Source organism: Streptococcus sp. HMSC34B10 (genome assembly GCF_001839505.1).
Taxonomy (GTDB): Bacteria; Bacillota; Bacilli; order Lactobacillales; family Streptococcaceae; genus Streptococcus; species Streptococcus peroris.
Genome location: NZ_KV841556.1, coordinates 194,045 through 251,545 on the forward strand (window position 1 = coordinate 194,045; position 57,501 = coordinate 251,545).

At 39.8% G+C, this 57,501-nt stretch carries 58 protein-coding genes, 1 pseudogene and 1 riboswitch (1 of these 60 running past the window's edge); of the genes and pseudogenes, 48 read left to right on the forward strand and 11 right to left on the reverse strand.

What is annotated here, in order from left to right; all coding sequences use genetic code 11:
• Positions 1-409 precede the first annotated feature (409 nt).
• The 8 genes from HMPREF3237_RS06540 to HMPREF3237_RS06570 all read left to right on the forward strand — a co-directional run bounded on the left by HMPREF3237_RS06540 (position 410) and on the right by HMPREF3237_RS06570 (position 8,649).
• Positions 410-1,948: an Hsp70 family protein gene (locus tag HMPREF3237_RS06540; protein ID WP_070889243.1), complete on the forward strand. Its 1,539-nt coding sequence runs from the start codon at positions 410-412 to the stop codon at positions 1,946-1,948.
• Between the two features lie 12 nt (positions 1,949-1,960).
• Entirely contained in the window at positions 1,961-3,328 is a 1,368-nt protein-coding gene (locus tag HMPREF3237_RS06545) for a tetratricopeptide repeat protein (RefSeq protein ID WP_070889244.1), read from the forward strand.
• A gap of 7 nt (positions 3,329-3,335) precedes the next feature.
• Complete coding sequence (locus HMPREF3237_RS06550; RefSeq protein WP_070889245.1) at positions 3,336-3,794, forward strand: nucleotide exchange factor GrpE; 459 nt, start codon at positions 3,336-3,338, stop codon at positions 3,792-3,794.
• 15 nt (positions 3,795-3,809) lie between these two features.
• Positions 3,810-4,631 (forward strand): nuclease-related domain-containing protein, encoded by an 822-nt coding sequence (locus tag HMPREF3237_RS06555; protein ID WP_083327686.1) that lies wholly within the window; start codon positions 3,810-3,812, stop codon positions 4,629-4,631.
• Positions 4,632-5,130: 499 nt separating this feature from the next.
• Positions 5,131-5,232 carry a DUF6287 domain-containing protein gene (locus tag HMPREF3237_RS09100; protein ID WP_257365151.1) on the forward strand — a complete coding sequence of 34 codons (102 nt, stop codon included), beginning with the start codon at positions 5,131-5,133 and terminating at the stop codon, positions 5,230-5,232.
• A 240-nt stretch (positions 5,233-5,472) separates the two neighbouring features.
• Positions 5,473-5,561: riboswitch (glycine riboswitch) on the forward strand.
• Between the two features lie 90 nt (positions 5,562-5,651).
• On the forward strand, positions 5,652-6,974 hold the full coding sequence (locus HMPREF3237_RS06560) for an alanine/glycine:cation symporter family protein (protein WP_070889247.1): 1,323 nt from the start codon (positions 5,652-5,654) through the stop codon (positions 6,972-6,974).
• 126 nt (positions 6,975-7,100) lie between these two features.
• Entirely contained in the window at positions 7,101-7,649 is a 549-nt protein-coding gene (locus HMPREF3237_RS06565; RefSeq protein WP_006145109.1) for a carboxymuconolactone decarboxylase family protein, read from the forward strand.
• A gap of 103 nt (positions 7,650-7,752) precedes the next feature.
• Positions 7,753-8,649: a TDT family transporter gene (locus HMPREF3237_RS06570; RefSeq protein ID WP_070889248.1), complete on the forward strand. Its 897-nt coding sequence runs from the start codon at positions 7,753-7,755 to the stop codon at positions 8,647-8,649.
• 180 nt (positions 8,650-8,829) lie between these two features.
• Here the strand turns inward: HMPREF3237_RS06570 and HMPREF3237_RS06575 are convergent, their stop codons facing one another.
• Genes HMPREF3237_RS06575 through HMPREF3237_RS06590 form a run of 4 tightly spaced genes read right to left on the reverse strand, consistent with a single transcriptional unit; the run spans position 8,830 to position 10,485 of the window.
• Positions 8,830-9,369 (reverse strand): DUF3278 domain-containing protein, encoded by a 540-nt coding sequence (locus tag HMPREF3237_RS06575; protein WP_070889249.1) that lies wholly within the window; start codon positions 9,367-9,369, stop codon positions 8,830-8,832.
• 12 nt (positions 9,370-9,381) lie between these two features.
• On the reverse strand, positions 9,382-9,723 hold the full coding sequence (locus HMPREF3237_RS09105; protein ID WP_070889250.1) for a hypothetical protein: 342 nt from the start codon (positions 9,721-9,723) through the stop codon (positions 9,382-9,384).
• Positions 9,724-9,736: 13 nt separating this feature from the next.
• Positions 9,737-10,276, reverse strand: a complete 540-nt coding sequence (locus HMPREF3237_RS06585) for a DUF6773 family protein (protein WP_070889251.1) — start codon at positions 10,274-10,276, stop codon at positions 9,737-9,739.
• Between the two features lie 14 nt (positions 10,277-10,290).
• The gene (locus tag HMPREF3237_RS06590; RefSeq protein WP_006145114.1) at positions 10,291-10,485 is read right to left on the reverse strand and encodes a helix-turn-helix transcriptional regulator; all 195 of its coding nucleotides are present in this window, start codon (positions 10,483-10,485) and stop codon (positions 10,291-10,293) included.
• Positions 10,486-10,693: 208 nt separating this feature from the next.
• Between HMPREF3237_RS06590 and HMPREF3237_RS06595 the strand changes: the two genes are divergently transcribed.
• The 6 genes from HMPREF3237_RS06595 to brnQ all read left to right on the forward strand — a co-directional run bounded on the left by HMPREF3237_RS06595 (position 10,694) and on the right by brnQ (position 16,027).
• Positions 10,694-11,527, forward strand: coding sequence for a metallophosphoesterase family protein (locus HMPREF3237_RS06595; protein WP_070889252.1), 834 nt, complete (start codon positions 10,694-10,696; stop codon positions 11,525-11,527).
• 75 nt (positions 11,528-11,602) lie between these two features.
• Positions 11,603-12,208, forward strand: coding sequence for a nitroreductase family protein (locus HMPREF3237_RS06600; RefSeq protein WP_070889253.1), 606 nt, complete (start codon positions 11,603-11,605; stop codon positions 12,206-12,208).
• Positions 12,209-12,217: 9 nt separating this feature from the next.
• Entirely contained in the window at positions 12,218-13,618 is a 1,401-nt protein-coding gene (gene pepV / locus HMPREF3237_RS06605) for a dipeptidase PepV (protein WP_070889254.1), read from the forward strand.
• A 53-nt stretch (positions 13,619-13,671) separates the two neighbouring features.
• The gene (locus tag HMPREF3237_RS06610) at positions 13,672-14,262 is read left to right on the forward strand and encodes a uracil-DNA glycosylase family protein (RefSeq protein ID WP_070889255.1); all 591 of its coding nucleotides are present in this window, start codon (positions 13,672-13,674) and stop codon (positions 14,260-14,262) included.
• Positions 14,259-14,540, forward strand: a complete 282-nt coding sequence (locus HMPREF3237_RS06615; RefSeq protein ID WP_070889256.1) for a rhodanese-like domain-containing protein — start codon at positions 14,259-14,261, stop codon at positions 14,538-14,540. The genes HMPREF3237_RS06610 and HMPREF3237_RS06615 overlap by 4 nt, the downstream gene beginning before the upstream one ends.
• Positions 14,541-14,701: 161 nt before the next feature.
• Positions 14,702-16,027 (forward strand): branched-chain amino acid transport system II carrier protein, encoded by a 1,326-nt coding sequence (brnQ, locus tag HMPREF3237_RS06620; RefSeq protein ID WP_070889257.1) that lies wholly within the window; start codon positions 14,702-14,704, stop codon positions 16,025-16,027.
• Positions 16,028-16,064: 37 nt separating this feature from the next.
• Here brnQ and HMPREF3237_RS06625 read toward each other — a convergent pair whose 3' ends face one another.
• Positions 16,065-16,604, reverse strand: a complete 540-nt coding sequence (locus HMPREF3237_RS06625) for a DUF1307 domain-containing protein (RefSeq protein WP_070889258.1) — start codon at positions 16,602-16,604, stop codon at positions 16,065-16,067.
• 133 nt (positions 16,605-16,737) lie between these two features.
• Between HMPREF3237_RS06625 and HMPREF3237_RS06630 the strand changes: the two genes are divergently transcribed.
• The 15 genes and pseudogenes from HMPREF3237_RS06630 (at position 16,738) to HMPREF3237_RS06700 (ending at position 33,159) form a co-directional block, all read left to right on the forward strand.
• Positions 16,738-17,775: a M42 family metallopeptidase gene (locus HMPREF3237_RS06630; RefSeq protein WP_070889259.1), complete on the forward strand. Its 1,038-nt coding sequence runs from the start codon at positions 16,738-16,740 to the stop codon at positions 17,773-17,775.
• Between the two features lies 1 nt (position 17,776).
• The gene (locus tag HMPREF3237_RS06635) at positions 17,777-18,238 is read left to right on the forward strand and encodes an HIT family protein (RefSeq protein WP_070889260.1); all 462 of its coding nucleotides are present in this window, start codon (positions 17,777-17,779) and stop codon (positions 18,236-18,238) included.
• A gap of 11 nt (positions 18,239-18,249) precedes the next feature.
• A complete protein-coding gene (gene ldcB, locus HMPREF3237_RS06640) occupies positions 18,250-18,966 on the forward strand; it encodes an LD-carboxypeptidase LdcB/DacB (RefSeq protein WP_070889261.1) in 717 nt (238 codons plus the stop codon).
• Between the two features lie 276 nt (positions 18,967-19,242).
• A complete protein-coding gene (pheS, locus tag HMPREF3237_RS06645) occupies positions 19,243-20,289 on the forward strand; it encodes a phenylalanine--tRNA ligase subunit alpha (RefSeq protein WP_070889540.1) in 1,047 nt (348 codons plus the stop codon).
• 131 nt (positions 20,290-20,420) lie between these two features.
• Positions 20,421-22,826 (forward strand): phenylalanine--tRNA ligase subunit beta, encoded by a 2,406-nt coding sequence (gene pheT, locus HMPREF3237_RS06650; RefSeq protein WP_070889262.1) that lies wholly within the window; start codon positions 20,421-20,423, stop codon positions 22,824-22,826.
• Positions 22,827-23,023: 197 nt separating this feature from the next.
• Positions 23,024-23,917, forward strand: coding sequence for an ABC transporter ATP-binding protein (locus HMPREF3237_RS06655; RefSeq protein WP_070889263.1), 894 nt, complete (start codon positions 23,024-23,026; stop codon positions 23,915-23,917).
• Entirely contained in the window at positions 23,914-25,128 is a 1,215-nt protein-coding gene (locus HMPREF3237_RS06660; protein ID WP_070889264.1) for an ABC transporter permease, read from the forward strand. The genes HMPREF3237_RS06655 and HMPREF3237_RS06660 overlap by 4 nt, the downstream gene beginning before the upstream one ends.
• 104 nt (positions 25,129-25,232) lie before the next feature.
• A pseudogene (locus HMPREF3237_RS08840) lies at positions 25,233-25,436 on the forward strand (aldo/keto reductase); the annotation flags it as partial.
• Positions 25,437-25,583: 147 nt separating this feature from the next.
• A complete protein-coding gene (locus HMPREF3237_RS06670; protein WP_006155739.1) occupies positions 25,584-26,159 on the forward strand; it encodes a TetR/AcrR family transcriptional regulator in 576 nt (191 codons plus the stop codon).
• The gene (locus HMPREF3237_RS06675) at positions 26,156-26,836 is read left to right on the forward strand and encodes an ABC transporter ATP-binding protein (protein ID WP_070889265.1); all 681 of its coding nucleotides are present in this window, start codon (positions 26,156-26,158) and stop codon (positions 26,834-26,836) included. Before HMPREF3237_RS06670 ends, HMPREF3237_RS06675 begins: the two co-directional genes overlap by 4 nt.
• Positions 26,837-26,839: 3 nt before the next feature.
• A complete protein-coding gene (locus HMPREF3237_RS06680) occupies positions 26,840-27,985 on the forward strand; it encodes an FtsX-like permease family protein (RefSeq protein ID WP_070889266.1) in 1,146 nt (381 codons plus the stop codon).
• Between the two features lie 413 nt (positions 27,986-28,398).
• Positions 28,399-28,974 (forward strand): DNA-directed RNA polymerase subunit delta, encoded by a 576-nt coding sequence (gene rpoE / locus HMPREF3237_RS06685; RefSeq protein WP_006145135.1) that lies wholly within the window; start codon positions 28,399-28,401, stop codon positions 28,972-28,974.
• Between the two features lie 285 nt (positions 28,975-29,259).
• Positions 29,260-30,867, forward strand: coding sequence for a CTP synthase (locus HMPREF3237_RS06690; protein WP_070889267.1), 1,608 nt, complete (start codon positions 29,260-29,262; stop codon positions 30,865-30,867).
• A gap of 100 nt (positions 30,868-30,967) precedes the next feature.
• A complete protein-coding gene (locus HMPREF3237_RS06695) occupies positions 30,968-31,921 on the forward strand; it encodes a class I SAM-dependent methyltransferase (protein WP_070889268.1) in 954 nt (317 codons plus the stop codon).
• A 47-nt stretch (positions 31,922-31,968) separates the two neighbouring features.
• The gene (locus HMPREF3237_RS06700) at positions 31,969-33,159 is read left to right on the forward strand and encodes an acetate kinase (protein ID WP_070889269.1); all 1,191 of its coding nucleotides are present in this window, start codon (positions 31,969-31,971) and stop codon (positions 33,157-33,159) included.
• Positions 33,160-33,219: 60 nt separating this feature from the next.
• Here HMPREF3237_RS06700 and birA read toward each other — a convergent pair whose 3' ends face one another.
• Positions 33,220-34,155, reverse strand: a complete 936-nt coding sequence (birA, locus tag HMPREF3237_RS06705) for a bifunctional biotin--[acetyl-CoA-carboxylase] ligase/biotin operon repressor BirA (RefSeq protein WP_070889270.1) — start codon at positions 34,153-34,155, stop codon at positions 33,220-33,222.
• A 215-nt stretch (positions 34,156-34,370) separates the two neighbouring features.
• Here birA and HMPREF3237_RS06710 point away from each other — a divergent pair, with 215 nt between their 5' ends.
• Positions 34,371-35,561, forward strand: a complete 1,191-nt coding sequence (locus tag HMPREF3237_RS06710; protein ID WP_070889271.1) for an O-antigen ligase family protein — start codon at positions 34,371-34,373, stop codon at positions 35,559-35,561.
• Between the two features lie 52 nt (positions 35,562-35,613).
• Here HMPREF3237_RS06710 and HMPREF3237_RS06715 read toward each other — a convergent pair whose 3' ends face one another.
• Complete coding sequence (locus HMPREF3237_RS06715; RefSeq protein ID WP_070889272.1) at positions 35,614-36,162, reverse strand: NADPH-dependent FMN reductase; 549 nt, start codon at positions 36,160-36,162, stop codon at positions 35,614-35,616.
• A 246-nt stretch (positions 36,163-36,408) separates the two neighbouring features.
• On the opposite strand from HMPREF3237_RS06715, the gene HMPREF3237_RS06720 reads away from it, so the two are divergent.
• From HMPREF3237_RS06720 to HMPREF3237_RS06740, 5 genes are all read left to right on the forward strand, one after another.
• Positions 36,409-36,897, forward strand: a complete 489-nt coding sequence (locus tag HMPREF3237_RS06720; RefSeq protein WP_070889273.1) for a cell wall elongation regulator TseB-like domain-containing protein — start codon at positions 36,409-36,411, stop codon at positions 36,895-36,897.
• Positions 36,894-38,072, forward strand: coding sequence for a pyridoxal phosphate-dependent aminotransferase (locus tag HMPREF3237_RS06725; RefSeq protein ID WP_070889274.1), 1,179 nt, complete (start codon positions 36,894-36,896; stop codon positions 38,070-38,072). The genes HMPREF3237_RS06720 and HMPREF3237_RS06725 overlap by 4 nt, the downstream gene beginning before the upstream one ends.
• 150 nt (positions 38,073-38,222) lie before the next feature.
• The gene (asnS, locus tag HMPREF3237_RS06730) at positions 38,223-39,566 is read left to right on the forward strand and encodes an asparagine--tRNA ligase (protein WP_070889275.1); all 1,344 of its coding nucleotides are present in this window, start codon (positions 38,223-38,225) and stop codon (positions 39,564-39,566) included.
• 270 nt (positions 39,567-39,836) lie between these two features.
• Positions 39,837-41,036, forward strand: a complete 1,200-nt coding sequence (locus HMPREF3237_RS06735; RefSeq protein WP_070889276.1) for an MFS transporter — start codon at positions 39,837-39,839, stop codon at positions 41,034-41,036.
• Positions 41,037-41,103: 67 nt separating this feature from the next.
• Complete coding sequence (locus HMPREF3237_RS06740; protein ID WP_070889277.1) at positions 41,104-41,871, forward strand: epoxyqueuosine reductase QueH; 768 nt, start codon at positions 41,104-41,106, stop codon at positions 41,869-41,871.
• A 76-nt stretch (positions 41,872-41,947) separates the two neighbouring features.
• On the opposite strand, the gene HMPREF3237_RS06745 is transcribed toward HMPREF3237_RS06740, so the two are convergent.
• The 3 genes from HMPREF3237_RS06745 to HMPREF3237_RS06755 all read right to left on the reverse strand — a co-directional run bounded on the left by HMPREF3237_RS06745 (position 41,948) and on the right by HMPREF3237_RS06755 (position 44,133).
• Complete coding sequence (locus HMPREF3237_RS06745) at positions 41,948-42,481, reverse strand: nucleoside tri-diphosphate phosphatase (RefSeq protein WP_004252157.1); 534 nt, start codon at positions 42,479-42,481, stop codon at positions 41,948-41,950.
• 88 nt (positions 42,482-42,569) lie between these two features.
• Positions 42,570-43,346 carry a recombination regulator RecX gene (gene recX, locus HMPREF3237_RS06750; RefSeq protein WP_070889278.1) on the reverse strand — a complete coding sequence of 259 codons (777 nt, stop codon included), beginning with the start codon at positions 43,344-43,346 and terminating at the stop codon, positions 42,570-42,572.
• A 10-nt stretch (positions 43,347-43,356) separates the two neighbouring features.
• A complete protein-coding gene (locus HMPREF3237_RS06755; RefSeq protein ID WP_070889279.1) occupies positions 43,357-44,133 on the reverse strand; it encodes an aminoglycoside 3'-phosphotransferase in 777 nt (258 codons plus the stop codon).
• 55 nt (positions 44,134-44,188) lie between these two features.
• Here HMPREF3237_RS06755 and rlmD point away from each other — a divergent pair, with 55 nt between their 5' ends.
• The 13 genes from rlmD (at position 44,189) to whiA (ending at position 56,629) form a co-directional block, all read left to right on the forward strand.
• Complete coding sequence (gene rlmD, locus HMPREF3237_RS06760; protein ID WP_070889280.1) at positions 44,189-45,556, forward strand: 23S rRNA (uracil(1939)-C(5))-methyltransferase RlmD; 1,368 nt, start codon at positions 44,189-44,191, stop codon at positions 45,554-45,556.
• Between the two features lie 116 nt (positions 45,557-45,672).
• Positions 45,673-46,431, forward strand: a complete 759-nt coding sequence (gene tpiA / locus HMPREF3237_RS06765) for a triose-phosphate isomerase (protein ID WP_006145149.1) — start codon at positions 45,673-45,675, stop codon at positions 46,429-46,431.
• Between the two features lie 127 nt (positions 46,432-46,558).
• The gene (locus HMPREF3237_RS06770; protein ID WP_070889281.1) at positions 46,559-48,295 is read left to right on the forward strand and encodes an ABC transporter ATP-binding protein; all 1,737 of its coding nucleotides are present in this window, start codon (positions 46,559-46,561) and stop codon (positions 48,293-48,295) included.
• Between the two features lie 10 nt (positions 48,296-48,305).
• Positions 48,306-50,087, forward strand: a complete 1,782-nt coding sequence (locus HMPREF3237_RS06775; RefSeq protein ID WP_006145151.1) for an ABC transporter ATP-binding protein — start codon at positions 48,306-48,308, stop codon at positions 50,085-50,087.
• Positions 50,088-50,233: 146 nt separating this feature from the next.
• On the forward strand, positions 50,234-50,752 hold the full coding sequence (locus HMPREF3237_RS06780; RefSeq protein ID WP_025168624.1) for a Dps family protein: 519 nt from the start codon (positions 50,234-50,236) through the stop codon (positions 50,750-50,752).
• 127 nt (positions 50,753-50,879) lie between these two features.
• Positions 50,880-51,386, forward strand: a complete 507-nt coding sequence (locus tag HMPREF3237_RS06785) for a dihydrofolate reductase (protein WP_070889282.1) — start codon at positions 50,880-50,882, stop codon at positions 51,384-51,386.
• Positions 51,386-51,556: a hypothetical protein gene (locus HMPREF3237_RS06790; protein ID WP_000442255.1), complete on the forward strand. Its 171-nt coding sequence runs from the start codon at positions 51,386-51,388 to the stop codon at positions 51,554-51,556. Before HMPREF3237_RS06785 ends, HMPREF3237_RS06790 begins: the two co-directional genes overlap by 1 nt.
• 31 nt (positions 51,557-51,587) lie before the next feature.
• Positions 51,588-52,820 (forward strand): ATP-dependent Clp protease ATP-binding subunit ClpX, encoded by a 1,233-nt coding sequence (gene clpX / locus HMPREF3237_RS06795; protein ID WP_006145154.1) that lies wholly within the window; start codon positions 51,588-51,590, stop codon positions 52,818-52,820.
• Positions 52,821-52,828: 8 nt separating this feature from the next.
• A complete protein-coding gene (yihA, locus tag HMPREF3237_RS06800; protein ID WP_006145155.1) occupies positions 52,829-53,416 on the forward strand; it encodes a ribosome biogenesis GTP-binding protein YihA/YsxC in 588 nt (195 codons plus the stop codon).
• 9 nt (positions 53,417-53,425) lie between these two features.
• On the forward strand, positions 53,426-53,806 hold the full coding sequence (locus tag HMPREF3237_RS06805) for a RidA family protein (RefSeq protein WP_006145156.1): 381 nt from the start codon (positions 53,426-53,428) through the stop codon (positions 53,804-53,806).
• A gap of 50 nt (positions 53,807-53,856) precedes the next feature.
• Positions 53,857-54,747 (forward strand): RNase adapter RapZ, encoded by an 891-nt coding sequence (rapZ, locus tag HMPREF3237_RS06810; RefSeq protein WP_070889283.1) that lies wholly within the window; start codon positions 53,857-53,859, stop codon positions 54,745-54,747.
• Complete coding sequence (locus HMPREF3237_RS06815; protein ID WP_070889284.1) at positions 54,744-55,721, forward strand: YvcK family protein; 978 nt, start codon at positions 54,744-54,746, stop codon at positions 55,719-55,721. The genes rapZ and HMPREF3237_RS06815 overlap by 4 nt, the downstream gene beginning before the upstream one ends.
• On the forward strand, positions 55,718-56,629 hold the full coding sequence (whiA, locus tag HMPREF3237_RS06820) for a DNA-binding protein WhiA (protein ID WP_070889285.1): 912 nt from the start codon (positions 55,718-55,720) through the stop codon (positions 56,627-56,629). Before HMPREF3237_RS06815 ends, whiA begins: the two co-directional genes overlap by 4 nt.
• A 31-nt stretch (positions 56,630-56,660) precedes the next feature.
• On the opposite strand, the gene HMPREF3237_RS06825 is transcribed toward whiA, so the two are convergent.
• On the reverse strand, positions 56,661-57,501 hold the 3' portion of the coding sequence (locus HMPREF3237_RS06825) for an NAD(P)/FAD-dependent oxidoreductase (RefSeq protein ID WP_070889286.1). The gene runs 128 nt beyond the window's last position; 841 of the gene's 969 nt are visible here — the last part of the coding sequence; its start codon lies off the right edge, out of view; the stop codon is at positions 56,661-56,663.

Genomic DNA, 57,501 nt, shown 5'->3' on the forward strand with positions numbered 1-57,501 from the left:
GGGGGGGGGGGTAATTGTTCTATAAAAGTAAATATAGTTACGCTTTTCGTAAATTGAGCGAAGAGTATGCTATACTGAGCAAAATACAATCAAATTTAAGGGGGCTGATTATGATTAAATAAAATACAAAGAACTTAAGGTCTATATAGATGAATGGAGATATTATTTCGATGAAAACAATCCAAGATTGGTTTTAGGTTTTAGAATGTTATAAGGCGAAAATAATTGAAATAGAATCGGACTTGTCACTGGGACATAAATTAGAAGTTCAACTTAGTCATTTAACAGTTAGTAGTCATATGATCTTTTGGAAAAATTAGAACAAGGTAGATGCAAAGTTAAAATATTGTGAGTTTTTAACATAAGTACTACCATAAGTTTTAAATCAAATAATGTTTAGGAGTAAAATATGAGTAAAGCAATTGGAATCGATTTAGGTACTACTTATTCAGCAGTATCTGTATTATCAGAAACTGGGCAGCCACAAATTTTATTGAATCAGGATGGTGAAAATTTAACTCCATCAGTCGTATTCTTCCAAGATTTTGATGGAAAAGATGAGCCACTTGTTGGTATTCAAGCCAAAAACATGGCAGCAAGTAGCCCTGAAGCAGTTGTACAGTATGTAAAAAGACAGATGGGAAATCCAAATTGGAAATTTGATTCTCCTAGTGATACAGTTTATACAGCAGAAGAAATATCAGCTATTATTTTAAAGAGACTAAAAGAAGGGGCGGAGAATGCGCTAGGTGAAAAAGTAGAAGATGTTGTGATAACTGTTCCAGCTTATTTTGATGATGCACGTAGAACAGCAACAAAACATGCAGGAGAAATTGCTGGACTCAATGTTTTACGAGTTCTAAATGAACCTACAGCTGCGGCTCTTGCATACGGTATATCAGCCGAAAAAAATGAGACAGTATTGGTATACGATCTGGGTGGAGGAACGTTTGATGTCACATTAATGAAAATAAAGGATGGTGAGTTTGATGTTATTGCAACTGATGGAGATCGTAATTTAGGAGGATTTGATTTTGATAATGCCCTTTCAATGATTATTGCTGAAAAGATGGAAGAACAGGGAGCAGAAGATATTTACACTGATGAACATTTTACTGCTTTGCTCCGTGAAAAATCAGAGAATACAAAGAGAGGGCTAACAACTGTAGAAAAAACAAATGTTTTTCTTGACTATAAAGGCAAAAGTTATAAAATTCCGGTAACACGTGGAGAATTTGAAGATGCAACTAAAAGTCTAATGAATCGTACAGAAGAGTTGTTGGATGATGTTGTTGAAGAGTCTGGAATATCATGGGATGAAATTGATCAAGTGCTATTAATAGGTGGTTCAACCCGTATGCCAATGGTACAAAGAAAATTAGAAGAGAAAATTGGGAAGAAGATTGTATATTCTATCAATCCAGATGAAGCTGTAGCACAGGGCGCAGCTATTCAGGCGGCGTTGGAAATTGCTAATAAATCCGAAGGTTCAGATATTAGTGATACAGTTCGTGGGCTAGCAGAAAAGTTAGTTGTTTCGGATGTGACTTCTCAAGCCTTGGGAACTTTGGCTCTCTCAGATGGCGTGAAAAGAAATACGATTATTATTCCTAAAAATTCTAAGGTTCCAAACAAGTACTCTGAGTATTTTTCAACAGTTGTAGATAATCAACAGAATGTGCTAGTAGAGGTTACTCAAGGGGATGATGAAGATCCACAATTTGTTACTGTTATAGGAGAGAGCACAATTAAATTACCAGGGGACTGGCCAGCAGGAACAGCTTTGAAAGTAACTTATCATTATGATGTCGATCAAACTGTATTTGTAGAGGTACATGATTCAGATAATCACCTATTAGGGACTTTTGAGGTAGAGAGACAAGCAAATCTAGATAAAAATGCTGTAGAATTAGCCAGTCGAAAAATAAAGGATTTAACAATTGATTAGAGGAGATGCACAATGTTAGTAACAAATTATTATGAAGAGTTAGGAATTTCAGAAACAAGTTCATTAGATGATGTGAAGAAGAGTATAAAGTCAAATCGTAAACGTTATCGCCAGTTGACGGGTTCACCTAATATTGATCAAAGATCAATGGCTGAAAGAAAGATGGAAATTATTGCACAGGCAGAGAAAGTGTTTGAGAATGAAGAAACTAGGAAAAAATATGATAAGGAACTAGAAATTTCTAAACACAGTTCTGAAGGAACCCCTGATTCGACTCCAACTAATCATTCAAATACAAGTTATCTTGATTCAGCTAGGCAAGCTTTCTACTCAGGAAAGAAATCATTAGCTTATTCTTACATTGAAGAAGCCTTAAAAATAAATCGAAATGATGCAGATGTTTGGTATTTTAAAGCTATGATTAGCCTTGAAGATAGTAACTTATCAGATGCAGAGCTAGCTATTAGTGAAGCAAATAGATTGAGACCTAATAATGCAGATATCTTATCTTTACTAGGCGATGTTTATTGTGAAAAAGATCAGCAAAAGTTTGCAATTCAGTATTATCAAGAAGCATTTGAACTGTCTAATAATTCTTTTTATCTTTTGAAAAAGGGGAGGTCTCTATTTTTATTTGAACAGTATAAACAGGCAGCGAAAGATCTTCGATATTTGTATGATCATTTTTTAGAAGAAAATAAAAATAATGAAGAATATATTTATTACCTTTTATCAAGCTGTTATAAAGAAATTGGAGATAATGAAGAAGCCTATAAGTTTGCGAAAAAATTGGTAGATATCACTGATTCGTTAGATAACAAATTACACTATGCAGGTATTCTACTTTTGAAATCTGAAGATGAGTGTGAAAATTATTTAGATACCTTAAATGAACGATATGGCAACAATAAAGATTTCCAACTGGTGTATTTTAGTTTATTGTCAGGTATTACGATAGAGCGTATGAAAAAAGCACCTGATACAGAGGTTGAGGCTTTCTTTAGAAAATATATCGATCGAACAAAATATGAGAATAACGCAGTTTTAGACAATAAGGCGCGTGTTCGAATTGCAGAAGCTTACTTGGCAAAGGCACAAAGATTAGGGATTGAAGATAAAATTAAAAATACTAATTATTATAATGATTTTATTGATAATAAAAATTCTACCATTTATGCTACAACACGTCACTCGCAAGGTATGGGATGTTTTATGTTTATCTTAGTTTTTGCAGCTAATTGGTTTTTGAGTGGTTTCTTTGATAAGTTTGTGCACAGTTTTTGGATTAGCAATGCTTTAAGTTTGGCATTGTTATCAAATATTGTCTTGTATTACAATTATCCTAAGGGATGGCAAATAAATCGAAGAAAGAAAGGATAAAGTTTTTATGAGTGAAGAAGTATTGCATGAAAAAGTTTCATATATCGTAGATAAAGTTGAAGATATTGAATCTTTAATTACACGCCGATTATTAGAAGATAAAGCTAAAAATAGTCTGATTGAAGAATTGAAGCAGTATTTAATCTATAGACAAGATTTAGATAAGGGAGAGAAATTTGCTCCCTTCATGAAACAAATACTTCAAGTTGTTGACCGTATTGAATCATCTGAAGAACAATCAGATTTTCTTACCTCAATTGCTGAAGAACTTTTACAAGTTCTTTCGTTGAATGGGTTACAGGTTGTTGATAATAGTGGTATGATTGACCCAAGTATGCATGAAGTTGTTAATACAGTGGCAGTTACTAATGAACAGAGTGAGAATAACATTGTTGAAGTATTACAAAAAGGATATATGTTAAATAACAGAGTCCTCAGACCAAGTAAAGTTATTATTGCTAAATGAAATTTTTTTTAGGAGGTGGAGAAATTGTTTAGATTTTTTAATCATCTCAGAAATAAACTTTATTTTATATTAGGGTTTTTTTGTGGCAGAAGACATGGTAGTAAGGTTTATCCAAAAGCTCCTACTCCTTCAATATCTAAATATAGTGATTTCCCCACTATTTCCAGAGCAACTCATAATGGTAAAATGACAGGATTTGAACCACAAAAGCTTAAGAATTATAAACTTTATCAACATGAATTGATGTTTGGAGAACCTGGAAAAGGATTGAATAAATCAGGATTCGATGAATCTGCTATTAATCTTGGCCAAGAGGGAGAAATTAATTTTGCGAAAGCATTACAGAAACAAGGACTTTTAGAAAAATTAGTTACCTTTTGGTCTGTTCATAATCTCAATTTAGAAGATGAAAGAGTAGATGCGGATATTGATTGCGTTATTGTATCTGGGTCTACAATTTGGTTAGTGGATTTAAAGTTTTATTCATCAGGAAATGTGATTTATAGAGAAGAGAATGGCTTATTGTACACTATAGATAGTGCTACAGGAGCTCAAATAGGCAGACCTAAAAGAATGTCTCCTAACATGTCTTATGCAGAAGAAAGCTTCTCCCATAAATTTGCAAATTTATTAAAATTTTATCGTTTGGAAACACGTGTTGTCTTGATGCCAACTTATAAGGGTGCAGGTAGGTTGGATAATGTCTTTTGGCCAGGTCATATCAAGGCTGTTAGTCTAGAAGAGATGTTAAATGAGTTATCTAGTGAGGATAAGTTTAGAGATACAATTGGTGGACAGATGATTCGGCAGACATTTAATTTGCTTTTAAAACGCTAATAAATGTAAAAAAACAGTAAATAATTTGATGTTATAGATTTCTTAAACTACGATTTTTATATTGTATTTTTGAAATGGTATTTTATTTTTAAGTTTTTGATAACATAAGTGAAATTCTAAGTATGATATGAGATGAATTGATTGTATCATCGAAAAATAGTAGTGAAATTTTATATATTTTTACACTCAATAGTCCGAAAGTTATTTGCTCCACTAATGCTGAAAAATGCAGATACTTAGCACAGATTTTAGAGCCTTCTTACTAGAAAGTGGGGGCCTATATACCTAAAATAGAATCCGTTCGCAGAAGACTCTCAATCAATTTACACTATTTGGAAATTAAGTAGTAGTAAAGATAAATTAGGGAAAATTAAAGAAACTAAGGCGGAGAATGAAGTCAGACCCGGGACTAAAATAGATCTATTTAGTATGACTTGGAAAGCTGTAACAGGAAATTTCATTAAAACATTATTTACATCAAACCAAAATATTTCTGAAAATGAATATCAATGCCATAAAAAATGGAGATTTTTCAAGAATTGAGGGGAGTTGGAGTAAGTATAATGGCAAAAAAATTTATTTTTTAGTAAAGATGATCTAGTGGTTTCAGAACTGTTTTTAGATTGTGTAGACTTGGAGTAAAACAGATTAATTTAATTAATCATATTTTATTTACATAGGAATGTAAATGAAAAATACTTTTTCTACAGAGGCAAATTAGATTTTTAAATAATACATTGACAAAAGACAATTTTTCTTGTAAAATAAGTAAAAATTAAATACAACACCGAATGAAGTTTAATAGAAACGCAAAAATGTTAGATTTTTCGTGACTGTAAATGGACGGAACTCTGGAGAGACCGTAATGGCACCGAAGGGGCAAGGCAGGCAACTGCTCAAACTCTCAGGTAAAAGGACAGAGCTAGGATAGACCGCTTTTAAGCATTTATCAAGGCATTCCAGAGTACATGTTTTTAACATGTGCTCTTTCTTTTGGGGTTGAGAAGATAGGAGAATAGAATGTTAGAATTGCTCAAAGCGATTGATGCTTTTGCTTGGGGACCTCCCCTTTTGATTTTGCTAGTTGGTACAGGAATTTATTTGACTCTTCGTTTAGGACTCTTACAAATCCTGCGTCTCCCAAAGGCCTTCCAGCTTATTTTTATCAAGGATAAGGGGCATGGAGATGTATCTAGTTTTGCGGCTCTTTGTACAGCTTTAGCCGCTACTGTTGGTACTGGTAATATCATTGGGGTTGCAACAGCTATCAAAGTTGGTGGACCAGGAGCTCTCTTTTGGATGTGGATGGCCGCTTTCTTTGGAATGGCAACCAAATATGCAGAAGGACTACTTGCCATTAAATATCGGACCAAGGATGACCATGGTGCAGTAGCGGGAGGACCGATGCACTATATCCTTCTAGGAATGGGAGAAAAGTGGCGACCACTTGCAATTTTCTTTGCCATTGCAGGAGTATTGGTTGCACTTTTAGGAATTGGGACTTTTACGCAAGTGAATTCAATTACAGAATCTGTGTTCAATACCGTAAGTATTCCCAAGGGAATCACTGCTTTAGTCCTTGCAGTATTTGTAGGAATGGCTGTATTTGGTGGTCTTCGCTCAATTTCCAAAGTTTCTACTACAGTTGTTCCCTTTATGGCTATTGTCTATATCTTGGGAACTCTTACCGTCATTTTCTTTAATGTGGAGAAAATCCCTGCCACGCTTGCCTTGATTTTTACGTCAGCTTTTAGCCCAGTAGCTGCAGTAGGAGGTTTTGCAGGTGCCAGTGTTCGGATGGCTATCCAAAATGGTGTAGCGCGTGGGGTTTTCTCAAATGAATCTGGCTTGGGTTCGGCTCCCATTGCGGCTGCGGCTGCTAAGACAAATGAACCGGTGGAGCAAGGTTTGATTTCCATGACTGGTACCTTTATTGATACCTTGATTATCTGTACCTTGACTGGTTTGGCAATCTTGGTGACGGGTGTTTGGAATGGTCATTTAGATGGGGTTGCTCTTACTCAGTCTGCTTTTTCAACCGTCTTTTCAGATTTGGGACCATCTCTTTTGACGATTTTCCTAGTTTTGTTTGCCTTTACCACCATCTTAGGTTGGAATTACTATGGGGAACGTTGTTTTGAATTCCTTTTTGGTGTTCGCTTTATCTGGCTTTATCGTGTTATTTTTGTAGCAATGGTATTACTGGGTGGCTTCATCGAATTAGATATGGTCTGGGTCATTGCGGATATCGTCAATGCCCTCATGGCTCTTCCAAACTTGATTGCAATCTTGGCCTTATCTCCAGTCGTAATTGCCGAGACCAAGAAGTATTTTGCTAATTAAGTTAATCACACATTTTGTGTGATTTTTTCATAAAGAAATCCTATCAATACAATTAAAAATATATATTATCCAAGGGGGAGATTCTATGATAGACTAAATGACAAGAAAATGAAAAGAGGTTTTTTTATGTCAACATTTACTATCCATACCGTAGAATCAGCACCAGCAGAAGTCAAAGAAGTTCTTGAAACTGTACAAAAGGACAATAATGGCTACATTCCCAACCTCATCGGACTTTTAGCAAATGCTCCAACAGCCCTCGAAACGTATCGCACGGTTGGGGCTATCAATCGTCGCAATAGCTTGACACCAGTAGAGCGCGAAGTGGTACAAATCACTGCAGCTGTAACCAATGGTTGTGCTTTCTGTGTCGCAGGTCACACCGCCTTTTCTATCAAGCAAATCCAGATGAATGATGACCTTCTCCAAGCCCTTCGCAATCGCACTCCGATTGAAACTGATCCTAAGCTAGATACCCTTGCTAAGTTTACCTTGGCAGTCATCAATACCAAAGGGCGTGTAGGAGATGAAGCTCTTGGTGAATTTCTTGAAGCTGGATATACCCAACAAAATGCCTTGGATGTCGTTCTTGGTGTCAGTTTGGCAACTCTCTGTAACTATGCCAATAACCTAGCAAATACACCGATCAATCCAGAATTGCAACCTTATGCTTAAGGAATAGAAAAAATAGAGTCTGAATCTTTCAGACTCTATTTTTGAATGCTTATTTAAGTGTTTTTATGCTATACTGAGATTAATATGATTCTTGGAGGTCTACATGAAAAAACTCCCCTTGGCTTTTTCAGGTTGCTTATTGGGCTTAGCTGGAGCAGGCAATCTGATTTTGGATACTTTTCCGTTATTGTCTCACGTCTTTAGTTTATCAGGATTGATATTATGGGTTTATTTCTTAGCGAGTCATCTGCATTACTGGCAAGAAAGTAAGCAGGAACTAAAGAAAGCTCCTATTTTATCGGCAATGGCGCCTTTTCCTATGGCAGGGATGATTTTATCAACCTATCTACTACGAGTTCTGCCAACTATGATGAGCCTTTTGCCTCAAGCTCTCTGGTGGTTTTCTTTTCTACTTGATGTTTGCTTGATTCTGTATTTTACGATGGCCTATGTTTTTACAAAACCAAGGTCTAGTTCTACACCAAGTTGGACAGTTCTCTATGTGGGAATAGCAGTAGCGACCTTGACCTACCCAGTGGTGGGCATTGTCGGAATTGCCTATGGAGCTTGGATATTTGGTTTTATCTTAACCTTTATCCTTTATCCTCTGATTTATCAAGATTTGAAAAGAAATCCATTACCACTGGCTTTACTGGGACAAGAAGGGATCTATTGTGCTCCATTTTCTCTTCTTTTGGCTGCCCTTATCCGAGTTGGAGGTCCTAGTCTGCCTAACTGGAGCTTAGTAATTATGATCCTTGCATCACAGGCTTTCTTTTTCTTTGTCCTCAGTCGCTTGCCAAGGATTTTACAACAAGGCTTCCAACCATCCTTTTCAGCCCTAACTTTCCCAACGATTATCACGGTAACTTCATTGAAAATGGCCCAAGGCATTCTACAGTTTCCGGTCCTTAACCTCCTCGTTTGGGTAGAAACTATCATTTGTTTAACAATCCTCATCTACGTATTGGTAGAATATATACGATATTTTAGAAACTAAAATCACCCCTAGCACGGAGAAGTGTTAGGGGTTTGTTGTCGATAATAGACAGAATCATACTCTTCGAAAATCAAATTCAAACCACGTCAGCGTCGCCTTACCGTACTCAAGTACAGCTTGCGGCTAGCTTCCTAGTTTGCTCTGTGATTTTCATTGAGTATCAATTAGTTCAGCTTATACCTACTGTTCTTCATGTTCGGATAAAAAATAATAAGTCATAGTACCAAAGATTGTTCCTACTCCGAGTCCTACTAGTAGGAAAAAAGCGATCATTTTGAGTTCCAGAAACTGCAAAAAGAAATCTGTAATGGAGTGATTTTCAAGGATTACTTTTTTGGAAAATAGTATAAATAAGTAGAGAGTTGGGATGCTAGTTCCAACTAACCAACTTCTTAACTTAATTTGACGCTTGCTGTAAGTGATTTGTGGAATCTCGGATTGATCATCATCTTCTAAGTGGAGTCCTCTAGTAGAATATCTTGCCTTGAGACTGAGGGCAAAAATCATCAAGAAGTAGAGATAAGGCATAGCCATTCGAACTATCTCTATAAAGCGCCCAAACAAAAGATAGAATAGGAAGATAAAGAAGGAAGAGTAAAAGATTTGGACCATGGAACGGGCGCAAGCCTTATAGATGACCTCTTGACGGCATTCATCAAAGGGTCCTTGGATATGAAAGAAATTTCGAACTAAGCGAGTGGTTAAGTCTTCTTTTTTCATGGTAGGGACCTCTTAATAACCTTGTTTTTGATTAACTTCTTTAAAGAGTTGATAGAGAGTATAGAAGTAGACTAGACTAAAAATAATACAGATGGTTAGAAATAGTAGATATCTCCAATCCATAGAATTCGTTATCAGTTGTGGGAGAGATATGAGGATAAAGCAGAGAGATGCGCTTAGGAGGCGTATTTTTGGGGATTTGATTTTCTGAAATCTTTGTCCTTTGTTCAAGACAGGAAGAGCTAAGAGGAAGATGATCAGAAAAGGACGCGTAATATGGCCATAAACTAGGCAAAAGGTAACAAAAATGCTGACCAAAATATGGCTGAGAATTAAATTTTGTAGTGATTTCATAAGTTTCCTCCTATTAGTCGTCTTGATTTTCCTTGGCTTTTCGAATGCGAAGCCAGACGACAATTTGCATCATCAATCCAAAAAAGAAAGCTGCGAAAAGAATTGATGTGAAATGACCTAGATTGAAGAGGGAACTAAGATAGTCCTTGTTATCATCCGTCAAGACATTGAGAAGAGGCATTCCAAAGAACATCAAAACTCCATAGACTAAACCAGCTTTAAGTCCAGGGAAGCGCAATTGTTTCTTTTCTTTCTGGTTCAACATATCAGGATCGATAGCAGTGATACCTGTTTTTTTAGTTTGAATGCTGACATAGATAGCACATACCAAGGAAATTAGAAGAATAATGATTGGATATCCGAAAGCGACTATTTGGGGATATTTATAAGCAAGGACAAAGGGAATGAGATTTCCAAAAATCATGAGGTAAAAGAGAACCATAAAGATTTTATTTCCAATGCGGTCAGCCTCGCGTTGTTTGTGTTCATCAAGTGGTCCTGAAATGCCATAGGTCCGTTTCATAAGTTTTTCAGTGAGAGTTTCTTTTTTCATTTTTTCTCCTTTTGTTAAAAATCATCCTCCCAAAAGAGATTGTTGAGGTCTGTTTGGAGGCTACGGGCGAGATTGAGACAGAGTTCTAGAGTAGGATTGTACTTGTCATTTTCAATCATGTTAATGGTTTGCCTAGAGACACCGATATCCTTGGCAAGTTCGAGTTGGGACTTTCCCAGTTCCTTGCGGAATTCTTTCACACGGTTCATGCTTCCTCCTTTTTAGAATGTGTCGTATATATTTGACTATAGTATATTCTTTTAAAAACAAAATGTCAACTATTTTTGACATATTTTTAAAAGAATATTGGTGAGAATATGGGAAATCGAAAATCTTATAGCGGTTTTATGCTATAATGAAGAAAACTAAGAGTAATTTGGATACCCAAAATGCTATCCAATAAAGAAAGAGCAGAAAATGAACCATAAGATTGCAATTTTATCAGACATTCATGGCAACACGACCGCCTTGGCTGGAGTGCTTGAAGACGCTAAAAATTTGGAAGCAACTGAATATTGGCTTCTGGGAGATATTTTTCTTCCTGGGCCGGGAGCAAATGACTTGGTGGCTCTTTTGAAAGACCTTCCCATTACAGCATCTGTTCGAGGCAACTGGGATGATTGTGTTTTAGAGGCTTTAGATGGACAATATGGTTTAGAGGATCCCGAAGAAATTCATTTCCTCAGGATGACCCAGTATTTGATGGAGCGCATAACCCCCGAGCATATTGATTGGTTGAGAAAGCTACCTATGATAGCCAAGAAAGAAATCGAAGGCTTGCGCTTCTCACTTTCTCATAATTTGCCTGAGAAAAACTATGGTAGAGATTTACTGGTTGAAAATAATACTGAAAAATTTGACCAGCTACTTGATGAAACTACTGATGTAGCCGTCTATGGACATGTCCATAAACAGCTTCTACGTTACGGTAGTAGAGGTCAACAAATCCTTAATCCAGGTTCGATTGGTATGCCTTATTTTGATTGGGAAGGGCTAAAAAATCATCGAGCCCAGTATGCCTTAATTGAGGTTGAAAATGGTGAATTGGTCAATATCCAATTTCGTAAGGTTGCCTATGATTATGAAGCAGAGCTAGAATCAGCTAAGATCAAAGGTCTTCCTTTTATTGAAATGTATGAAGAATTACGACGAGAGGACAATTACCAAGGACATAATAGAGATTTGTTAGCTAGTCTAATTGAAAAGCATGGGTATAAGGAAGATGTGAAGAATTATTTTGATTTTTTGTAGTCAATGAAAAATCTCTGCAAGCTCTTTCAGAATGTGGTAGAATGGAAGTAGTAGAATTAGAAAAGGAAATCAATTATGAAATTTCTTGAGTTAAATAAAAAACGTCATGCAACCAAGCATTTTACTGATAAACCTGTCGATCCCAAGGATGTTCGTACAGCTATTGAAATCGCAACCTTGGCACCAAGTGCTCACAACAGTCAGCCTTGGAAGTTTGTTGTAGTCCGTGAAAAAAATGCTGAGTTAGCAAAATTAGCCTATGGTGCAAATTTTGAACAAGTATCAGAAGCGCCAGTTACTATTGCTTTGTTTACAGATACTGATCTTTCTCAGCGTGCTCGCAAGATTGCACGTATTGGTGGTGCCAAGAATTTTTCTGAAGAACAGCTTCAGTACTATATGAAGAATCTCCCAGCTGAGTTTGCTCGCTACGATGAAAAACAAGTCAGCGATTACTTGTCTCTAAATGCAGGTTTGGTAGCTATGAATTTGGTTCTTGCCCTTACAGACCAAGGAATTGGTTCAAATATTATTCTTGGTTTTGATAAATCAAAAGCCAATGAAATTTTGGAAATCGAAGACCGCTTCCGACCAGAGCTTTTGATCACAGTGGGATATACAGATGAAAAATTGGAACCAAGTTACCGTTTGCCAGTAGATGAAATTATCGAAAAAAGATAGGAGGAAAAAATGACAACAATTGATTTTAAAGCAGAAGTAGAAAAACGCAAAGAAGACCTCTTGGCTGACTTGTTTAGCCTCTTGGAGATCAACTCAGAACGTGATGACAGTAAGGTAGATGCAGCACATCCTTTTGGACCTGGCCCTGTAAAAGCCTTGGAGAAATTTCTTGAAATCGCAGATCGTGATGGCTACCCAACGAAAAATGTAGATAACTACGCAGGACATTTTGAATTTGGTGAAGGTAAGGAAGTTCTTGGAATTTTTGCTCACTTAGATGTGGTACCTGCTGGTAGTGGTTGGGATACGGATCCATATACTCCAACTATCAAAGATGGTCGCCTCTATGCGCGTGGGGCTTCTGATGACAAGGGACCAACTACAGCATGTTACTATGGTTTGAAAATTATCAAGGAACTTGGCCTTCCAACTTCAAAGAAGGTACGTTTCATCGTGGGAACAGACGAAGAATCAGGTTGGGGAGATATGGACTACTACTTTGAGCATGTAGGACTTGAAAAACCAGACTTTGGTTTCTCTCCAGATGCGGAATTCCCTATCATCAATGGTGAAAAGGGAAATATCACAGAGTATCTCCACTTTGCAGGTGAAAATAAAGGAGCAGCGCGTCTTCATAGCTTTACAGGTGGTTTGCGTGAAAACATGGTGCCAGAATCAGCAACGGCAGTTATTTCAGGAGACTTAGCTGACTTGCAAGGCAAGCTAGACGCTTTCGTTGCAGAACACAAACTCAGAGGAGAAATCCAAGAAGAGAACGGTCAGTACAAGGTTACTGTAATTGGTAAATCAGCCCATGGTGCTATGCCTGCTTCAGGTGTCAATGGTGCAACTTACCTTGCCCTCTTCCTTAGCCAGTTTGACTTTGCTGGACCTGCAAAAGACTACCTCGACATTGCTGGTAAGATCCTCTTGAATGACCACGAAGGCAAGAATTTGAAGGTTGCTCATGTGGATGAAAAGATGGGAGCCCTTTCTATGAATGCGGGTGTCTTCCGCTTTGACGAAACAAGTGCTGACAATACTATTGCCCTCAATTTCCGTTATCCAAAAGGAACAAGCCCAGAGCAAATCAAGTCAGTTCTTGAAACCTTGCCTGTTGATTCTGTTAGCCTTTCTGAACATGGTCACACTCCTCACTATGTGCCAATGGAAGATCCACTCGTTCAAACCTTGTTGAATGTTTACGAAAAACAAACAGGTCTTCAAGGTCACGAACAAGTCATCGGTGGAGGAACATTTGGACGATTGTTAGAGCGTGGTGTAGCCTACGGTGCTATGTTCCCAGATTCTATCGATACCATGCACCAAGCCAACGAATTTATCGCCTTGGACGATCTTTTCCGTGCAGCAGCCATCTACGCTGAAGCTATCTACGAATTGATCAAATAATGCTCTAGAAGTCCGAGATTTTATGCTTAGACTTCTTTTTGGAGGGAAAGCAGATGTCTCAAATCGAAAGAATCAAGCAAGCCATTATGGCAGATCCACAGAATGCCAGCTATACCGAGCAAGGAATCGAGCCTCTTTTTGCAGCACCAAAGACTGCTCGTATCAATATCATTGGACAAGCTCCTGGACTCAAAACTCAAGAAGCAGGGCTTTACTGGAAGGATAAAAGTGGGGACCGCTTGCGAGAGTGGCTAGGTGTGGATGAAGATACGTTTTATAATTCAGGTTACTTTGCAGTCATGCCTATGGACTTCTATTTTCCAGGACATGGGAAATCTGGTGACCTACCACCTCGTCCAGGTTTTGCAGAAAAATGGCATCCAAAATTTTTGAAGGAGTTGCCAGATATTCAATTAACGCTCTTGATTGGTCAGTATGCCCAAGCCTACTATCTGCATGAAAAGGTCAGTGGTAAGGTAACGGATCGTGTGCATCGCTTTAAGGATTATTTGCCTGATTATTTCCCGCTGGTACACCCATCACCTCGCAACCAAATCTGGATGAAAAAAAATCCTTGGTTTGAGAAAGAAGTTCTACCTGATTTGAAGACTATAGTCAAAAAGATTCTTGGAGAAACAAAATGAAAGAAATTACTTTTAACGATTTTTACCAGCTTTATCAGAAAGAGTCACTTTCTGTGCTGGATGTCAGAGAAGTAGAGGAATTTGAGGTTCTTCATTTAGAAGGTGCTCGTAATTTACCTCTCAGTCAATTGGCTGATACTTATGAACAACTGGACAAAGACCAGCTTTATTACGTGATTTGTAAATCAGGAATGCGTTCAGCACGCGCCTGTCAATTCCTTGCAGAGCAGGGCTACGAAGTTATCAATGTCCAAGGTGGCATGGATGCTTTAGAATAAGAAAATCTCCCTTTGAGACCAAAATAAAAAAGTTTCAAGGGGATTTTATTTGCTCTAAAATTCCGAAAATTGAAAACATTTTAGAATTATTTCGAGATAGCCTTTTCATGCCTTTAAACATGTTATACTAAGAAAGTATTTTAATTTTATAAGGAGAGTTTATGGCTAAAAAAGGTGCTTTAACAGGATTACTTCTGTTTGGAATATTTTTTGGAGCAGGTAACTTGATTTTCCCTCCAACTCTAGGCGCACAGTCTGGAGAAAACTTCCTTCCTGCCATTGCAGGCTTTGTATTTTCAGGTGTTGGGATTGCCGTCCTAACTTTGATTATTGGGACCCTGAATCCTAAGGGTTATATCTATGAGATTTCTAAGAAAATTTCTCCATGGTTTGCGACGATTTATCTTGCAGCCTTGTACTTGTCGATTGGTCCATTTTTTGCCATTCCGCGTACAGCAACAACATCGTTTGAAGTAGGGATTAGTCCCCTCCTAGCAGAAGCAGATAAGGGTTTAGGTTTAATTGCCTTTACCATTCTCTACTTTGTTGCAGCCTATTTAATCGCCCTTAATCCTTCAAAGATTTTGGATCGTATTGGACGAATCTTGACTCCAGTATTCGCGATTTTGATTGTTGTTCTGGTTATCCTTGGGGCCTTTAAATATGGTGGGAACGCACCGCAAGCAGCATCAGGTGCCTATCAAACTTCGGCCTTTGGTGCAGGCTTCCTTGAGGGATACAATACACTTGATGCGCTTGCTTCTGTTGCCTTTAGTGTTATCGCTGTTCAAACCTTGAAACAGCTTGGATTTTCAAGTAAGAAAGAATACATTTCAACTATTTGGGTCGTTGGAATCGTTGTAGCTTTAGGATTTAGTGCTTTATACATTGGCCTAGGTTTCCTTGGAAATCATTTCCCAGTACCAGCTGAAGTGATGAGCGAAGGAACTCCAGGAGTTTATATCTTGTCACAAGCAACACAAGAAATATTTGGTTCGATAGCGCAATTTTTCCTTGCAGTCATGGTAACTGTGACTTGTTTCACAACGACTGTAGGCTTGATTGTATCAACAGCTGAATTCTTCAACGACCGCTTCCCACAAATCAGCTACAAGGTTTATGCGACTGTCTTTACCTTGATTGGTTTTGCTATCGCAAACCTTGGATTGAGTGCTATTATCAAATACTCAGTTCCAGTGCTAGTTGTCTTGTATCCAATCACGATTGCTATTGTCATGATTGTGATTGTTAACAAATTTATCGCCCTTTCTAAACCAGGTATGCAGTTGACTGTTGGACTTGTCACTGCCATTGCTATTGCCAGTGTTTTAGGATCTACATTTAAGATTGACTTTCTTGCAAATATCGTTAACGCGCTACCATTCGCGGATGCCTCTCTACCATGGTTAGTGCCAGCAATTGTTGGAATCTTACTTTCTCTCGTTCTTCCAAATAAACAAGAAAGTGAAGCGTTCGAAATGGAATAAAAAACCTTGGCTTATGCCAAGGTTTTTTCAATTACTCTTAGTTAGTTTTTTCAGTATATCCAAGATCTTTTAACATTTTTTCAGAGGCGCTAAAGCTAACACTGTCACCAATACCAGAGTATTCATCTGGTAAGGCTTTTTTAAGTTCGTCAAGACTTGCAACTGTGAAGTCAATTTCAGTATGTTGAACGACTTTTCCGTCTTTAATCTCAATGCTATGAGTAACACCTTTGAGGCCTTCATAGCCTTTATAAGCTTCTTCAACGGATGCTTTAAGAGTTTCTGCAGTAGTGCCGATAGCTTCTGGGTCATAGACGTTATGACCTGAATGTTTCAATACGTTATCTCCATCTACAGTGTATGTTAAAGTAGAATTAAGATCACTATGAGTATCATTTACAAAGGTCACAGTTTTTACTTTAGATTTGTTTTCTGTAGTTTGTTGGCTAGTAGAGTCTACCTGTGTAGTTTCACCTTTTGCTGAGCTAGTTGATGAAGATGATGATTGTTTTGAACATCCCAACAAAAAAGCTAATGGTAGAACTAAGCAAAGCGTCATTTTAAAATATTTATTCATGTCTTTACCTTTCATAATTAAGAACTAACTTCATTATATCACAGCTTACTTTTGCAATCAAATTATCTAAGTTTTTCATTTTTGCTCAGCCTAAAAAGGGAAAAGTGATATAATATTAGGAAGAGGTGAAGAAATGAATCAAACTGTAGAATATATTAAAGAACTAACTGCTATCGCGTCGCCAACAGGCTTTACCCGTGAAATTACGAATTATTTAGTTGAGACTCTTGAAAAACTAGGTTATCAACCAATCCGTACTGCCAAAGGTGGTGTCAACGTAACAATCAAAGGTAAAAATGACGAGCAACAACGCTATGTGACTGCCCATGTGGATACTTTGGGAGCTATCGTTCGTGCTATTAAACCAGACGGTCGCCTCAAAATGGACCGTATTGGAGGCTATCCTTGGAATATGATTGAAGGTGAAAATTGTACGGTCCATGTGGCTAGTACAGGAAAAACAGTTTCAGGTACGATTTTGATCCACCAAACTTCTTGCCATGTCTACAAGGATGCGGGGACAGCTGAACGTACGCAGGACAATATGGAAGTACGTTTGGACGAAAAAGTAACCAATGATAAGGAAACACGCGCACTCGGTATCGAAGTTGGAGATTTTATCAGCTTTGACCCTCGAACAATCGTGACCGATACAGGCTTTATCAAGTCTCGTCATTTGGATGACAAGGTGAGTGCAGCTATTCTCCTCAATCTCCTTAAAGTCTATAAAGAAGAAGGGATTGAGCTTCCAATTACTACTCATTTTGCCTTTTCAGTCTTTGAAGAAGTGGGGCATGGTGCTAACTCAAGTATTCCTAGTCAAGTTGTCGAATACCTGGCTGTGGATATGGGAGCGATGGGAGATGATCAGCAGACAGACGAGTACACAGTTTCTATCTGTGTTAAAGATGCTTCAGGTCCTTATCACTACGAATTCCGCCAACACTTGGTAGCTCTAGCAAAAGAGCAAGACATTCCATTTAAACTAGATATCTATCCATTTTACGGTTCGGATGCTTCTGCAGCTATGTCAGCTGGAGCAGAAGTCAAACACGCTCTTCTTGGTGCAGGTATTGAGTCTAGTCACTCTTACGAGCGGACTCATGTAGATTCTGTAGTGGCTACTGAGCGTATGGTAGATGCTTATCTTAAGAGTGACTTGGTAAACTAAAATGTGCTTGATTTGTGATCGAATTGAATTGATTAAGGCAGGGGAAAATCCCTACTTTGTAAAAGAACTGGAAACAGGCTATGTTGTCATCGGAGACCACCAGTATTTTGAAGGCTACACTCTTTTTCTAGTCAAGGAACATGTCACAGAATTACATCATCTACATCCAACTGTCAAACTCCGCTTTTTAGAGGAAATGAGTCTGGTTCAGGAAGCTGTCTCTAAGGCTTTTTCTGCCGAAAAGATGAATGTAGAGTTGTTGGGAAATGGAGACGCTCATGTTCACTGGCATATTTTTCCAAGACGAGCTGGTGATATGAAGGGACACGGACTTAATGGGCGTGGTCCAGTCTGGTGGGTTCCTTGGGAAGAAATGGCAGCAGAAGATTGCCAAGTGCAACCAAAACAATTACAAAACTTAATCCAATCGTTATCTGTTGAATTGGATAAAGTTATCATATGAAAGGATAAACCATGAAAAAAAGATATCTTGTTTTATCAAGCTTATTAGCCTTGACATTGGCAGCTTGTTCACAAGAAAAAACAGAGACTTCTGACGCAAAAACTTCTTCAGAGCAATCGACTGTACAAGAAGGAACTGTTGGTAGCAAGTCTCATGAAGCTAGCCAAAAGAAGGCAGAAGTAGTAGACAAAGGAGATCACTTCAGTATTCAAGGTAAGTATGATGAGATTGTTGTCGCTAACAAGCATTATCCTATGTCCAAAGATTATAATCCTGGAGAAAATCCTACCGCAAAGGCAGAATTGTTAAAACTTATTGCAGCAATGCAGCAAGCAGGTTTCCCAATCAGCGACCACTATAGTGGTTTCAGAAGTTATGAAACTCAAACTCAACTTTATCAGGACTATGTCAACAAAGACGGAAAGGCAGAGGCTGACCGCTATTCTGCTCGGCCTGGATATAGTGAACACCAAACTGGTCTTGCCTTTGACCTAATAGGAACAAATGGAAACTTAGTGACAGAAGAAAAGGCTGCCCAATGGCTTTTAGATCATGCTGCAGACTATGGTTTTGTCGTTCGCTATCTCAAAGGTAAGGAAAAAGAAACAGGCTATATGGCTGAAGAATGGCACCTTCGCTACGTCGGAAAAGAAGCCAAAGAAATTGCTGCAAGTGGCCTCAGTTTGGAAGAGTATTACGGCTTTGAAGGTGGAGACTATGTTGATTAGTCGCAAAATACCTTGCAAGAATGCTTGAAATTTGATAAAATGAATAATAATTAAATAGGAATCTGCAAGACTAGTATCTCAGGGGAAGTATATCAGGGAGGAGAGCCGTGACTGAAAGCTCTCTATATGAAAGCTGGGTGAATTCACTTGCGCAGGGATTCAGAAATAAAGGTCTGACTTGTCAGATGAAAACGGATGGTACCGCGTGTCAACGCTCCGAGTGGAGTTTTTGGCATGTGGTTTTCTTTTTATCTACGAGAGACTGATGGAGGAATTATGTCAACTATTGAAGAACAATTAAAAGCGCTTCGTGAAGAAACGCTAGCTAGCTTGAAGCAGATTACTGCTGAAAATGAAAAAGAGATGCAAGAATTGCGTGTTTCTGTCCTTGGGAAAAAAGGGTCACTGACTGAAATCCTGAAAGGGATGAAAGACGTTTCTGCAGAAATGCGTCCTGTTATCGGGAAACACGTCAATGAAGCGCGCGATATCTTGACAGCTGCCTTTGAAGAAACAGCTAAGCTTTTGGAAGAAAAGAAAGTCGCAGCTCAACTAGCAAGTGAGAGTATTGATGTGACTCTCCCAGGTCGTCCAGTTGCGACAGGTCACCGTCACGTCCTTACACAAACCAGTGAAGAAATCGAAGATATCTTCATCGGTATGGGGTACCAAGTCGTGGATGGTTTTGAAGTGGAGCAAGACTACTACAACTTTGAACGTATGAACCTTCCAAAAGATCACCCAGCTCGTGATATGCAGGACACTTTCTACATCACAGAAGAAATCTTGCTCCGTACCCACACGTCTCCAGTTCAGGCGCGTGCGATGGATGCCCATGATTTTTCTAAAGGTCCTTTGAAGATGATCTCACCAGGACGTGTTTTCCGTCGTGATACAGACGATGCAACCCACAGTCACCAATTTCACCAAATCGAAGGTTTGGTTGTAGGAAAAAACATCTCTATGGCTGACCTTCAAGGAACGCTTCAATTGATTGTCCAAAAAATGTTTGGCGAAGAGCGTCAAATCCGTTTGCGTCCATCTTACTTCCCATTCACAGAGCCATCTGTTGAGGTTGACGTCTCATGCTTCAAGTGCGGTGGAGACGGATGTAATGTATGTAAGAAAACAGGTTGGATCGAGATTATGGGTGCCGGAATGGTTCACCCACGTGTCCTTGAAATGAGTGGGATTGATGCAAGTGTTTACTCTGGTTTTGCCTTCGGTCTTGGTCAAGAGCGTGTAGCCATGCTTCGTTACGGAATCAACGATATCCGTGGATTCTACCAAGGCGATGTCCGCTTCTCAGAACAGTTTAAATAAGATTGAAACTTGAAAAACAGTCCTATACAGTTCTAGTCATTTTCTCTCGCCGAGAAATGGTGAGGACTGACTCGAAGAAAAAGAAAGGAATTGAAAAAGGTCTCACTTATTGAGATCTTACGATCAGAATTATGTTAGTATCATATAAATGGTTAAAAGAATTGGTGGACATTGATGTACCATCACAAGAGTTGGCTGAAAAAATGTCAACCACAGGGATCGAAGTAGAAGGTGTGGAATCACCTGCTGCTGGTCTCTCAAAAATTGTCGTCGGAGAAGTCTTGACTTGTGAAGATGTGCCAGAAACACACCTTCATGTCTGCCAAGTCAATGTGGGTGAAGAAGAAGCTCGTCAAATCGTCTGTGGAGCACCAAATGTGCGTGCAGGCATCAAGGTCATGGTGGCTCTTCCAGGTGCTCGTATCGCTGATAACTACAAGATTAAAAAAGGGAAAATCCGTGGCTTGGAATCCCTTGGGATGATCTGTTCACTTGGTGAATTAGGGATTTCTGACTCAGTTGTACCAAAAGAATTCGCAGATGGCATTCAAATTTTGCCTCAAGATGCCGTGCCAGGTGAGGAAGTCTTTTCTTTCCTAGACTTGGATGATGAAATTATTGAACTCTCTATCACTCCAAACCGTGCAGATGCCCTTTCTATGCGTGGAGTAGCGCACGAAGTAGCAGCTATCTATGACAAGGCAGTCAACTTCAAAGAATTTAGTTTAACAGAAACGGATCAATCTGTAGCCGATGCTCTTTCTGTCAGCATTGATACAGACAAGGCTCCTTATTATGCGGCCCGTATCTTGGACAATGTGACCATCGCGCCAAGTCCACAATGGTTGCAAAATCTCCTCATGAACGAAGGCATTCGTCCGATTAATAATGTCGTCGACGTGACCAACTATATCCTGCTTTACTTTGGTCAGCCTATGCATGCCTTTGACTTGGATACCTTTGAAGGAAACGACATTCGTGTGCGTGAAGCGCGTGCTGGTGAAACATTGGTAACCTTAGATGGAGAAGAGCGTGAACTTGCAGAAGCTGACTTGGTCATCACTGTCGCTGACAAACCAGTTGCCCTTGCAGGTGTTATGGGTGGAGAGGCTACAGAAATTTCTGAAAAATCTACTCGTGTTGTCCTTGAAGCTGCCGTCTTTGATGGAACTTCAATCCGTAAGACCAGTGGTCGCCTTAACCTTCGTTCTGAATCGTCTTCTCGTTTTGAGAAAGGGATCAACGTGGCTACTGTCAATGAAGCCTTAGATGCGGCAGCGAGCTTGATTGCAGAGCTTGCAGGTGCGACTGTGCGTAAAGGTATCGTTTCAGCAGGACAGTTGGACACTTCTGATGTAGAAGTTTCTTCGACTCTTGCTGACGTCAACCGTGTCCTTGGTACAGAGCTTTCCTACGCCGATGTCGAAGATGTCTTCCGCCGTCTTGGATTTGGCCTTTCTGGAAATGCAGAAAGCTTTACAGTGAGCGTACCTCGTCGTCGGTGGGATATTTCGATTGAAGCAGATCTCTTTGAAGAAATCGCTCGGATCTACGGTTATGATCGCTTGCCAGCCAGTCTTCCAGTTTCTGATGGTACAGCTGGTGCTTTGACAGCAACTCAGAAATTGCGTCGCCAAGTTCGTACTATTGCTGAAGGGGCTGGATTGACAGAAATCATCACTTATGCACTGACAACTCCTGAAAAAGCAGTAGAGTTTACGATTCAGCCAAGTCATTTGACAGAATTGATGTGGCCAATGACAGTGGATCGCTCAGTCCTCCGTCAAAACATGATTTCAGGTATCTTGGATACAGTTGCCTACAACGTCGCACGTAAGAACAAGAATTTGGCTCTTTATGAGATTGGAAAAGTCTTTGAGCAAACTGGTAATCCAAAAGAAGACTTGCCAAATGAAATTAATAGCTTTGCTTTTGCCTTGACTGGTTTAGTCGCTGAGAAAGACTTCCAAACTGCAGCCGTTCCGGTTGACTTCTTCTATGCCAAGGGAATCCTTGAAGCCCTCTTTGCTCGTTTGGGTCTCGAAGTGACTTATACAGCAACCTCTGAAATCGCTAGCCTTCACCCAGGACGTACAGCCTTGATCTCACTAGGGGACCAAGTGATTGGGGTCTTGGGACAAGTCCACCCTGTAACAGCTAAGGCTTATGATATCCCAGAAACTTATGTAGCTGAGCTTAACCTTTCGGCTATTGAAGCAGCTCTTCAACCAGCTAGTCCATTTGTGGAAATCACCAAATTCCCAGCGGTGAGCCGCGATATCGCCCTTCTCCTCAAAGCAGAAGTGACTCACCAAGAGGTGGTTGATGCCATCCAAGCTGCAGGCGTGAAACGTTTGACAGACATCAAACTCTTTGACGTCTTCTCAGGTGAAAAACTAGGACTTGGCATGAAGTCTATGGCCTACAGCTTGACCTTCCAAAATCCAGAAGATAGTTTGACAGACGAAGAAGTCGCACGCTACATGGAAAAAATTCAAGCTTCACTCGAAGAAAAAGTAAATGCAGAAGTAAGATAAAAACCTAAAATCCATCCTAAAGGATGGATTTTTTTGTCTTTGTAAATACCTATCATTGGAAATATAATAAAGTTTAATCTTATTCATTTTGATATAAAAGATTGCCAGTACATCCTATCAATAAAAATGTAAGTAAATCCTTGCAATATCTACTTTAAAAAATTATAATTAGTATAATAAATTTAAAGGAGTAGGTAATGCTCGAAGTAAGAAATCTAGAGAAAAGTTTTGGGCCTAAGCAAGTTTTGTTTGGTGTTGACATTCAAGCACGACCAGGGCGCATTTTGGGGTTGGTTGGTAAAAATGGAGCTGGAAAGACCACTATTTTTCATAGTATCTTGAAATTTTTGGATTATCAGGGAGAAATTCAGTTTGATGGACAGGAAATTCGTCAGGAGACTTACGCTCGGATAGGTTATTTGCCTGAAGAACGCAGTCTCATGCCTAAGTTGACAGTTCTAGAGCAGGTTCGTTACCTAGCGATGTTAAAAGGCATGGATGCAAAAGAAATCAAAGAAAAACTCCCTCAATGGATGGAGAAGCTGGAAGTAAAGGGAAAATTGACAGACAAAATTAAGAGCCTCTCAAAAGGGAATCAACAAAAGATTCAGCTGATCATTACTTTAATGCATGAACCAGATTTGATTATCCTCGATGAACCCTTTAGTGGTTTAGATCCAGTTAATACCGAGTTGCTCAAGCAGGTCATCTTTGAAGAAAAAGAGCGTGGGGCGACCATTATCTTTTCTGACCACGTCATGACCAATGTCGAAGAGTTGTGTGATGATATTCTTATGATCCGTGATGGTTCGGTTGTCCTATCAGGTCCTGTCCAAGAGGTCCGTAATAGCTATGGCAAGACCCGCCTCTTTGTCTCTGACGACTTTAGCAAAGAAGAGCTAGAAGCTCTCCCACACGTGACTAAGGTTAGCATGACTAAGCAAGGGACTTGGAAGCTGATCTTGGATGACGCATCAGCTGGTCCAGAATTATTTGATCGCTTGACCAAGGGCCACTACCTTGCGACCTTTGACCACCAAGCTCCAACTATTGATGAAATCTTTAAACTTGAATCAGGAGTAGAAGTATGAAACAGATGTTTGTCGTAATGAAAGAAACCTATATCAGACAAGTGAAATCATGGAGTTTTCTCTTCATGGTCTTGGGCCCTTTCCTTTTTTTAGGATTGGGCGTTGGAATCGGTTATCTAACGGATTCTTCTACAGATGCGAAGAACCAGGTGGCCTTGGTGACAGAAGTGCCAGCTGTCAAAGAAAGCCTCAAAGGGACCGATGGATTGACCTTGGACTACAAAGATGAAGCTGCAGCTAAAAAAGCCATCAAGGATGAAAAAGCCGCTGCTTACCTAACGGTAGATGAAAAAAATGGCCAGCTAGAAGCTACTTATGTGGGCGACCAAGCCATGAAAACAGAATTGAAAAGCCTTGTCTCTGCGAAGTTAAGCCAAGTCCAACAAGGAATCAATCTAGCGCGTGCCAATCTAAGCAAAGAACAAGTCACGGCCTTGTCTCAACAGGTTTCTCTCAAAGAAAAAATTGATGAAAAAAAAGAAGGCTTGAAAATGGTACAAACCATGGTTGCAGGTGGTCTGGGAATGTTGCTTTATATGATATTAATCTTCTACTCTAGTATCACAGCCCAAGAAGTGGCCAGCGAAAAGGGAACCAAGATCATGGAAGTGGTCTTCTCCAGTATCAAAGCAACCGACTATTTCTTTGCACGCATGCTCGGACTCTTCGGAGTGATTTTTACCCACATTTTTGTCTATGTGATTGGTTTGGTAACTGTTTGGATCTTTAGAGCAGATATCCCTGTTGTCAAGGATATCCTCGCGCCAAACTCTCCGATTACCCAGCACCTAGCAGAGTCGATTTCGCTTAATACGGTCTTCTTCATTATTACTGGGATCTTTATGTATGTGGTGCTCTCTGCTTTCTTAGGCTCCACAGTAGCACGACCTGAAGATTCGGGAAAAGCGATTTCGCCACTGATGATGTTAGTCATCTTTAGTTTCTTTGGGGTAACCGCCTTGGGAAGTGCCGGAGATGTCTTCTTATTGAAGATCGGTTCGTACATTCCTTTTATCTCAACCTTCTTCATGCCTTTCCGTACCATCAATGGCTATGCGACTGGTCTTGAATCTTGGGCTTCTTTAGGAATTGCGGTCCTCTTTACCATCGTGGGAACAGTGCTTATTGCCCGTATCTATGCTAGCCTAGTCCTCCAAACAGATGATTTAGGTATCTGGAAAACCTTTAAACGAGCTTTAAGCTATCGCTAAAAGAGGCACCTTCAGTGAATACTGGAGGTGTTTTTGCTTTGCGAATTCATTGCTGTCTGGTCTTCTTTACTTTATAATGAAAAAAGAATGAAAAGGAGAAGGACATGAACTATATGGATGTGGCTGAAAATGAGCATTTGTTAATCATTGTCCTTGGGATGATGCTGATCAACCAGATGAGTGAAGATGAGGTGGAGGCGGCCTTGTCGATTGGCATCAACACCTTTGACCTAACGGATATCTATGGCTTTGGCCAGTGTGAGGTCCTGCTGGGTAAAGTTTTCAAGTGCCGTTCGAATCTTCGGGAATAGATTTAGTATACCAGACGTCACTTGTATCAGTGAGCTGGTTTTTTTGTACTATGCTTTACAGATTTTTCTTGACAAGTTTTCTTTGTTATGGTAATCTTTTAGGTAACAAACGTTGCGCAACAAACGTTGCGTGAAAGGAGTCTTATGCCACCTAAGGTTAAATTTAGTAAAGAGGCTATGATTGGGACAGCTTTACAATTGGTGAGAGAAGAGGGAATAGCTAGTTTGACGGCTCGAGCATTAGCAGAGAAATTGGGAGCCACACCAAGAGTCATTTTTGGGCAATTTGCAAATATGGCTGAGTTACAAGCAGAGGTTATTGTTGCTGCGGAGATGGTGGTGGTGGAGTATATACGAAAGGCTTTAGAAGATGAGAAGCCTTTTCGATCTGTCGGAGTTGCTTATATCCTGTTTGCCTCAAAAGAGCCCCAACTTTTTCAATTGCTTTTCCAAAATCCTAGCAAAGATCCGATTCGTCGCTTTCAAGATTTTCTTCCCATGAAGGATCATAGTTACCAATTGGTTCTGGATTCGATTGTCGCAGACTATCCGTTGACGCTAGAGGAAGCTAGTCGCTTGTACCAGCATCTATTCATCTACTCACACGGTATGGCCTCTATGGTTGCTTCTGGTATTTATCAGTTCAGCATGGAAGAAGTGATTGGTTTATTGACAGAAGTTTGTCAATCTCTCATCAAAGAAATGGTAGGAAAGAAATGATTCAACTAGAAAATGTTCACAAAAGTTACGGCCAAACCAAGGTCTTAAAAGGTATTGATTTGCAGATTCAAGACCAGGATGATGTAGTTATCCTAGGTCCTTCTGGATCAGGAAAGTCAACCCTCTTAAACGTATTGTCGGGATTAGAAAAGGTAGATGAGGGGCATATTCTCATTCAAGGACAGGATTTATCGCAGCTCACAGATGCTCAATTGACAGCCTTTAGACGTGAGAAGATTGCCTTTATTTTTCAGCAGTATTATTTATTGCCTAATTTGACGGTCAGACAAAATGTAAAGATGGGAGCTGACCTGGCAAACAATCATGATTTTTTGCAGATTATCGAAGATTTGGGTCTTGGCGATAAGCTAGATAAGTATCCAAGTGAATTGTCTGGTGGGGAACAGCAGAGAGTATCCATTGCTCGGGCCTTGGCTAAAAAGCCAGAGATCCTTTTCTTAGATGAGCCGACGGGGGCCCTGGATGAAGAAACAGGGCGCAAGATTCTGGACTATATCTGGAAGTTGAAGGAAAAATTGGGCTTTACCTTAATCATGGTGACACACAACCAAAATATTGCGGATATGGCCAGAACCATCATTCGTGTCAATAGTGGCAAGATTACCCAAATTGTGACTAATGATCAGCCTCAGACTGCTTATGAGATTGGATGGTAAGCCATGTTTTCAGTAAAAGATATTCGAAAATTAGTTGTCGTCAGTATCATTGGAGCTTGTGCGGTCTTTGTGGCCAATCTCTTCTTGAATTTTTACTTGGATATTGAGCAGTTGGAGATTTCTAAAACCAATCCGATGATTCAGACCTACTATGATGCCCAGGTTTCGCTTTCCTGGATGGTGGCCATGGTCAGTGGGGTCGTCTTGTCCTTGACGTCGATCCTTCTCATGTGTTTTTATATCAAACAATTTGTCGATGACCACAAGGAACAATTAGGAATTTTAAAGGCTTTGGGCTATAGCAATGGCCAGTTGGCGAAACGATTTTGGGCTTTTGGACTCAGTTTTGGAGTGGGAGCGCTTCTTGGCTATTTCGCTTCTTTTCTGATGATGGGTCATTTTTATGACTTTCGCAATGAGAAGGGGATTCTACCAGACATTACCATTCATTTTCACTGGCAGCTCTTAGTTGCTTTGGTGATGCTGCCAACGGCTTTCTTTATAGTTCTTGCGATTGGTTATGCTCGAAGACAACTACAAACGCCGGCCCTTCGCTTATTGAAAAAATCCCCTACACCAATCAAGGTCAAAAGGAGAAAAAGGGCTCCTAAAAAAGAGAAATCCTTCCTAGAAGAGCTGTCTTCATCGCTGATTTGGGGGAGAAAATCAATCTTGTTTTTTGTGGTCTTTGGCTCCATGTGTTTTGCGGCCATGGTTCAATTGTCTTTTGGCCTAAGGGACTACACAGATAACATCATCCAAACCATGATGATTATGATTGGTTTGATCCTTTCTTTCTCGATCCTCTTTTTGTCATTGGGGATTGTCGTTTCAGAAAGTCGCGAAACCTTAGCTTTGATGAAGGCTTTTGGCTACACCGGTCGTGAATGCCAAAGTCATATTCTCGCTCCTTATCGTTTCTGGGCCTATCTAGGATTCCTTCTTGGGACGGTTTATCAGTACGGTATCATGGAAATCTTGATTGGTGTGATCAAAGACACGGTACCTGAAAAGATTGAGCACAACTTTGACTGGAACGTTTGCTTTTGGACCTTGCTCGGTTTTGCGGTGGTTTATGAAAGCCTCTTTTATCTATCCCACAGAAAACTCCAAAAACAAACCATCAAAGAAGTACTCTTAGCAGAATAACTAGAAAAGGTTGGTTTTCCAGCCTTTTTCTTTTGAAATGCATTGACAAAAGAAGGCCTTTCCGCTATTCTAGGGGAATAATAGAAATGAAAGTGAGACATGATGAAACGGAGCTACTGGCAGAACCTGAAGGGGGGCTTTTACTTAATCTGGCGCAACAAATGATCCTTTATCTAGGTAGGAATCCTCTTGCAGTTTGTGGTTGGCATTGGAGCTGCATCCTTGAGTCATAAATAAATCAATAGACCTTTGGTCATGTTCACAGGTCTTTCAATTATCTGAAATATTTCACATTTATTTCTTCTAAACCTTTGACTAATAAAGAAAATTATCGTACAATAAAAAGTACGTGATAAAATGAGACCAGAGTTTATATACTCTGGTGTTAGTAGTAAAAAAAGAGGAGAAACGCTTTGGAATTAGAAGTATTTGCTGGGCAAGAAAAAAGTGAACTATCTATGATTGAGGTGGCTCGTGCCATCTTGGAACAACGTGGTCGCGATCACGAGATGCATTTTAGCGATTTAGTCAACGAAATCCAAAACTATCTTGGTACCTCTAATAGCGATATTCGCGAAGCACTACCTTTGTTCTATACAGAGTTGAACTTTGATGGTAGCTTTATCTCTCTTGGAGATAACAAATGGGGCCTTCGTTCATGGTATGGAGTTGATGAAATTGACGAAGAAATTATCGCTCTTGAAGAAAGCGATGATGAGGAAGTAGCACCTAAGGCTAAGAAAAAACGCGTTAATGCCTTTATGGATGGAGATACGGATGCCATTGATTATGGTGCAGATGATCCTGAAGATGAAGATGCCTACGAAGAAGATCCAGCTCTTTCTTACGATGATGAAAATCCAGACGATGAGAAGAATGAAGTAGAAGCCTACGACGCTGAAATCAACGAAATTGCACCAGATGACCTTGGAGAAGATGTCGATCTTAACGAAGAAGATGACGAAGATTCTGAGGATGAAGAAGAATAATGCTAAATGACAAGGAAGATTTCCTTGTCATTTTTTTAGAATTAATCCATTCTAGGATATAAGACGCTAAAAATTTTATGATTGATTACATTTGACAAATGGTTCAAATTGAGGTAATATATTGTTCGGGCACCTCTTTTAGAGGTCGGAGCTCCCTAGTTATTAGGGAGCTATTTTTATTTTTCCAGGAATTTTTCATCTTGGATGTTAGTTAGCAATGAAGGTCCTGTTTCCTATCTCCCCTTCAAGTGAACAGGGTCTTGAGTACTTTAGAAAGAGGAATCTATGTCTACGAAATATATTTTTGTAACTGGTGGTGTGGTATCGTCTATTGGGAAAGGAATTGTTGCAGCAAGTCTAGGACGACTGTTGAAAAACCGTGGTTTGAAGGTAACTATTCAAAAATTTGACCCTTATATCAATATTGACCCAGGGACCATGAGCCCTTACCAGCACGGAGAAGTATTTGTAACAGATGATGGGGCTGAGACAGATTTGGACTTGGGTCACTATGAACGTTTTATTGATATCAATCTTAATAAATACTCAAATGTGACAACTGGTAAAATCTATAGTGAAGTTCTTCGCAAGGAACGTCGTGGTGAATATTTAGGTGCAACTGTCCAAGTCATTCCTCATATCACAGATGCCTTGAAAGAAAAAATCAAGCGTGCTGCACTAACAACTGACTCTGATGTTATTATTACAGAGGTTGGCGGAACAGTAGGGGATATCGAATCCCTTCCATTCTTAGAAGCTCTTCGTCAAATGAAGTCTGATGTCGGAGCAGATAATGTCATGTATATCCATACGACCTTGCTTCCTTACCTCAAGGCAGCCGGTGAGATGAAGACCAAACCAACTCAGCACTCTGTTAAAGAATTGCGTGGTCTTGGGATTCAGCCAAATATGTTGGTCATCCGTACAGAAAAGCCAGCTGGACAAGGGATTAAAAATAAACTAGCCCAGTTCTGTGATGTGGCACCAGAAGCAGTTATCGAGTCATTAAATGTGGACCATCTTTACCAAATTCCGCTTAATCTGCAAGCTCAAGGCATGGATCAAATCGTCTGTGATCATTTGAAAATTGATGCACCTGCAGCAGACATGACAGAGTGGTCAGCCATGGTTGACAAGGTCATGAACCTTAAAAAACAAGTCAAGATTGCTCTTGTTGGTAAATATGTGGAGTTACAAGATGCCTATATCTCTGTTGTTGAAGCTTTGAAGCATTCTGGTTATGTCAATGATGCAGAAGTGAAGATTGATTGGATCAATGCGAACGACGTGACAGCTGACAATGTAGCAGAACTTCTATCAAGCGCTGATGGAATCATTGTACCAGGTGGTTTTGGCCAACGTGGAACAGAAGGTAAGATTGAAGCCATTCGCTATGCGCGTGAAAATGATGTACCAATGCTGGGAGTCTGCTTGGGAATGCAGTTGACCTGTATCGAGTTTGCTCGTAATGTTTTAGGACTTACAGGGGCTAATTCAACAGAGCTTGACCCTGATACAAACTATCCTATCATCGATATTATGAGAGACCAGATTGATGTAGAGGATATGGGTGGAACACTACGTTTAGGGCTTTATCCATCTAAGCTAAAGCGTGGCTCTAAGACAGCGGCAGCTTATCATAACAAGGAAGTGGTGCAACGTCGTCACCGTCACCGTTATGAATTTAACAATGCCTTTCGTGAACAGTTTGAAGGAGCAGGTTTTGTCTTTTCAGGAGTGTCACCAGACAATCGCTTGGTAGAAATCGTTGAGATTCCAGAAAACAAATTCTTTGTGGCTTGTCAATACCATCCAGAGCTTTCAAGTAGACCAAATCGCCCAGAAGAACTCTACACTGCTTTTGTAACAGCAGCGGTTGAAAATCGCAAATAGAAAGAAAAGAACCTTTGAGAGTCATCTCTTAGGTTTTTAAATTTATTTTCAGCATTATGAAAATCTGGAAAATAAACTCTGAATTTGGTAAGATAAGAATATGAATTTCGAAAAAATTGAACAAGCATACACCTATTTACTAGAAAATGTCCAAATCATTCAAAATGATTTGGCGACAAGTTTTTATGATGCCTTAGTTGAACAAAATGGGATTTATCTAGATGGTCAAACCAATCTGGAGCAAGTCAAGAAAAACAATCAAGCTTTAAAACGTCTGGCTCTTCGAAAAGAAGAGTGGTTACGGGTCTATCAATTCTTGTTAATGAAAGCGGCTCAAACGGAGCCACTACAAGCTAATCACCAGTTCACACCGGATATGATTGGTCATTTAATGATTTTTATCATTGAGCAACTTTGGTCTGCTGAAAGCATCAGTCTATTAGAGTTAGGTTCTGGGATGGGAATTTTGGGAGCTAGCTTCTTGACATCCATGAACAAAAAGGTAGACTATCTCGGGATAGAACTTGATGACCTCTTGATTGATCTGGCTGCAAGCATGGCTGAAGTTATGGATCTACAAATGGGCTTTGTCCAAGGAGATGCGGTGCGACCACAAGTATTAAAAGAAAGTGATATTATAGTCAGTGACTTACCTGTTGGTTACTATCCAGATGATCAGACAGCCTCACGATATCAAGTAGCGGCTAAGAATGAACATACTTATGCTCATCATTTGTTAATGGAACAATCACTCAAGTATCTTAAAACAGATGGTTATGCGATTTTTCTAGCTCCAACAGACCTATTGACGAGACCTCAGAGCGAATTTTTAAAATCATGGCTGACTGAACAAGCTCAACTAGTTGCAATCATAGCTTTGCCAGAGGATCTCTTTGCACAAGGAGCACATTCTAAGACTATTTTTGTTCTGAAAAAGAAAGCAGTAGAAGGTCTTGAACCATTTGTCTATCCACTTACCAGTCTTCGTGACCCTGAAATTTTGATGGAATTTAAGGAAAATTTTCAAAACTGGTGTCAGGAACATGAAATCTAATGTAAATTTTGATATAATAGTTGAAAACGCTTAAAAGGGGAAACATTATGACAAAAACCATTGCAATTAACGCTGGAAGCTCAAGTTTGAAATGGCAACTCTACCAAATGCCAGAAGAAAAAGTTTTGGCAAAAGGGTTGATTGAGCGAATTGGATTGAAGGATTCTATTTCCACAGTTAAATTTGATGGTCGTTCAGAACAACAAGTCCTCGACATTGACAACCATACTTTGGCAGTTAAGATTTTGCTTGATGACTTGATTCGTTTTGATATTATTAAATCTTATGATGAAATTACTGGTGTTGGACACCGTGTCGTTGCTGGTGGAGAGTACTTCAAAGAGTCTACAGTCGTTGAAGGCGATGTAATTGAAAAGGTTGAAGAGTTAAGCCTTCTTGCTCCATTGCACAACCCTGCAAATGCTGCGGGTATTCGTGCCTTCAAGGAATTATTGCCAGATATTACGAGTGTCGTTGTTTTTGATACTTCCTTCCATACAAGTATGCCAGAGAAAGCTTATCGCTATCCTCTACCAACAAAATATTACACAGAAAACAAGGTTCGTAAGTACGGAGCCCATGGAACTAGCCATCAGTATGTTGCTCAAGAAGCAGCCAAGGTTTTGGGTCGTCCACTTGAAGAGTTGAAGTTAATCACCTGTCACATCGGTAACGGTGCTTCTATTACAGCTGTTAAGGGAGGAAAATCAGTTGATACCTCAATGGGATTCACTCCGCTTGGTGGTGTAATGATGGGAACTCGTACAGGGGATATTGACCCAGCTATCATTCCTTATTTAATGCAATATACAGAGGACTTTAATAAGCCTGAGGATATCAGTCGTATTCTCAACCGTGAGTCAGGATTGATGGGTGTTTCAGGTAAGTCTAGTGATATGCGCGATGTGATTGCTGCTATGGAAGCAGGGGATCATGATGCTACTTTGGCTTATGAAATGTATGTTGATCGTATCCAAAAACACATCGGACAATACTTGGCTGTTCTGAACGGAGCAGATGCTATTATTTTCACAGCGGGTATCGGTGAAAATTCTGTTCATGTACGTGATGCTGTCATTTCAGGGATTTCTTGGTTTGGTTGCGATGTAGATCCAGAGAAAAATGTATTTGGTGCAACTGGAGATATTTCGACAGATGCAGCAAGTGTTCGAGTACTTGTAATTCCAACAGACGAGGAATTAGTCATTGCGCGTGACGTTGAACGTTTGAAAAAATAAACAATAAAAAAATCGACCTTCGCAAAAGAGAGGTCGTTTTTTCATGTTGTTCACAAGATTTTACCATTTAGTGAGAGAAATTTCACCACTATTAAGCCAGATGATTTTTCCATCACTCAGTTGAACTTGAAGTCGGCCCTTATCAGAGATGTCACAAGCTTTTCCTGTAAAAGTTTGGTGTTCTTGCACAAAGGAAACCTCTTTCCCTAAAACGATCGAGCGTTTTTTATAGAGATAGAGAAGTTCATCGACTTCCGTTTCGTAAAAACATTTCCAGATTTCTGCGATGAGTTCATTTCGGGTGATGGGAGCAGGAGGAGTAAATAGACTTCCTGCTTTGTTTTTCAACTCTTTTGGAAAATCTGAAATGGAAAAGTTGATACCAACACCGATGATCACATCTGTCACCAGACCCGTCTCGACAGATGTTATAGCTTCTGTCAAGATACCAGCAATTTTCTTCTGGTGGAGATAGATGTCGTTGACCCATTTGATATCCACATCAATCAAGCATAGATTTTTAATGGCTTTGTAGATTGCTCCTGCTGTTAAGAGTGTGTATGCTGGCAATGCATCGTAAGGGAGATTGGGTTTGATATGAAGGGACATATAAATTCCCCCCTGATCAGGAGAATAGTAAGGGCGTTGAAAGCGACCGTGCCCCATTGTTTGGCTAGTTGAGAGATAGAGTGTATCTCCTTTGGCACCAACTTCCATGGCCTCCTTAGCATCACTTTGGGTTGATTTTGTGATTGGTTTAAATTGAACAGAGATGGGGCTGTTGGCTTCTATTTCTTGAGGTAAGATGAGATCTCCTTGGAGAAGTTTATACCCACGGTTTTTGATGCTGTCAATTTCTAAACCTTCTTGCTGGAGTCGCTGAATAGCCTTCCAAATAGAGGTACGAGAGAGGTTTAATAGGTCACCGATTTTTTCTCCACTTACATAATCTGTTTCACTAGCTAATATTTTATAAACTTCTTGATAAGATTTCATGGTAGCCCCTTTCTTGGGAAATTAATTTTATTGTACCACAATTTTATAAAAGTTTGACTGCTTATAGTGGGCGAATCCTGGTTTCCAATAAAGTTTTACCAAGTTTTAGTCAAGTTGATGTGGATAAAGTGGTTTTCAAATTCTTCGAAAAATGGTAAAATGATATAATAGTTTTATATATCTGGGTTTTAGATCTCAGAAAGAAAGGATCTGTTGTGAAATCAATAGGCATCATTGAAAAATTGAAAGGCTTGTCTAAGCAAGAGTTAGTCTTGTTAGGTGTTATTTTAAGCATCTTCTTGCCTTTTTACATTTTCGTTATTATTTTTATTGCATACTTAATAGGTCTGATATTTACTGGAGAAATGAAGGGAATTTTAAAAAGACTCTCTAATCATGCCGTTTTACTATTATTTATTGGTTATAGTGGTGTCATCTCTCTTCTAGCTCAAAATGTTATGGGGATGGTTGCTACTTTAGGGATGTTCCTCTTTGCAATTTTCTTTTACTATTACCAGGCTCACCTAACCCCTCAATTTTTTAGATTGGTATTACAAGCGATTCTGTCGCTTAGTGTGCTAGCATCGTTTTTCGCAGCTCTAGAACATTTTCAAATTGTAAAGAAATTTGATTACACCTTTTTATCACCTAAGATGCAGGTTTGGCATCAGAACCGAGCAGAAGTAGCTTTCTTTAACCCTAACTATTATGGGATTATCTGTTGTTTCTGTATCATGATTGGGTTTTACTTAATTAGTACGACTAGATTGACATGGTTGAGAATTTTCTCTCTTATTGCAATCTTTGCGAATTTATTTGGCTTGAATTTCACCCAAAATAGAACAGCTTTTCCAGCCATTATTTTTGGTGCGATTATTTATCTTTTCACAACCATTAAAAACTGGCGTGCTTTTTGGCTAAGTATTGGAGTTTTTGGTGTCGGTCTAGCCTTTCTCTTCTCGAGTGATTTGGGAGTTCGAATGGGAACGCTCGATTCGTCTATGGAAGAACGAGTGTCGATCTGGAATGCAGGTATGACCTTATTCAAACAAAATCCCTTCTGGGGCGAGGGTCCACTAACGTACATGCATTCTTATCCTCGTATTTTTGCCCCTTATCATGAGCATGCGCACAGTATCTATATTGATACGATATTGAGTTATGGCGTGGTAGGTACTGTATTGTTGGGGATTGCCTCTTCAAATCCAATACGTATGTTGATTGATATGAGTCAAGTACCAAGTAAACGACCGATCCTTGGACTTTATCTTTCATTTATAACAGTGGTCGCTGTGCATGGAATTTTTGACTTGGCCCTATTCTGGATTCAGTCAGCCTTCATCTTTCTTCTAGTGATGTGTAGTCTACCACTCAAACATAGTATGATTTCAGAACTTGTTGATTAACAAAAAGATAGTAGAAAATTTTATTTCTACTATCTTTTTCTTTCACATGAGATTATTGAATAGCTTGAACCAAATCTTCAGCTTGTTGTTTTAGAGAAGTAGCAACACTGTCTTTAAGGACTAATTTGCCATCTGCCCAAGCAGAATCATTGATACGAGATGCAGTAAACTCACCTACGATTTGTGTACGGATGAATGGCAAGAGGTCTTTGTATATTGCAAATAGTTGTTCGTGACCTGCATTTGCTACTGAAGATACAGTAACGATTTTATCTTGAAGTGCAGAAGGACCACGAGTTTCAGATAAGTCAAGAGCGCGTGAAAGCCAGTCAAGTAAATTTTTCACTGTTCCAGGAATTGAGAAGTTGTAAACTGGAGAGAAAATCCAGATGGCATCAGCAGCCAGAACTGCCTCACGTGCAGATGCAACAGTTGGAAGAGTTGGAACTTCAAGTTCTTGGTTAAAAAGTGGGATTGATGAGTAATCAAGGTAGCTCACCTCAGCTTTTCCTGCAAGAGCTTTTTCGGCTTCTAGCGCCATTTGGTGGTTAAAAGACCCTTCACGAAGTGAGCCAATGATAAATAATACTTTTTTAGACATAGGAAGTCTCCTTAAGATTTTCTGTTGTTATAATCTATGTTACAACAATAGAAAATCATTTGCAAGAAATTTGCTCAGATAATAAAAGTGATGCATTGGAAAATTTAAACTATGAATAGTAGATACAGAAAAACCTATTAATTAACAGTTGGAGCTTATATTTTAAGGCCTGAAAGTAGGTTGAAACTCGAGAATCTACCCCTTAATTCACTTGTAATTCCCTAGGATAGATGGTAAAATAGACGAGTGAAAAAGAGACAAAAAAAAGAAAAAAATTCCCTATTATTTCAGTACAGCATTGGTTTGACCCTGCTGGCTCTAGTTGTGACTTCTTCCTTTCTCTATTTGGTATGGCTTAGTATGAAGCCTTATCAAACTGCAAAAGTCGAAGGGGGAAAACTTGCCAAGCAGTATGCCAATTTAGAAACAGTAAGTCAGGTTGATATCTTCAATGGCTTAGAGAGCTATTATAGTGTTCTTGGTCAAGATAAGAATCAGAAACCAGTTGCTGTTTTAATAGAGAAAAATAACAATAATATTTACGTATATCAATTAGGAAAAGGGACTTCTCAAGAAAAAGCTGAAGCGGTTGTCAGAGAAAAAGGAGCAACTGAGATCGACAAGATTACTTTCGGACGGTACGCTGAAAAGCCTGTCTGGGAAATCAAGTCCGGAGGAGACTATTATCTGGTAGATTTTGAATCTGGCGCCTTAGTCGAAAAGGAGAAACAATGAAATTATCCAAACGTGTCTTAGAGATTGAAGAAAGTGTTACTCTGGCTAGTGATGCAAGAGCAAAGAAGTTAAAGACTGAAGGAAAAGACGTTCTTTTCTTGACTTTAGGTCAGCCCGATTTTCATACTCCTGAAAACATTCAGGAGGCTGCGGTTGAGGCTATTCGAGATGGACGCGCTTCCTTCTATACGGTAGCTTCAGGTTTACCTGAATTGAAAGCAGCAGTCAATACCTATTTTGAGCGCTATTATGGGTATTCTGTGGCGGCAAATGAAGTCACTTTTGCGACTGGTGCCAAGTTTTCCCTCTATACTTTCTTTATGGCTGTTATCAACCCTGGAGATGAGGTAATCATTCCTACTCCTTACTGGGTCAGCTATGGGGATCAGGTTAAGATGGCAGAAGGCCTTCCAGTATTTGTCCAAGCCAAGGAAGACAATCACTTTAAAGTAACTGTGGAGCAATTAGAAGCTGCTCGCACAGGTAAGACCAAAGTCTTGGTTCTTAACTCACCATCTAATCCTACCGGTATGATATACTCTCGTGAGGAACTCTTAGCCATTGGAAATTGGGCTGTTGAACATGATGTTCTCATCCTAGCCGATGATATTTATGGTCGTTTGGTCTATAATGGGAATGAGTTCGTTCCAATCTCTAGTCTGTCAGAAGCTATTCGCAAACAAACTATTGTCATCAATGGAGTGTCTAAGGCCTACGCTATGACAGGATGGCGTGTTGGTTATGCAGTAGGTGATCCAGAAATTATTGCTGCCATGAGTAAATTGACTGGCCAAACGACTTCAAACCTGACTGCTGTATCTCAATATGCGACGATTGAAGCTTTGACTGGACCGCAAGATTCTGTGGAGGTTATGCGTCAAGCATTTGAAGAACGTTTAAATACCATCTATCCACTCTTGTGCCAAGTCCCTGGCTTTGAAGTAGTCAAACCTCAAGGAGCCTTCTATCTTTTCCCAAATGTCAAGAAGGCTATGGAGATGAAAGGCTATACCGACGTAACAGCATTTACAACGGCTATTCTTGAGGAAGTAGGTCTGGCTTTAATTACTGGAGCAGGATTTGGAGCACCAGAAAATGTCCGTCTCAGCTATGCGACAGACCTAGATACATTAAAAGAAGCTATTCGCCGTTTGCATCAATTTATGGAAAAATAAGAAGCTTAATCTCCGTCCTCTTGGCGGAGGTTTTTTTGGATAAAACCTGAGATTTTTCTCTGATAGAATCTAGCTATCAGGCATTATTTGTGGTACAATAGTGAGTAATAATGTCTTTAGACAAGTTAAACAAAAAAAGGAAGATAAAACATGACAAAACGTGTAACAATTATCGAAGTAAAAGACTACGTTGGTCAAGAAGTCACTATTGGTGCTTGGGTTGCTAACAAGTCAGGAAAAGGAAAAATTGCCTTCTTGCAACTGCGTGACGGAACAGCCTTCTTCCAAGGCGTGGCTTTTAAACCAAACTTTATCGAAAAATTTGGAGAAGAAGTGGGGCTTGAAAAATTTGACACCATCAAACGTCTTAGCCAAGAAACATCTGTTTTCGTGACAGGGATTATTAAAGAAGATGAGCGTTCTAAATTTGGGTACGAATTGGATATTACAGACATCGAAGTCATTGGTGAATCTCAAGATTACCCAATCACTCCAAAAGAGCACGGAACAGACTTCTTGATGGACAACCGTCACTTGTGGCTTCGTTCACGCAAACAAGTTGCCGTTATGCAAATCCGTAATGCTATCATTTATGCTACTTATGAGTTCTTTGATAAGAATGGCTTCATGAAGTTTGATAGCCCAATTCTTTCAGGAAATGCGGCAGAAGATTCGACAGAACTTTTTGAAACAGACTACTTTGGAACACCAGCCTACTTGAGCCAATCAGGTCAGCTTTATCTTGAAGCGGGTGCTATGGCCCTTGGTCGCGTCTTTGACTTTGGACCTGTATTCCGTGCTGAAAAATCAAAAACTCGTCGTCACTTGACAGAATTCTGGATGATGGATGCTGAGTATTCATACTTGACACATGATGAGTCACTTGACTTGCAAGAAGCTTATGTGAAAGCTCTTCTACAAGGTGTTCTTGATCGTGCCCCTCAAGCCTTGGAAACCTTGGAGCGTGATACAGAGCTCTTGAAACGCTACATTGCAGAGCCATTCAAACGTATCACTTACGATGAAGCCATTGATCTCTTGCAAGAGCATGAAAATGATGAAGACGCTGACTATGAACATCTCGAGCATGGAGATGACTTCGGCTCACCACACGAGACTTGGATTTCAAACCACTTTGGTGTACCAACCTTTGTCATGAACTACCCAGCAGCTATCAAGGCCTTCTACATGAAGCCAGTCCCCGGTAATCCAGACCGCGTTCTTTGTGCAGACTTGCTCGCACCAGAAGGTTACGGAGAAATCATCGGTGGCTCTATGCGTGAGGAAGACTACGATGCCCTTGTTGCGAAGATGGAATCTCTTGGCATGGATCGTACAGAGTATGAATTTTACCTTGACCTTCGTAAATACGGTACAGTTCCACACGGTGGATTTGGTATCGGTATCGAACGTATGGTAACCTTCGCAGCTGGTACAAAACACATCCGTGAAGCAATTCCATTCCCACGTATGTTGCACCGTATCAAACCTTAATAGCCATAAAAACGCCGTCTGGCGTTTTTATACTCTTCGAAAATCAAATTCAAACTACGTCAGCTTCACCTTGCCGTATATATGTTACTGACTTCGTCAGTTCTATCCACAACCTCAAAACAGTGTTTTGAGCAGCCTGCGGGTAGCTTCCTGGTTTGCTCTTTGATTTTCATTGAGTATTACTTTAAATGAAAGAGGTGGAGAAAATGTAGGCAAATCTAGGTAAGTCTTTTAGAAACAGTCATACTACATATGGAAAGAGAGAAAACAATGTTTAAAAGAACTTACAAACGCAATATTCCACTCCTGGCAGGTCTGGAATTTACATCTTATTTTGGAATTACCAGTTTTTGGATTTTATTTTTCATTCAGAATGGTCTTTCTTTGCTTCAAATCGGTCTATTAGAGAGTATCTTTCATGGGACAAGTCTCTTATGTGAAATCCCATCTGGTATGTTGGCCGATCGATTTAGCTACAAGACTAATCTCTATTTGGCTCGCTTGGCCAGTATTGTATCCTCTATCTTGATTTTGTTTGGTCAGGGGAATTTTTGGATCTATGCTCTTGCCATGATGGTCAGTGCTTGGTCCTATAATTTTGACTCGGGAACCAGCACCGCTTTCTTATATGATTCTGCGGTTGAAGCGGGTCAAAAGGACCGATATCTTCAGATTTCGAGCTTTTTGTCTGGTGTGGCAGAAGTTACCCGAACCCTAGGTACAGTTGTCGCAGGCTTCTTTATTCACGGAGCATTGGCTTGGACTTATCTAATTGCTATTGGATTATCTTTTCTTTCTATCATTTTGATTTATTTGATGAAAGAACCAATGGCTAAGAGAGAAAAAAATGAAGCCTTAACCTTTAAAACGATTGTCCTGCAAGTTCGAAAAGAATGGCATGAAAAGCCAGTACTCTTTTATTGGATGATGACTTATCAGCTAGTCGGAACACTCATGTGCATGTTTTACTTTTACTATCAGCAGAAAATAAGTGACTTAGCAGGATGGCAGGTTTCACTGGTCATGCTGATTGGTAGTGGCTTAAATCTTATAGCAGTTTATGTAGCTAGTCAAATCGGAAAAAAATGGAATAGCAATCGAGTTTTTCCGACTCTTGTTGCACTAACGGGCTTGGCCCTACTATTGGTGTTTTTTGGAACTCCCTTTGCTTTTCTTCTCGTATATCTTTTAACCGATATACTCTATGCAGTTTATCAACCAATCTATTTTAATGACTTACAAGGCTATTTACCGTCCAGTGTAAGAGCAACTATGCTTAGTATCAATTCTATGCTCTTTAGTTTATCTATGATTGTCATTTTCCCATTGACAGGTTGGTTGATTGATTATTGGGGTCTTGAAGCTGTCTTTTTAGTTCTAGGCCTTATCTTACTATTAACCTATCCTATCTTAAGAATTGGTCTAAAAAGGATGGGCAAGCTATTAAATCAGGACTTAAAAACTGAATAAAGCACGAAACCCTATTTGCCCAAAGAAAGATCCTGTGGTACAATAGCAAGAAGAAAAGGAGAAGAGCATGATTGATGTAGAAGAAATTCTAAGCAAGATGAATCCCAATCAAAAGATCAACTATGACCGTGTCATGCAAAAGATGGTTCAAGTTTGGGAAAAAAATGAAGAAAGACCAACTATTCTTATGCATGTCTGTTGTGCTCCTTGTAGCACTTACACTCTAGAGTACTTGACCAAGTATGCGGATGTGACCATTTATTTTGCAAATTCAAATATTCATCCAAAAGCTGAGTATCATAAGCGTGCCTATGTGACTAAAAAGTTTGTCAGTGATTTCAATGAGCGAACTGGCAATAAGGTCCAATACCTAGAAGCTCCTTATGAACCCAATGAATACCGTAAACTGGTTCGAGGTTTGGAAGAAGAACCTGAAGGTGGCGATCGTTGCAAGGTTTGTTTTGATTATCGTTTGGACAAGACAGCGCAAGTGGCTAAGGACTTAGGATTTGACTACTTTGGCTCAGCTCTGACAATTAGTCCTCATAAAAATTCACAAACCATTAATAGTATTGGGATTGATGTACAGAAAATCTACACCACTCATTATCTTCCAAGTGATTTTAAGAAAAATCAAGGTTACAAGCGTTCTGTAGAAATGTGTGAAGAATATGATATCTATCGTCAATGTTATTGTGGTTGTGTCTATGCTGCTCAAGCCCAGAATATCGACTTGGTGCAGATCAAGAAGGATGCAACAGCCTTTATGGTTGATAAGGATATCGAGAAAGATTATTCCCACATCAAATTTACTGTTACGAAGTTAGATATTTAGACGAAAACCTGCCTCAAGGCAGGTTTTTTGCTTATAAAAAACGAGGTCAGGATTTTGTTCCTGACCTCTGACAACTTTACCGATTCTTTAGTTCTACGTAGCGTTTGTACCAAATGTTGACATAGGCTTCTGAGAAGGGGCCTCGTTCGTTGTTGATCCAATCAACAAGAATCTTAACATGTTCTTTCAAAATATAGTCTAAATCATCAGGATAATTCATCTTACGCTTATGGCGCTCATACTCTTCGACGTCCAAGAGGCGTTTCTCGCCATCTGTAAAAACTTTAACATCCAAATCATAGTCAATGTATTTTAAAGCTTCTTCGTCTAGATAGTATGGGCTAGCCATGTTGCAGTAGTAGGAAATCCCATTATCACGGATCATGGCAATGATATTAAACCAATATTTTTTGTGAAAGTAAACAATAGCCGGCTCTCGAGTCACCCAACGACGACCGTCACTTTCGGTAACAAGTGTGTGGTCGTTGACGCCGATAATAGCGTTCTCTGTTGTTTTTAGTACCATGGTGTCTCGCCAAGTACGGTGAAGACTCCCATCATGCTTATAACTTTGAATTGTAATAAAGTCGCCTTCTTTTGGAAGTTTCATAACTAACCAACTTTCTACAATTTATAAGTTTATCGTTTACTATTGTATCACATTTTTGTTTAAAGTTCTTAGTTTTTTTATGAAAAAATTAAAGATATTCTCTGAGAGCGCTGGCTATATCCGAAAAATCGTAGCCTTTTCTTGCTAAAACTTGGGTCAAACGCTGCTTGAGTTCGTATCCTTCATACTTACGCGAATATTTCCGATATTGCTTATCCAACTCTTTAAAAATAAGTTCCTGAACAGTTTCTTCTTCGACATGGCTATCTAGTTGGTCAAAGGCTGTTTTGGATTCTGAGTAGGAAAACCCTCTGCTGGTCAGATTTTGGATAATCTTGTCCTGTAAGGCGCGGGCTGGCAATTTTCCCTGATATTTTTTTAGTAGTTTTTCAGCTGTGCGCTCTGCGACTTCCGTCATATCAAATTCTTGTAAGACTTCTTGGATGATAGACTTAGCAACCCCTTTTTGAGAAATCTTCTGCATCAGCATATAGCTTCCCTTATCTCCTGAAAGCTGATTGGAATTGATGATAGCTTGTGCATATTGGCGGTCATTGATCCAGTTGTCGTCCTTTAGAGACTGAATGACTTGGGGAATGATTTTCTCATCAATCTCATGTTTAACTAAATAGTCTCTGACCTCTTTTTCGGTACGAGCTTTAAAGGATAAGTGATAGAGTGCCAGATTTTTTCCGTAGGAAAATTGTGCAAAGGTCTGAATTTCTGCAAACTCTTGAGGACTAATTTCCTTATCCTTGGTCAACATAAAGCGAACAATGGTATCCTCTGTAATATAGCAGGTTTGGTCGCTATCAAGTTCTAACAGATAGAGTCTTTTTTTCTTTTCTAGTTTTGTGATTTTCATGGTTTTCCTTTTATCCAAACGCTTCAAAGGCAGCAACGAGTCGAAGTTTGTTGCTATCAACCAGCTCTCTCCCGTAATAGTCGAGAAATAGTTCAGCGTATTTGGGATCTTTTAAGTTGTAATTGAGGGACCAAATTGCCCAAAAGAGATCGATATGCCGATCACTGAAATCAGCCAAACCAAGATCAATAAAGCAAGAGAAATGGCTAGCATCTTTGAGAATAAAGTTTGGTAGACAGGCATCCCCGTGAATAAAGGCATCTGTTTCTAAAAGGTGCCCTTGTTCTTGGATGAGTTGGAAGGCCTCTTCGCGACTGTTAATCTGGAATTGGGGTAGGAGCGCCTTGGCATAGAACTCCCCTTTTTCATAGTTTTTAAAGGCTCTGTCTTTATAGGATTTTAAATGATTTTCTGATGGAAAATTTTGTGGGTTTAAGCTGTGAAGCTTTTTAAGAGCCTCTGCCATTGTTCGGCAGATTTTTTCTGGCTGCTCTAAAAAAGCGAGAGCATTACGACCAATAGCCTCTTTCGTCAGGAGGTAGTCTTTATCTGTAGATAGATAGTGGATGACTGGAGTTCCTATTCCCTCTTGTTCAAACCAACTTGCAATGCTAGCTTCTCGCTCTAATCTTCCCTTTTGATCTATTTTCAAATAGTAACCTGAATCAAGATAGAGAACCCTTGCGCCTGAATGAGAAGAGCTGTCAGAAAGAGTTGCTCCCTCTATATAAGTTCGTAATTGCTCAGGAAAATCCAATGGGGAAAAATGAGATATCTTTGTATTCATGGTTTTATTGTAACATATTCTTAAACATTGAGAAACTACGTGGTATAATAGACTTATGAGTCTTAAAGTCAAACAAAAAATTCCATTAAAAATCAAGCGTATGGGGATTAACGGAGAGGGAATCGGTTTTTACCAGAAAACCCTTGTTTTTGTTCCAGGTGCCCTCAAGGGTGAAGATATCTATTGTCAGGTGACTTCTGTCAAACGTAACTACGTTGAGGCCAAACTGCTTGAGGTCCATAAAAAATCTAAGTTTCGAGTGGTACCAGACTGTACTATTTATAATGAATGTGGTGGTTGTCAAATCATGCACCTGCATTATGATAAGCAACTAGAGTTCAAAACGGACCTTCTCCATCAAGCTCTGAAAAAATTTGCGCCTGCAGGCTACGAAAACTATGAGATCAGACCAACTATTGGTATGCAAAAACCAAAGTATTATCGGGCTAAACTGCAATTTCAAACTCGGAAATTTAAAGGTCAGGTCAAGGCAGGATTATATGCTCAAAATTCACATTATCTGGTTGAATTAAAAGACTGCCTGGTTCAAGACAAGGAGACGCAAGCTATTGCTAATCGCATTGCTGAACTCTTGACCTATCATCAAATTCCGATTACGGATGAACGGAAAATCCTTGGGGTTCGGACCATCATGGTTCGTCGAGCACGGAAAACTGGGCAAGTTCAGATTATCATTGTAACCAATCGTCAATTGAATCTGATTCAATTTGTGAAAGACCTAGTCAAGGATTATCCTGAAGTAGTGACTGTCGCAGTCAATACCAATACTGCTAAAACTAGTGAGATTTATGGGGATAAGACAGAGATTATTTGGGGGCAGGATAGTATAGGCGAGGGTGTATTAGACTATGAGTTTTCTCTTTCACCTCGAGCTTTTTACCAGCTCAATCCTGAACAGACTGAGATCCTCTATAGTGAAGCTGTGAAGGCCTTGGACGTAAATGAGAATGACCATCTGATTGATGCTTATTGTGGTGTTGGCACCATTGGTTTTGCCTTTGCTAAAAAAGTCAAAAGTTTGAGAGGGATGGATATTATTCCAGAAGCTATTGAGGATGCCAAAGAAAATGCCAAGCGTATGGGATATACTAATACTCACTATGAGGTTGGGACTGCTGAAGAAATTATCCCACGTTGGTACAAGGAAGGCTATCGCGCCGATGCTTTGATTGTGGATCCGCCACGTACAGGTTTAGATGACAAGCTCTTGGATACTATTGTCAAATATGCTCCTGAAAAGATGGTCTATGTATCTTGCAATGTATCAACCTTGGCGCGTGATTTAGTCCGTTTGGTAGAGGTCTATGACCTGCACTATATCCAGTCCGTTGATATGTTTCCACACACGGCTAGAACAGAAGCAGTGGTCAAATTGACGAGACGAAAGCCAGCTTCTAAATAGAAATGGCAGCTAGAAAAGTTTTTGAACAGAGGACTTCTAGTTACAGAGTAAGATTTGCAAGCTCCTTATAATTATGATAAAATAAAGAAAATAAAATGAAAAAAGAGGTATGTGAAATGTCACGTAAACCATTTATCGCTGGTAACTGGAAAATGAACAAAAATCCAGAAGAAGCAAAAGCATTTGTTGAGGCTGTAGCATCAAAACTTCCTTCATCTGACCTTGTTGAAGCAGGTATCGCAGCTCCTGCAGTTGATTTGACCGCTGTTCTTGCTGCTGCTAAAGGTTCAAACCTTAAAGTTGCTGCACAAAACTGCTACTTTAAAAATTCAGGTGCTTTCACTGGTGAAACTAGCCCAGAAGTTTTGAAACAAATCGGTACTGACTATGTTGTTATCGGTCACTCAGAACGTCGTGACTACTTCCATGAAACAAACGAAGATATCAACAAGAAAGCAAAAGCAATCTTTGAAAATGGTATGCTTCCAATCATCTGTTGTGGTGAAAGCCTTGAAACTTACGAAGCTGGTAAAGCAGCTGAGTTCGTAGGTGCTCAAGTATCTGCAGCTTTGGCTGGATTGACTGCTGAACAAGTATCTTCAACAGTAATTGCCTACGAACCAATCTGGGCAATCGGTACTGGTAAATCTGCTTCACAAGACGATGCACAAAAAATGTGTAAAGTTGTTCGTGATGTCGTAGCTGCTGACTTCGGTCAAGAAGTAGCTGACAAAGTACGTGTCCAATACGGTGGTTCAGTTAAACCTGAAAACGTTGCTTCATACATGGCTTGTCCAGATGTTGATGGTGCCCTTGTTGGTGGTGCTTCACTTGATCCAGAAAGCTTCTTGGCATTGCTTGACTTTACAAAATAAATTATTATAAACTGAGACAGACAGTCCTTTCGTTCATCGAATAGGATTGCCTGTCTTATTTTTAGCAGAGAAGCGCGTGTTTACGCGCTCTTTTCTAGTTTAAAAACTTATTAAAGAAAGGAGAATTATGCTTTATATTTGGTCTTATCTCAAACGCTATCCCAAGTGGTTAGTGTTAGACTTCCTTGGGGCGATTTTCTTTGTCATTGTCAATCTAGGTTTACCAACTATTTTGGCTCGTATGATTGACCAGGGAATCAACCAAGGTGACCAGGATAAACTCTATTTTTGGGCCGTAATCATGTTGGTTATTATCGTCTTGGGAACATTTGGACGGGTTGTTCTGGCTTATGCTGCTAGTAAATTGACCACGAATATGGTCAAGGACATGCGGGATGATGTCTATACTAAGCTACAAGAGTATTCTCATCACGAATATGAACAGATTGGTGTATCTTCACTAGTCACTCGTATTACCAGTGATGCCTTTGTCCTCATGCAGTTTGCGGAACAAACGCTTAAGTTGGGTGTTATCACTCCCATGATGATGCTCTCTAGTGTTCTCATGATTTTCTTGACTAGTCCTTCACTAGCTTGGATTGTGGCTTTTTCCGTTCCTTTTCTAGCTGTAGTAGTCCTTTATGTGGCAGTGAAAACGCGCCCCTTATCTGAAAAACAACAGAAAACACTGGACAAGATAAACCAATATGTCCGTGAAAATTTGATGGGCTTGCGTGTTATTCGTGCTTTTGCTCGTGAAGACTTTCAAGAAAAACGTTTCGAAGAGAAAAATGCAATCTATGCGGATAACTCAAATTGTTTGTTCAAATTGACGGGTTTAACAGAGCCGCTTTTTGTGCAAATTATTATCGCTATGATTGTGGCTATCGTTTGGTTTGCTCTTGATCCTCTCAAACAGGGAAGTTTGCAGATTGGGGATTTGGTGGCCTTTATCGAGTATAGTTTTCATGCTCTCTTGTCCTTCCTCTTTTTGTCAAACCTCTTTACCATGTATCCACGTACGGCTGTATCTAGTGAGCGTTTGAAGGAAATCATGGATATGCCGATTTCCATTGATCCAAATGAGGATGGAGTCCAAGAGACAGAAACTCATGGATTTCTAGAATTTGATAATGTGACCTTTGCCTATCCAGGGGAAACAGAAAGCCCTGTTTTGCATAATATTTCCTTTACTGCTAAACCGGGAGAAACCATTGCTTTTATCGGTTCAACTGGATCAGGTAAGTCTACTCTGGTTCAATTGATTCCTCGTTTCTATGATGTTACACTAGGGAAAATCAAGGTCGATGGTGTTGATGTCCGAGATTACCGTCTCAAATCACTCCGTCAGAAAATTGGATTTATTCCACAAAAAGCCTTGCTCTTTACAGGGACTATCGCAGATAATCTCCGTTACGGAAAAGAGGACGCTAGTCATGAGGACTTGCACCAAGCAGCTGATGTAGCCCAAGCCAAAGACTTTATCGAAAGTCGAGAAGAAGGTTTTGCAACTCATCTGGCTGAAGGGGGAAGCAACCTATCAGGTGGTCAGAAACAACGTTTATCGATTGCCCGCGCAGTCATCAAGGGGCCAGATATCTACATCTTTGACGATTCTTTCTCAGCCTTGGACTACCGTACAGATGCAATCCTGCGTCGTCGTCTCAAGGAAGTGACTCAAGATGCTACGGTATTGATTGTTGCGCAACGTGTTGGAACCATTATGGACGCGGAACAGATTATCGTCCTTGATAAGGGTGAAATCGTTGGTCGTGGACGTCATGAAGAATTGATGGAAACTAATGACATCTATCGAGAAATTGCTGAGTCGCAGTTGAAAAATGCGTCTCTGACAGAAGAATAGGAGGTAAAGGATGAAACAACAATCTAGTCTAGCTCGTCTATGGAGCTATTTAACAGCCTACCGTTTCTCTGTTTTCTTTGCAATCTTCTTGAAAATAGTCAGCGTCATAATGAGTGTTATCGAACCATTCATATTGGGGCTTGCTATCACAGAATTAACCAGTAATCTCCTTGCCATGGCAAATGGTGTGGCAGGAGCGGGCATTAATACCTCATATATCGTAGTGATTTTAGTTATCTATCTTTTGCGTGGGCTTCTCTATGAGTTGGGATCATATTATTCAAATTACTTTATGACCAATGCTGTGCAGTCTATGATACAGGATTTGAGAAATGAAATGAGCGAAAAAATCAATCGCATCCCAGTTTCCTACTTTGATAAGCACCAGTTTGGGGATTTGCTGGGGCGTTTTACCAGTGACGTGGAAACTGTTTCGAACGCTCTACAACAATCCTTCTTACAGATTGTTAATGCAGTCTTTACCATTCTTTTTGTTATGGGAATGGTTCTCTATCTAAATCTTCAGTTGGCTATCATTGTTATCTTGTCGATTCCAGTGACTTATTTTGGAGCTAAAACGATTCTAAATCGTTCGCAGCCGTACTTTAAACAGCAGGCAGCTATCTTGGGACGTATGAATGGCTTTGTACAGGAAAACTTAACAGGTTTCAATGTTTTAAAACTTTTCGGACGCGAAGAAAACTCTCAAGAGAGATTTGAAAAGATTACGGATGAATTGCAACAAGTCGGATTTAAGGCGAGCTTTATTTCAGGTTTGATGATGCCTGCCCTTCATATCGTATCGGATTTAACTTACTTAATTGTTGCTGTCTTAGGTGGTTTACAGGTTATTGCAGGACGCTTAACGATCGGTAATATGCAAGCTTTTGTACAATATGTTTGGCAAGTCAGTCAACCAATCCAAAATATCACTCAATTAGCTGGGCAGATGCAAAGTGCCAAGTCTTCGCTTGACCGTGTCTTCGAAGTTTTGGATGAACAGGAAGAAGTTCAAACTGCTGAAGTGAAAGAACTGGCACCATTGACAGGTCAAGTTAGTTTCAAGAATGTCGATTTCCAATATGTGGAAAACAAACCATTGATTCGCAATTTTAACTTAGATGTTGAACCTGGAGAGATGGTAGCTATCGTTGGACCTACTGGAGCCGGTAAAACAACCTTGATCAACCTGCTCATGCGTTTTTATGATGTGACAGCAGGTGCTATTTTAGTGGATGGGCAAGATATTCGTGACCTGTCTCGTCAGGACTATCGTTGCCAGTTTGGGATGGTCCTACAGGATGCCTGGCTCTATGAAGGCAGTATCAAGGAAAATCTTCGCTTTGGAAATCTTGAGGCAACAGATGAAGAAATCGTTGAAGCGGCTAAGGCGGCCAATGTTGACCACTTTATCCGCACCCTTCCTGGTGGCTATAACATGGAAATGAACCAAGAGTCAAGTAATATTTCTCTTGGTCAGAAACAGTTGTTAACTATCGCGCGTGCTCTCTTGGCAGATCCAAAAATCTTAATTTTGGATGAAGCGACTTCATCAGTCGATACGCGTTTAGAGCTCTTGATTCAAAAGGCCATGAAACGCTTGATGAAGGGGAGAACCAGCTTTGTCATTGCCCATCGACTTTCGACTATTCAGGAAGCAGACAAGATTTTGGTGCTGAAAGATGGACAGATTATCGAACAAGGAAATCATGAAAGTCTCTTAGCTGCCAAAGGTTTCTATTATGACTTGTATCAAAGTCAGTTTTCTGGTAAAGGCACTGAAAACAACTAAAAAACATCAATTCAATTTCTTAAATTATCAGTCTATTGCAACTTTTCTAAGATAGTACACTTTCCTTGCTATCGTATGCTGGAAGTAGTATACTGAAATAGTAATCAATAAAGATGGTTACAGAAAATAATTATGAGGTGAGAAAAATGGTAGAATTGAAAAAAGAAGCAGTAAAAGACGTGGCAACATTGACTAAGCCAGCGGCAGAAGCGCTAGTAAATACAAAAGTAGTTTTGAATCAAGCAGTAGCAGACTTGTATGTAGCACATATCGCTCTTCATCAAGTACACTGGTACATGCGTGGACGTGGTTTTATGGTATGGCATCCTAAGATGGATGAATACATGGATAGCCTTGATGGTTATCTAGATGAAATTAGTGAACGCTTGATTACACTAGGTGGCAAACCATACTCTACTTTGACAGAATTCCTTCAACATAGCGACATCGAAGAAGGAGTTGGAGAATTCCGCAACGTAGAAGAAAGTTTGGAACGTGTCCTTGAAATTTATCGTTACCTTATCACTCTTTTCCAAAAAGCATTGGATGTAACAGATGAAGAAGGTGATGATGTAACCAATGATATCTTCGTTGGTGCTAAGGCAGAACTTGAAAAAACTGTCTGGATGCTTGCGGCAGAATTAGGGCAAGCACCTGGTTTGTAAGATACAATATTTTTCTAAAAATCCGTAGAAGTTTTCTACGGATTTTTTCTATTTAGGAGGGCATTCCAAAACAGTCTTTTTTGAAGATTTTTGATAAAATAGAACTATCAATGAAAAGGATGAAAGCATGACAAAGAAAATCGTAGCCATCTGGGCACAAGATGAAAAGGGTGTAATCGGAAAAGAGGATCGCTTACCATGGCATTTGCCAGCAGAGTTAAAACATTTTAAAGAAACAACCTTGAATCATGCTATCTTGATGGGGCGTGTCACCTTTGATGGGATGGGACGACGTTTACTTCCAGGACGTGAAACCTTGATTTTGACGCGCAATCCCGAAGAGTCAATTGAAGGTGCTCTGGTCTTTCAAAATGTTGAGGATGTTTTAGAATGGTATCATCATCAGGATAAAAATCTCTACATCCTCGGTGGCAAGCAGATTTTTCAGCTTTTTGAACCTTACTTAGATGAGATTATTGTGACGCAAATTCATGCTCAAGTCGAGGGGGATACTTATTTTCCAGAGGATTTTGATTTGAATTCCTTTGAGACAGTTGAAAGCAAATCGTATAGCAAAGATGAGAAAAATGCTTTTGATTTTACCATCGAATATAGAAAGAGAAAGGAAGCCTAATGGAGCGTAGTATTTTTGGATTTTTTACAGCTCTTTTGTGTGCTGTCTGTCTTGTAGCTGGGACACACGCTTTTCGTAAAAAGCGCTTTGGACTTGCTACTCTACTTTGGCTCAATGCCTTTACAAACTTGGTAAATAGCATTCATGCTTTTTATATGACCTTATTTTAGAGAGAATGAATAGTTAGAACGGAAGGGAATCATGCCTACAAATAGGAAAAATGATATGATGGTTTATTGCTCATTTTGTGGCAAAAGCCAAGAAGAAGTCAAAAAAATAATTGCTGGGAACAATGCCTTTATCTGTAATGAATGTGTAGAGTTGGCTCAAGAAATTATTCGTGAGGAGTTGGCAGAGGAAGTTTTGGCAGACTTGTCTGAGGTACCAAAACCAATTGAACTCTTAAACATCTTGAACCATTATGTAATTGGTCAAGATCGTGCAAAACGTGCCTTGGCAGTGGCTGTATATAACCACTACAAACGCATCAATTTTCACGATACGAGAGAAGAGTCAGAAGATGTGGATTTGCAAAAATCAAACATTCTAATGATTGGCCCAACTGGTTCGGGGAAGACTTTCCTTGCTCAAACCCTTGCTAGAAGTTTGAATGTACCTTTTGCCATTGCTGATGCAACAGCATTGACGGAAGCTGGTTATGTTGGTGAGGACGTGGAAAATATCCTCCTCAAACTTTTGCAAGCAGCTGACTTTAACATCGAACGTGCAGAACGTGGTATTATCTACGTAGATGAAATCGACAAGATTGCCAAGAAGAGTGAGAACGTGTCTATCACGCGTGATGTATCTGGTGAAGGGGTGCAACAAGCCCTCCTCAAAATTATCGAAGGAACTGTAGCTAGTGTACCACCACAAGGCGGACGCAAACATCCTCAACAAGAAATGATTCAAGTGGACACTAAGAATATCCTCTTTATTGTGGGTGGAGCCTTCGATGGCATCGAAGAGATTGTCAAACAGCGTTTGGGTGAAAAAGTGATTGGTTTTGGACAAAACAACAAGGCCATTGACGAAAATAGTTCTTACATGCAAGAAATCATCGCAGAAGATATTCAGAAATTTGGTATTATTCCTGAGTTGATTGGACGCTTGCCTGTCTTTGCGGCCTTGGAGCAGTTGACAGTAGATGATTTGGTTCGCATTTTGAAAGAGCCAAGAAATGCCTTGGTTAAACAATACCAGACCTTGCTTTCATATGACGATGTTGAGCTTGAATTTGACGACGAAGCTCTACAGGAAATTGCTAACAAAGCTATCGAACGTAAGACTGGTGCTCGTGGTCTTCGCTCCATCATCGAAGAAACTATGCTAGACGTTATGTTTGAAGTTCCAAGTCAAGAGAATGTGAAAACTGTCCGTATCACAAAAGAAGCGGTTGACGGAACGGCTAAGCCAATCCTAGAGACAGCCTAGAGGTGACTATGGAAATCAATACACACAATGCTGAGATTTTGCTGAGTGCAGCCAACAAATCCCACTATCCAGAGGATGAACTTCCTGAGATTGCTCTTGCAGGTCGCTCAAATGTTGGTAAATCGAGCTTTATCAATACCATGCTTAATCGTAAGAATCTGGCTCGTACTTCTGGAAAACCTGGTAAAACTCAGTTGCTGAACTTTTTTAACATTGATGATAAGATGCGTTTTGTAGATGTACCTGGTTACGGTTATGCCCGTGTGTCCAAAAAGGAACGCGAAAAATGGGGACGCATGATTGAGGAGTACTTAACCACTCGAGAAAATCTTCGGGCAGTGGTTAGTCTCGTTGACTTTCGTCATGATCCGTCAGCAGATGATGTGCAGATGTACGAATTTCTTAAGTATTATGAGATTCCTGTCATCATTGTAGCAACAAAAGCAGACAAGATTCCACGTGGGAAATGGAACAAGCACGAATCAGCTATTAAAAAGAAATTAAACTTTGATCCAAGTGATGATTTTATCCTCTTTTCATCCGTAACAAAAGCAGGAATGGATCAAGCTTGGGATGCTATTTTAGAAAAATTGTGAGGAATACATATGGCAAAAACAATTCATACAGATAAAGCTCCAAAGGCAATCGGACCTTATGTTCAAGGAAAAATCGTTGGGAACCTTTTGTTTGCTAGCGGTCAAGTACCTCTATCTCCTGAAACTGGAGAAATCGTAGGAGTGACCATCCAAGAACAGACAGAGCAAGTTTTAAAAAACATTGGCGCTATCTTGGCAGAGGCAGGAACAGATTTTGATCATGTTGTTAAAACGACTTGTTTCTTGAGTGATATAAACGACTTTGTACCTTTTAACGAGGTATACCAAACAGCCTTTAACAAGGAATTTCCAGCTCGTTCAGCTGTGGAAGTGGCTCGTCTTCCTCGCGATGTAAAAGTCGAAATTGAAGTCATCGCAGAGATTGGATAAGCGAGTTGAAGTTTGGTTTTCCAAACTTCTTTTGATATAAGGAGATTATGATGACAAAGAAACAACTTCATCTTGTGATTGTAACAGGGATGAGTGGTGCAGGGAAAACTGTAGCCATTCAATCCTTTGAAGATTTAGGATATTTTACCATTGATAATATGCCACCAGCTCTCTTGCCAAAGTTTTTGCAGTTGGTAGAGACCAAAGATGACGACCACAAGTTAGCCCTAGTGGTGGATATGCGAAGCCGCTCTTTCTTCTCAGAGATTCAGGCTGTCTTGGATGAATTGGAAAATCAAGATGATTTGGACTTCAAGATTCTCTTTTTGGATGCAGCTGATAAGGAATTGGTGGCACGCTATAAGGAAACTAGAAGAAGTCACCCTCTTGCAGCAGATGGTCGTATCTTGGACGGTATCAAGCTGGAACGCGAACTCTTGGCTCCTTTGAAAAATATGAGTCAAAATGTGGTTGATACAACAGAGTTAACTCCTCGTGAACTTCGCAAGACTATTGCAGAGCAATTTTCGGACCAAGAACAAACTCAGTCTTTCCGTATCGAGGTCATGTCTTTTGGGTTTAAATACGGCATTCCGATTGATGCAGATTTGGTATTTGATGTCCGTTTCTTGCCAAACCCTTACTATCTGCCAGAACTTCGCAATCAGACAGGTGAAGACCAGGCAGTTTATGACTATGTCATGAACCATGAGGAATCTGAAGATTTCTACCGTCATTTGTTAGCCTTGGTTGAACCAATCCTACCAGGCTATAAAAAAGAGGGCAAATCAGTCTTAACTATTGCGATTGGTTGTACTGGTGGCCAACACCGAAGTGTTGCTTTTGCCAAGCGTTTAGCAACTGACCTATCTAAAAGTTGGCCTGTAAATGAAAGTCATCGTGATAAAGACCGGAGAAAGGAAACGGTAAACCGTTCATGAGAAAACCAAAGATTACAGTGATTGGTGGTGGAACCGGGATCCCAGTTATTTTAAAAAGTTTACGGGAAAAGGATGTCGACATTGCAGCCATTGTAACTGTTGCTGATGATGGAGGTTCTTCAGGTGAATTGCGTAAGAATATTCAACAGTTGACACCTCCAGGGGATTTACGTAATGTCCTTGTGGCCATGTCAGATATGCCAAAATTCTATGAAAAGGTCATTCAATACCGTTTTTCAGAGGATGCAGGTGCTTTTGCTGGTCATCCATTAGGAAACATTATCATAGCTGGATTATCTGAAATGCAGGGTTCGACCTATAATGCCATGCAATTGCTGAGTAAATTTTTCCATACAACCGGAAAGATTTTTCCATCAAGCGACCATCCTTTGACACTCCATGCCGTCTTCAAAGATGGATCAGAAGTAGCTGGGGAAAGTCACATTGCAGACCATCCAGGAATGATTGATCATGTCTATGTTACCAATACTCTGGATGATGCAAAGCCACAGGCTAGTCGTCGAGTTGTTAATACCATTCTCGAGAGCGATATGATTGTCTTGGGCCCAGGTTCGCTCTTTACATCAATCTTACCTAATATTGTCATTGAAGAGATTGGTCAGGCACTTCTAGAGACCAAGGCAGAAATTGCCTATGTTTGCAATATCATGACCCAGCGTGGTGAGACAGAGCATTTTTCAGACAGCGATCACGTAGAAGTCTTGCATCGCCATTTGGGTCGCCCCTTTATCGATACCGTGCTTGTTAATATTGAAAAGGTTCCGAGGGATTATATGGATACCAACCGTTTTGATGAGTATTTGGTTCAGGTTGACCATGATTTTGAAGGTTTGCGTAAGCAAGTCCCACGTGTCATTTCATCCAACTTTCTACGCTTGGAAAATGGGGGAGCCTTTCACGATGGTGATTTAATCGTAGATGAGCTCATGCGAATCATACAGGTGAGAAAATGAGTTTTACAGTAGCAGTAAAAGAAGAAATTTTAAGGCAGCGTCATCTGAGTCGTTATGAATTGTCAGCTATTATCAAGATGTCGGGTAGTATTGGTTTATCGAGCTCTGGTTTGACCTTGTCCGTCATTACAGAAAATGCTAAGTTGGCTCGTCATCTCTATGAATCATTCTTGCACTTTTACGGCATCAAGTCTGAGATTCGTCACCACCAGAGAAGTAATCTTAGAAAAAATCGTGTCTATACTGTTTTTACAGATGAGCGAGTCCAGGAATTACTGGCAGATTTGCGTTTGGCGGACTCTTTCTTTGGTTTGGAGACTGGGATTGATCCAGAGATTTTAGGAGATGAGGAAGCAGGTCGTGCCTATCTCTGTGGGGCATTTTTAGCAAATGGGAGCATTAGAGATCCCGAGTCAGGCAAATATCAGTTGGAAATTAGTTCGGTTTATGTAGACCACGCCCAAGGGATTGCTTCGCTCTTGCAGCAGTTCTTGCTAGATGCAAAGGTTATCGAACGAAAAAAGGGCGCGGTGACCTATCTTCAGCGAGCGGAAGATATTATGGATTTCCTGATTTTAGTGGGAGCCATGGAGGCGAGAGATACTTTTGAAGGCGTCAAGATTCTCCGAGAAACTCGGAATGATCTCAATCGTGCTAATAATGCAGAGACAGCTAATATCGCTCGTACGGTTTCTGCGAGCATGAAAACCATCAACAATATCAGTAAAATCATTGATACCGTAGGTCTAGATAGCCTACCAGTAGATTTGCAAGAAGTAGCGCATTTGCGTATCCAACATCCGGACTACTCTATCCAGCAATTGGCAGACAGTTTGACAAATCCACTCAGCAAAAGTGGTGTCAATCATAGATTGCGAAAGATCAACAAAATTGCCGATGAACTTTAAAACCACGAATCCTAGGATTCGTGGTTTTTTCTTATAAACTTGTTGAGTGTTTTGGTTGTACTTTTTGTTGAGGGTCTATGTAGTTAATGGCATTGTTGACAGCAGTTGGTGCTTCACCAAGACCTGTTGCAATCAAGTCAATCTTACCTTCATAGTAGCAGCAGTCACCGATAGCGTAAATTCCAGCCTGGCTTGTCTCTTGCTTGCTGTTGACGATAATTTTATGGCGATTCAGTTCTAATCCCCAATTTTTTAGATTACCGACAGAAGATTTGAAACCATAGTTGACAAAGAGATGATCCAGTTCAATGATTTCAGTTTCATCGGATTTGACTTTTGTAATTTCAAGCTTGTTTAAAGTTTTTCCATCTCCAAGAAGTTGGCTTGGCACAAATGGTGTTTTGATACTTACAGATGATTCTTGTAAAGCTTGTACACTATGTTCAAGGGCACGGAAGTTATCTCGACGGTGAACAAGTGTAGTAGGGGCAATTTTTTCAAAAGCTAAGGCCCAGTCCACGGCAGAATCTCCACCACCAAGAATAGTTACTTTCTGTCCTGCATATTGTTGAATGTTAGAAACGTGATAGTGGATATTTTCATAACCTTCAACACCTTCCAGTTCAAGTGAACGCGGTTTAAAAGCACCACCTCCCATAGCGATAATGACAGTTTTACTAGTATGATTTCCTTTAGTAGTTGTAATCTTAAAAACACCATCTTCTTTTTCAATTTCAAGAACGGTTTCGTTGAGGTAAATTGGGGTATCAAAACTATCGAGTTGCTCGATTAAACGGTTTGTCAACTCTTCTCCTGTTAGATTTGGGAAACCTGGAACATCGAGAATTTGTTTTTCAGGATATAGGATAGCA

Coding starts and splice junctions, on each gene's coding strand:
- HMPREF3237_RS06590 (WP_006145114.1), bottom strand. CDS start 10,485: ATGAACCGTGTGAAAGAATTCCGCAAGGAACTGGGAAAGTCCCAACTC.
- asnS (WP_070889275.1), top strand. CDS start 38,223: ATGACAAAACGTGTAACAATTATCGAAGTAAAAGACTACGTTGGTCAA.
- HMPREF3237_RS06610 (WP_070889255.1), top strand. CDS start 13,672: ATGTCTCAAATCGAAAGAATCAAGCAAGCCATTATGGCAGATCCACAG.
- HMPREF3237_RS09105 (WP_070889250.1), bottom strand. CDS start 9,723: ATGAAATCACTACAAAATTTAATTCTCAGCCATATTTTGGTCAGCATT.
- HMPREF3237_RS06785 (WP_070889282.1), top strand. CDS start 50,880: ATGACAAAGAAAATCGTAGCCATCTGGGCACAAGATGAAAAGGGTGTA.
- HMPREF3237_RS06625 (WP_070889258.1), bottom strand. CDS start 16,604: ATGAATAAATATTTTAAAATGACGCTTTGCTTAGTTCTACCATTAGCT.
- HMPREF3237_RS06570 (WP_070889248.1), top strand. CDS start 7,753: ATGAAAAAACTCCCCTTGGCTTTTTCAGGTTGCTTATTGGGCTTAGCT.
- HMPREF3237_RS06635 (WP_070889260.1), top strand. CDS start 17,777: ATGTGCTTGATTTGTGATCGAATTGAATTGATTAAGGCAGGGGAAAAT.
- pheT (WP_070889262.1), top strand. CDS start 20,421: ATGTTAGTATCATATAAATGGTTAAAAGAATTGGTGGACATTGATGTA.
- clpX (WP_006145154.1), top strand. CDS start 51,588: ATGCCTACAAATAGGAAAAATGATATGATGGTTTATTGCTCATTTTGT.
- HMPREF3237_RS06770 (WP_070889281.1), top strand. CDS start 46,559: ATGCTTTATATTTGGTCTTATCTCAAACGCTATCCCAAGTGGTTAGTG.
- HMPREF3237_RS06600 (WP_070889253.1), top strand. CDS start 11,603: ATGAAATTTCTTGAGTTAAATAAAAAACGTCATGCAACCAAGCATTTT.
- HMPREF3237_RS06735 (WP_070889276.1), top strand. CDS start 39,837: ATGTTTAAAAGAACTTACAAACGCAATATTCCACTCCTGGCAGGTCTG.
- HMPREF3237_RS06815 (WP_070889284.1), top strand. CDS start 54,744: ATGAGAAAACCAAAGATTACAGTGATTGGTGGTGGAACCGGGATCCCA.
- HMPREF3237_RS06700 (WP_070889269.1), top strand. CDS start 31,969: ATGACAAAAACCATTGCAATTAACGCTGGAAGCTCAAGTTTGAAATGG.
- tpiA (WP_006145149.1), top strand. CDS start 45,673: ATGTCACGTAAACCATTTATCGCTGGTAACTGGAAAATGAACAAAAAT.
- HMPREF3237_RS06755 (WP_070889279.1), bottom strand. CDS start 44,133: ATGAATACAAAGATATCTCATTTTTCCCCATTGGATTTTCCTGAGCAA.
- HMPREF3237_RS06790 (WP_000442255.1), top strand. CDS start 51,386: ATGGAGCGTAGTATTTTTGGATTTTTTACAGCTCTTTTGTGTGCTGTC.
- HMPREF3237_RS06745 (WP_004252157.1), bottom strand. CDS start 42,481: ATGAAACTTCCAAAAGAAGGCGACTTTATTACAATTCAAAGTTATAAG.
- pheS (WP_070889540.1), top strand. CDS start 19,243: ATGTCAACTATTGAAGAACAATTAAAAGCGCTTCGTGAAGAAACGCTA.
- yihA (WP_006145155.1), top strand. CDS start 52,829: ATGGAAATCAATACACACAATGCTGAGATTTTGCTGAGTGCAGCCAAC.
- HMPREF3237_RS06595 (WP_070889252.1), top strand. CDS start 10,694: ATGAACCATAAGATTGCAATTTTATCAGACATTCATGGCAACACGACC.
- HMPREF3237_RS06565 (WP_006145109.1), top strand. CDS start 7,101: ATGTCAACATTTACTATCCATACCGTAGAATCAGCACCAGCAGAAGTC.
- brnQ (WP_070889257.1), top strand. CDS start 14,702: ATGGCTAAAAAAGGTGCTTTAACAGGATTACTTCTGTTTGGAATATTT.
- whiA (WP_070889285.1), top strand. CDS start 55,718: ATGAGTTTTACAGTAGCAGTAAAAGAAGAAATTTTAAGGCAGCGTCAT.
- HMPREF3237_RS06690 (WP_070889267.1), top strand. CDS start 29,260: ATGTCTACGAAATATATTTTTGTAACTGGTGGTGTGGTATCGTCTATT.
- HMPREF3237_RS06680 (WP_070889266.1), top strand. CDS start 26,840: ATGTTTTCAGTAAAAGATATTCGAAAATTAGTTGTCGTCAGTATCATT.
- HMPREF3237_RS06560 (WP_070889247.1), top strand. CDS start 5,652: ATGTTAGAATTGCTCAAAGCGATTGATGCTTTTGCTTGGGGACCTCCC.
- HMPREF3237_RS06655 (WP_070889263.1), top strand. CDS start 23,024: ATGCTCGAAGTAAGAAATCTAGAGAAAAGTTTTGGGCCTAAGCAAGTT.
- HMPREF3237_RS06660 (WP_070889264.1), top strand. CDS start 23,914: ATGAAACAGATGTTTGTCGTAATGAAAGAAACCTATATCAGACAAGTG.
- HMPREF3237_RS09100 (WP_257365151.1), top strand. CDS start 5,131: ATGAATATCAATGCCATAAAAAATGGAGATTTTTCAAGAATTGAGGGG.
- HMPREF3237_RS06715 (WP_070889272.1), bottom strand. CDS start 36,162: ATGTCTAAAAAAGTATTATTTATCATTGGCTCACTTCGTGAAGGGTCT.
- HMPREF3237_RS06780 (WP_025168624.1), top strand. CDS start 50,234: ATGGTAGAATTGAAAAAAGAAGCAGTAAAAGACGTGGCAACATTGACT.
- birA (WP_070889270.1), bottom strand. CDS start 34,155: ATGAAATCTTATCAAGAAGTTTATAAAATATTAGCTAGTGAAACAGAT.
- ldcB (WP_070889261.1), top strand. CDS start 18,250: ATGAAAAAAAGATATCTTGTTTTATCAAGCTTATTAGCCTTGACATTG.
- HMPREF3237_RS06630 (WP_070889259.1), top strand. CDS start 16,738: ATGAATCAAACTGTAGAATATATTAAAGAACTAACTGCTATCGCGTCG.
- HMPREF3237_RS06545 (WP_070889244.1), top strand. CDS start 1,961: ATGTTAGTAACAAATTATTATGAAGAGTTAGGAATTTCAGAAACAAGT.
- HMPREF3237_RS06670 (WP_006155739.1), top strand. CDS start 25,584: ATGCCACCTAAGGTTAAATTTAGTAAAGAGGCTATGATTGGGACAGCT.
- HMPREF3237_RS06725 (WP_070889274.1), top strand. CDS start 36,894: ATGAAATTATCCAAACGTGTCTTAGAGATTGAAGAAAGTGTTACTCTG.
- rlmD (WP_070889280.1), top strand. CDS start 44,189: ATGAGTCTTAAAGTCAAACAAAAAATTCCATTAAAAATCAAGCGTATG.
- HMPREF3237_RS06575 (WP_070889249.1), bottom strand. CDS start 9,369: ATGAAAAAAGAAGACTTAACCACTCGCTTAGTTCGAAATTTCTTTCAT.
- HMPREF3237_RS06615 (WP_070889256.1), top strand. CDS start 14,259: ATGAAAGAAATTACTTTTAACGATTTTTACCAGCTTTATCAGAAAGAG.
- HMPREF3237_RS06740 (WP_070889277.1), top strand. CDS start 41,104: ATGATTGATGTAGAAGAAATTCTAAGCAAGATGAATCCCAATCAAAAG.
- HMPREF3237_RS06550 (WP_070889245.1), top strand. CDS start 3,336: ATGAGTGAAGAAGTATTGCATGAAAAAGTTTCATATATCGTAGATAAA.
- rapZ (WP_070889283.1), top strand. CDS start 53,857: ATGACAAAGAAACAACTTCATCTTGTGATTGTAACAGGGATGAGTGGT.
- HMPREF3237_RS06695 (WP_070889268.1), top strand. CDS start 30,968: ATGAATTTCGAAAAAATTGAACAAGCATACACCTATTTACTAGAAAAT.
- HMPREF3237_RS06540 (WP_070889243.1), top strand. CDS start 410: ATGAGTAAAGCAATTGGAATCGATTTAGGTACTACTTATTCAGCAGTA.
- recX (WP_070889278.1), bottom strand. CDS start 43,346: ATGAAAATCACAAAACTAGAAAAGAAAAAAAGACTCTATCTGTTAGAA.
- HMPREF3237_RS06675 (WP_070889265.1), top strand. CDS start 26,156: ATGATTCAACTAGAAAATGTTCACAAAAGTTACGGCCAAACCAAGGTC.
- HMPREF3237_RS06775 (WP_006145151.1), top strand. CDS start 48,306: ATGAAACAACAATCTAGTCTAGCTCGTCTATGGAGCTATTTAACAGCC.
- pepV (WP_070889254.1), top strand. CDS start 12,218: ATGACAACAATTGATTTTAAAGCAGAAGTAGAAAAACGCAAAGAAGAC.
- HMPREF3237_RS06805 (WP_006145156.1), top strand. CDS start 53,426: ATGGCAAAAACAATTCATACAGATAAAGCTCCAAAGGCAATCGGACCT.
- HMPREF3237_RS06585 (WP_070889251.1), bottom strand. CDS start 10,276: ATGAAAAAAGAAACTCTCACTGAAAAACTTATGAAACGGACCTATGGC.